This window comes from Pseudarthrobacter sp. CC12, assembly GCF_039907755.1.
Taxonomy (GTDB): Bacteria; Actinomycetota; Actinomycetes; order Actinomycetales; family Micrococcaceae; genus Arthrobacter; species Arthrobacter niigatensis.
The window spans coordinates 1-57,127 of record NZ_JARDJH010000031.1; the positions used below are offsets into that span (position 1 = coordinate 1).

Here is a 57,127-nt window from a genome sequence, read left to right on the forward strand (position 1 = left end):
CGAAGGGCCGGTACCAATTTCCCGGAACCCCAGTACCAACTACCCAGACCAGCAGTTCCAACAAAAGCTATCTGCCAATATTTGGCTTCCACTAGAGAAAAAGCTTGACTCTGAAAACCTCGAGTTGTTGTTTTGGCTCGATCTCGCTCAACGCGACGAACGGGCAAAACAGTCTGATACATACGTAGGACAGCAAAAGCGGCTCGAGAAACTCAAGACCATCGACGAGGTAGAGGCTGAGGTAGTTCGTATAGCCCGATTGGGCGACGTGCTCGCTACGATTCTCAACCCTGCGGAGGAGAGACATACCGAGATTCGCAGGCGCCTCACCAGAATCAAGGCGTGGGGTTCGACCACTGCGTATCCCGTGGTCATGCAGATCCTCGCCCGACGCGCCGCCGGCACCGCTGCCAATGACCAAGTGGTTCGCGCGTTGACTTATCTCGAGTCCTACTTCGTGCGGCGGATCATCATCGGACGCGCTACCGCCAACCTGAACCGGACACTGCTCCAAGCTGTTGGTGCGATCAGTGGTGCCGAGGACATCGACAAGGCACTACGCGACTACCTGTCCCAGGGTCGAAAATACTTTGCAACCGATCAGCAGGTCCGAGAGGCTGCCCGGGCTGTCGCCTTCTACTGGCAGGGCCGTGGGACACAGAAAAAGCTGATCCTGCAGTGGCTTGAAGAAGCCTACCGCCCGAAGGAGATCGTCGACCTTGACCCAAGGCACCTGACCATCGAGCATGTCTTGCCCCAGACTATGACTGAGCCCGTACGGGAAGCGTTCGCAGAGGGTTTCGACGCAGACGCAGACATTGATTACGAGCATGAGCGCGTCGTACACACCCTTGGCAACCTGACTCTCAGTGGGTACAATAGCGAGCTCAGCAACAAGCCGTTCCACGAGAAGCGGGAGTTGCTGGCTAAGAGCGGCGTTTCGATGAATCAAGCGATTGCCACGCACGCAACATGGGGTGCCAAGGAGATCAACGCGCGCAGCTCCGAATTGGCAGAGAAGATCATCGATTTATGGCCAGGCCCTGACGAAAGCATTATTGCTGTGGGCGAGGAGCCGTCAGCTCTGCGGAGCCAAATTGCTGCGGTCGTAGCGGAGATCCCGGCCGGCCGATGGAGCTCCTATGGGGATGTCGCCATCGTGGCGAACACCTGGCCACAACCACTGGCCGGAATACTTGCGAGCTATCCGATAGCGAACGCCTGGCGAGTCCTGCAAAGTGGCGGAACCATCTCGCCTGGTTTCCGCTGGCTCGAGCCCGGCCGCAATGATGACCCACGGGCGGTTCTCGAGGAGGAAGGAATTCGATTCGATGCTGAAGGACGCGCGGATCGCGACCAATTTATGGGTGCAGAGGAGCTTGCTAACGCGGCAGGTCTAGACGTCGACGAGAATGTGATTTCTGCACGACGCAATAGGGTGACCGGTCAGGCTCGCGCGGGAAACAACGTGGCGCTGAAGAACGCACAGCTGGACTTCTTCGAGCGAGTACGAAACTTCGGGCTCGCTAATGCAATCAACATCAGGACGTGGCGTAAACCATCACCACAAAACTGGTACGACGTGAGCCTGGGGGATTCCCGTGCTGTCATCTCGCTTTCGGTTAACTCGCAGAGCAAGCTCGTAACCGCGCAATTCTGGATCAATAACGACAAGGGTCTTTACGGGGAGTTACTTGCCCAGCGCACCGCTATCGAAGCCGCTCTAGGGTTTGAGGTGGAGTGGGACGACAAGCCCGACCGCAAGGCCTCCAAGCTTGTCAGCAGGCGGCCCGGTGATTTCCTTGATGAAGCACAGTCTCAGGAGCTTGTGGAATGGCTCGTGACGAGGGCCGACAAGTTTGCACAGGTATTGGCAAAGTACCTGCAAAACCGAGACCTGCAAGGGGTCGGGGAAGAGCAACTCGTCTTGGAGTGGGAACCGGACCTGGCGCAACAGTCCCCGGAAGGTTGATCATGAACTAGCAGGGCTCGTGCCCGTTGCTACTCCTTCCGCATCTTGTCTATTACTGCCGCTACCTTGCGGTAGGTCTCTTTGGCTTCAGGGCTTGTTGCTGCACGATAAATTCTCTTCCCGTCCACAAGCAGCTTCTCGGCCTTGGCCTGCATCTCCGGGTCCTTGGCGAGAACGTAAAGTCTGGTAGTGGCGGCTTTAGCCTTTTGTCCGACGTCCTTCATCGCGGCTGCGGCTTTGTCTGCTTGCCGGCCATGGTCTGCTCCATATCTGCGATGGCTGTTCTTATCAGGTAAACGTGCACAAAACCGATGAGCGCTCTGCGCACCGACACCTTAGGCGGGGACCGCAGGGAAAACTACGAGCGACCCGTCGCTGTTCCGCTCAATCTCAATTGCGACGTCGTCCCGGTGGTCATTTACCTGGAGACCGTCTCCCAAAGCACGAAGTCGATATGCGGCCTGCAGCAGCTGGTCTACCTCGCCGGGCGTAAATGCGGGAAGCCGGAAACCGCCGTCCCGCTTCACCTCGAGGGCAGACAGTCGAAGCAGAAGCTGGTTGATGCCCGACTCCAACTCGTCGGTGCTGCGTCCGTCGGCATGAAGCGCCCCGATGAAATTTTTGAACGAATTGCCTTTGTCCTGCTGGGCGTGTTCGACTGCTTGAAGCACAAGCACCCGGCGTTTAAGAGCGACGGCTAGCCGGGCAATTTCCAACTGCGCCCGGAAGGTGCCGCCTTCCTCGGTGATGCCGGGAAATGACTTCTTTAGTTCGCCAACTTCGACTGCGCCGCCGGGCAGGGCATCCAGTGCAGCTTCCCACTTCTTTAGCCGCCTACGGGTAGCCGCAATAGCGGTGTTGATACCATGCACGGAAGAATCTAGACCGAGCGAAAAACCGATCCGGCCCTGGTCAAGGAGGATCGAGGTCGCTTTGTCGATCGCTTCACGGCAACCGTCCAACTCGTTGCGCTCCTTATCGAGGTTGTCCTCGTGCAACTGCTCCAAGAGGACAGTGATTCGCTCAATCGCTTCCTGGCGCTGGTGCTCGGCATGTGCGCTGACGCTAACGGCTACGGCCATCAGCACAAGTGGCGCGGCTACCGTCAGGGCTCCAGCACTGGCAACCGCCACGCCGGCTGTAGCTGCCGCACCAGTTGCCGCACCGGCGGTGCCTGCAGCTGCGGCTCCGCTTGCGACAGGGACGAATGTAGCGGCACCCACGATTCCGGTCGAGTTCACGAGGGAACCATGAATAGCCCCTGCAACTCCTTTGGCGGCCATAGGACGAACGAGTCCTTGCCCGGCCTGGGCGGCAAGCTTGGCGGGCACCACCAACCGGTAAAGTACCTCTCCCGTTTCGGCCACGTTCACCTTGGGGGGAGCGGATTTTGCGGTTTGCGTTACGAGCTGCGCCAGTTGCTTTGCGAGCGGACTTGCAACGTCAAGCGGTAGGCCGCCCTTGCGGTCGCGGGTCTCCGGCATTGCATGCATCTCGAGCGTTGCGATGGGGGAATTCGCCAGGGTTGCCAGAACCGTTCTCAGCTCGGCCAGACGAGCCGGCGTTAGGCCTTCATTGCCCAGCACGTCAGAAACGCCCACTGCTTCTGTAGCGAGTGTCCATACCGGCACGAGTGTTTTGCAGTCAGTAGTCACTTTTTGTCCCCTCCTGAAAGTGAAGCCGCCCTGGACGGCGATAGCATCGGTGCCGAGGATCCGAGAACGTGGTCCTTGCTCAAATGTCATCGGTCGTTATCGTCCCACATTGAGAGCGGGTTTCCTGAAAGTGTCGCCACCGTCCTGATGGGTGAGTCCCACTACACTGAGGCTGAATAAGCCAGACAGCAATCTGGAAGGCAACCAAGAGGAACGGAACCTAGGCCGTTTCACGGCAAAAGGGGTCCAATGTCCAAAGCCAGATCATTCAAACCGGTCGCGGTCGTTGCATCTGCGGTAGCTTTGCTTCTCGCTGCGCTGCTCGTGGCAACCATGCTTGGATTCGGTCCGTTAGCGAGCAAGAGCGAGCGAAGCGTTCTTCTGAAGTCCGTTAGAAACGTAAGCCAATACCACGCGGCGGTCGGCGATTTTCAGCTCTTATTGGACGAGAGGGAAGACACTGGCGGACTGCCTGGTTTTATCGCAGGACGACGTACGCTCTTTGTGGCCGCTGGCACTGTCAATGCCTATGTCGACTTATCAGGTCTCACCAAAGAGGACCTCACGGTGTCTGCCGATGGCAAGTCGGTGACGCTGCGACTACCCGAGCCGCAGCTCGATAAGCCCAACATCGACCACGAACGGTCCTATGTCTACAGCCAGGACCGTGGCATCGCTGACCGGGTTGTAGATGCGTTCACGGCACCTCAGCAGGCAGAGCTCTATCTCCTCGCCGAATCGGATATGGCTAACGCTGCCGAGAAGTCTGAGCTGCGGCAGCGAGCGGGTGAAAATACCAAGAGCATGCTGACTGGTCTGTTCGGGTCGCTCGGGTACGAGGTCTCCTTTGAGAGGGATACAGCAGGCTAGATCAACGGCCGAGAGCGGGCGAAGCGAGGAACGATAAGTACCGCGCATCTCCGCGACCCGTCCGCCGTCCCAGCGCTTCCACTGCCTCGAAATCCCTAGCACCCATGTCCATGGACAACCACCGCATCAGCAGCCCGGCATCCCCATTGGCCCGCACGGCCGAACCAACAGCAAAATCCAGTTGGTCCCGCAGCAGCTGCACCGCCAGGACGCCGGACCGGCTGAGCAGCGGAGCGGTGTACGCCTCCAGCGCCTCGGCCACCCGCCCGGCGCGCAAGAGCCGCAGCACCCGCCCCGAATCCGAACAACCAACAAGCCCGGCGGCCAGCCGGTACGGGTTCGACTCCACCGCACCACCCAGCATGGACCGCACCCGGAACATCTCGGTCCGGATGGCTTGCGGCGTGCCCGCATCCCCGTGCAGCTCGTACGCCAGCTCCTCGGCGCTCCAGCCCTGCGACCTCGAATCCAGCAGCGCCAGGATCTCCGCCCGGCGCAGCGTCAGTGGCACCCGGCTGCCGTCGGCAAGCACCGCGGCAGGCTTGTCGCCCAGCAGTTCCAACGAAGCCACCGCAATATCTGGCCGCGGACTCGGCCGGGACGCACCCGCGGAAGACGAAGTATCCTGGGAGGCACCGCCGTCGGACGTTCCCAGCAGCGACTCCGCCACCCGGACCGCGCACCGCACCATCCGCAGCGTATCGGCGCTGATCGTGTCCAGCGGACCGGAGACGTCCAGCACGCCCAGCAACGCGCCCGTCAAAGGGTCTCTGATGGGGGCCGCCGTGCAGGCCCACTCGTGGTGGGTGCGGACCAGGTGCTCGGCGGAGAACAGCTGCACCGGACCGCCGGTGACTAGCGCCTCGCTGATGGCGTTAGTGCCGATCCCCGCCTCGGACCAGTCCGCCCCTTCGGAGAACTCCAGCCGGTCCGCCCGCCGCAGCGCCTCCCGGCTGCCCACCCGCCACAGGATCTCGCCACCGGCGTCGGTGAGCACCAGCAGGTGCCGGCCGGAACTGGAATCGTCGGCCAGCAGGTCCTGCAGCGCAGGCATCACCTGCTGCAGCCGGTGCTCCCGCCGCAGCTGAACCACCTCGGACGGATCGTGCAGGTGCCGCGGGCTGTGCTGGTCCGGGCTGATGCCCAGCGCCATGGACCGCCGCCACGACTCCGCCAGCGGCACGGGGATCTCCGGGCGCGGGACACCGGCAATGACCAGCTCGTGCGCCCGGCGCAGGGCACGCGCGTACTTCGCCGGGTCCGAAAACCTCAAGCCGTAGTCCACCGTCTCCTCCTCACCGCCGGCGTCCTTGCCGGCAGTGCCCGTGTAACGCGCTTGTAACCCCCGCCGCGTTCCAATAGTGATGCAGCTCACGCCCGCCCCAGCATACCGCAGGGACACCGGCGGGAGGGGGCCGCCCGGACCACCTGAGGGACCGCACACAAAGGAGTGGAGATGACCGAAACACCCACCGCCGCCGCGCAGGCCTGGCTGGCCAGCCTGGACGGCGCGCTGCAGCGCCGCGACGTGGACGCCGCGCTGGACCTCTTCGAGGACGAGAGCTACTGGCGCGACTTCGTGGCGTTCACCTGGAACCTGAAAACCCTGGAAGGCAAGACGGACATCCGCCGCATGCTCCAGGCCACGCTGGACCACGTCCAGCCCGCCAACTGGGCGCTCGCCGAGGACGCCACAGGCAGCGCCGGCCCGGACGGCACCGTGGAAGCCTGGATCACGTTCGAAACCGGCGCCGCCCGCGGCTACGGCCACCTCCGGCTGCGCAACGGCAAATGCTGGACGCTGCTCACCACCATGCAGGAGCTGAAGGGCTTCGAAGAGAAGAAGGGCCCCCGACGCGAGCAGGGCGTGGCCCACCAGATCATCCGTGGCCGCCGCTCCTGGAAGGAACTCAAGGAGGAGCAGGAAGCCCGGCTGGGCTACGAGGAGCAGCCCTACTGCGTGATCGTCGGCGGCGGGCAGGGCGGCATCGGCCTCGCGGCGCGGCTCAAGCGGCTGGGCGTGCCCACCATCGTGATCGAGAAGAACCAGAACCCGGGTGACTCCTGGCGCAACCGCTACAAGTCCCTGCACCTGCACGACCCCGTCTGGTACGACCACCTGCCGTACCTGAAGTTCCCGGACGACTGGCCGGTCTTCGCCGCCAAGGACAAGATCGGCGACTGGCTGGAGCACTACACCCGCATCATGGAGCTGAACTACTGGTCCGGCACCGAGTGCGTGGGCGCGGAGTACGACGACGGCACGCAGGAATGGGCGGTCAGCGTCCTTCGCAACGGGTCGCCTGTGACGTTGCGGCCCAAGCAGCTGGTCTTCGCCCTGGGCGTCTCCGGCTACCCGAACATCCCCGCGTTCGACGGCGCCGAGAGCTTCTTGGGGGAGCAGCGGCACTCCTCCCAGCACCCAGGCGGCGGGGACTGGGCCGGTAAGAAGGCCGTGGTGATCGGCTCCAACAACTCAGCGCACGATATCTGCGCCGACCTCTGGGAGCACGGCGCCGACGTGACCATGGTGCAGCGCTCCTCCACCCACATCGCCCGCAGCGAATCCCTGATGGACCTGGCGCTGGGGGACCTGTACTCGGAGAAGGCACTTGCCAACGGCGTGACCACCGAGAAGGCGGACCTGCTGTTCGCGTCGCTGCCCATGCGGATTCTGCCGGAGGCTCAGGTGCCCGTGTACCAGGAGATGGCGAAGCGGGACGCGGAGTTCTACTCCCAGCTGGAGGCTGCCGGGTTCGAGCTGGACTTCGGCGTGGACGGGTCCGGCCTGTTCCTGAAGTACCTGCGGCGCGGCTCCGGCTACTATATCGACGTCGGCGCCTCCCAGCTGATCATCGACGGCCGTGTGAAGCTGAAGAACGGGCAGGTCGCCAAGATCACCGGCAACGCCGTGGTGATGGACGACGGCACCGAGCTGGAGGCGGACCTCATTGTCTATGCCACCGGCTACGGGTCCATGAATGGCTGGCTGGCGGATCTGGTCTCGCCCGAAATCGCCGACCGCGTGGGCAAGTGCTGGGGATACGGCTCGGACACGCCTAAAGACCCTGGTCCGTGGGAGGGGGAGCTGCGCAATATGTGGAAACCAACCAACGTCCCCAACCTCTGGATCCACGGCGGCAACCTGCACCAGAGCCGGCACTACTCGTCCTACCTGGCGCTGCAGCTCAAGGCCCGGATGGAGGGGCTGGAGACGCCGGTGTACGAACTGCAGCCAAGCCACCACACCCGCTAAAGGAAGAACCCATCATGAAGGCAGCACGTTTCCACGCACAAAAGGACATCCGCATCGAGGACATCCCGGAGCCGGAACTCCGGCCCGGGGCGGTGAAGATCGACGTGGCGTGGTGCGGCATCTGCGGCACCGACCTGCACGAGTACCTGGAAGGGCCCATCTTCTGCCCGGCACCCGGGCACCCGCACCCGCTGTCCCACGAGGAATCACCGGTGACCCTGGGGCACGAATTCTCCGGGACTGTCTCCGATGTGGGCGAAGGGGTGACGGGCCTGGCGAAGGGGGACAACGTCGTCGTCGAACCGTATTTTGTGGACGGAGACTGCGACATGTGCCAGGCGGGCAGTTACCACCTGTGCCGGCAGATGGGCTTCATCGGGCTGTCCGGCGGCGGGGGAGGGCTGAGCGAGAAGATCGTGGTGGACCAGCGGTGGGTGCACCCCATCGGGGACATTCCGCTGGACGAGGCTGCTCTGATCGAGCCGCTGTCCGTGGCGCACCACGCGGTGGCGCGCAGCGGCGTGAAGGCGGGCGACACGGCGCTGGTCGGCGGCTCCGGGCCCATTGGCCTGCTCACCGCCGCCGTCCTGAAGGGCATGGGGGTGACCACGATCATCAGCGAACTCACCCAGGCGCGCAAGGAGAAGGCCACCTCCAGCGGGGTGGCGGACCACGTCCTGGACCCCAGTCAGGAAAACGTGCCGGAGCGGGTGCGGGAGCTCACCGGCGGGACGGGGGCCGACGTCGCGTTTGAATGCGCCGGCGTGAACGCGGTGCTGGACACCATGCTCGACGCCGTCCGGCCCGGCGCCGTGGTGGTCAACGTGTCCATCTGGGGCGCGCCCGCCACCGTCGACATGCAGAAGCTGGTGCTCAAGGAGATCGACCTGCGCGGCACCATCGCCTACGTCCGCGACCACCCCGCCGTCATCAAGATGGTGCAGGAGGGCAAGGTGGACCTCAAGCCGTTCATCACCGGCCGGATCGCGCTGGAGGACCTGGTGGAGCAGGGCTTCGACACCCTGATCAACCACAAGGACACGGCGGTGAAGGTGCTGGTGCACCCGTAGGTTCCGGTAGGCAGCCACTTGGCATGGAAGGAAGGACGACGGCGGAACGCACGTGGTGCCGTCGCCCTTCCCCTTCGCTCTGGTGGAAGGCCCCGTGCTCCAACCCAGCGCCAGGCGCGCGCCGTCGCAGCCACCGACCGCATTACAGACGACCAGGATTTCGTCGAGCAGATTCAGAAGACTGGCCGGCGTGAGCCGCTACGAATTCGGAAACGATGGTGGCTGTGGAGCAGTCGCTCGCTGTCTTTTCTCGGCGTGGCCCGGTAATCGGGATAAGGACTCAGGCCCTCAGCTCTTTGAGCGCCCAGGACCAGCTGATCAGTTCCTGCTCCAGACGGATATTCGAGCCATAGGTGCTGTTCCCCAGGGATTCGTAGAGCGCCGCTTCTGCCGCCGTCAGCCTCGCAAGCGCCGCCCTCGAGGGCGTCTCCTCTTTACCCCAAGCATCCCTGTGTGCAAGTAGGGTGCGCTCATCCATCAGTACACTCTCCACGTGCGGATGGACTGCCCGGAGCTGGTCGAGGATCCGGAAGCCGTGGGTGTCAATGTCGCCCCAGTAGAGAACCCGGCAGTAACGGAGCCAGGCGGCGTCCCGCAGGGAAGAGAATCCGTACCCGCCCCCAAAAAGTGCCAGCGTCCCTGGACGGTCGGGAAGCGCCAGGAAATTGACCTGGTTTTCCGTTGCGATGACGGTATCCACCGGCAGCCGCAACCCGCCGAACGCTTCGGCCGTCAATGTGATGTCCCGCGCCCCACCGAACTGGTCAATTTCAGGATCCAGCAGACGAAATCTCACAAACTCCGGAGGGTGCAGGAACCCGTGCCGTCGTGCGAATCTCGCCGCAGGTGTCCTTCCCGCGCTGTCTTCGAGTCCTGCATCATGATTCGAGGACTCCAGCTCGTCGTCAGCTGCGGACATTTCATGATCGCGGGAAGAAGGCTCGACGGTTGCCAGCATTTGGTCAATAACCTGCCGGTGCCGCTCGATGAACTTCGTGTGCACCCCGGGCAGGCCCAACTGGCGGACGTAGAAACCGGGCGCCGGGTTGTCCCGCAGCCACAATGCTACGCGCGCCGCAGTCACGGCCGCCGGACCTAGTTCGAGGAGCTTCATCGGCCGCCTTGCTGCCCAGTCCACCAGCTGGGGATCCAGTCCGGCCAGCCCCTCGGCCAGAGACCGGAAGACGCCGACCTCCCGCGCCTTCCCAACAAAGCCGATCTCGTCCTCAACTGTGGCAAATACAGCCGCGCCGGGAAGGGAATTGGCCCCCACAGTCCGCCGCCCGGTCTCTACCGTTTCCAATGAATAGGCACCTGCCCCGGAAAAAAGCTCACCTGCCCACGCGCGGACCGCCGCGTAGTCGCTGAGCAGTTCTGCCGCCGTCGGACGCTTCAACGGACGACGGCGCGGGTACAGTCCGCTGGGCTCCAGCAGCTCCCGGAGGAGTGAACCGCTGTTCCACGCCTTCAGCGACAGGGCCCTCAGGTCCGCCAGCGTGGTCCACGCCTTAGTGGCCACGCCGGCCCTTCTCCTCGCGGTACTCCTGGATGGTCATGTTGCGCAGCTGGGAATCGTCACCGTTGATGTTCGCCACGAAGCCCACGTGCGAGACGAAGGGCTCGATGACGTGGATCTTCTGCAGGGGAGTGACGATCAGCAGCTGCAGCTGCATCCGCTGGAACAGCTCCAACCCATAGCGGGCGGACTCGTCCGAGCCGCGGCCGAACGCCTCGTCAATCACCACGAACCGGAAGCTCCTGCCGCTGCCGGCGTTCCTGCCCGCGCCTTTGCCGGACCCCAGCCCGAACTGGAACGCCAGGGCCGCCGCCAAGATGGTGTACGCCAGCTTCTCCTTCTGGCCGCCGGACTTGCCGCCCGAATCCGTGAAGTGCTCGTATTCCTCGCCGGTCTCCGTCCACTTCTCCGACGCCGAGAACGTGAACCAGTTCCGCACGTCGGTCACTTTCGCCGTCCATTTCCGGTCCAGGTCCGTCAGGCCTTCCCGGCCACGGAACCGGTCGATCAGCCGCTCCACCTGCAGGTACTTCTGCTCGGAGTACTGGTCCATCCCACCGATGGTCCCCTCCGAGCACGCCCGCAGGTCGCTGCCGAACTCCCGCACGTCCTGGTCCGATGTGGCCTGATGCTCCAGCTGGATGTGCCGCCCCGTGTTGTACGGAATACCTGACAGGGACTGGTTGATCTCGCCGATCCGGTCAATGATGTTCTGCCGCCGGCTGTCCATGAACGCATTGAACGCCACCACCTCGCGGATAGTGTTCTGGTTCAGCAGGTCCTTGAACTGGTTCTCGAACCGGGGCAGGTCGTTGCCCACCAGCTGCTCCAGCAGCCGGTTGTAGTCCGCCGCGGCTTCCAGCGAGGCGTCGACGTCGGTGGTTTCGTTCGGGTACTTGTGGCGGAAGTCCGCCATCTTGGTGACGGTGCTCTCCGCTGCGCGGGCAATCCTCTTCGACAGCGCGTCGATGGTGTCCGTCAGCCCGTTCCGCACAGTGCTTTCCACGGCGGCGGTGTTCTTGTAGGTGAGCGGTTTGTCCCCCAGCGTTGTTTCGGTGAGGCGTTCGACGGCGGCCAGCACCTCGGCGTCGTCCGTCACCGGCGTGTCAACCAGGATGGCCCGGCACTCCTCGATTGCCTCGGCGATGTCCCTTGCCTCCTTCTCGTTCGCGCCGAGCCGCTCGCGCAGCTTCCCCGCTTTCTCTTCCAGCCGGTCCAGTTCCTTCGTGACCTGTTGTTGCTTGGCCATCAGCTGCTGCAGGACGTCGCTGGTGGTTTCCAGGGCCCGCTTCTCCGCTTTCAGGTCCTCGATACCGCGGGCCGTAACCTGCCAGCTGATCTCGCCGAACTCCGTGACGGAACGGACGGTGCCCAATTGCTGGTAGTGCCGGCCCACCGCCCCCAGCTGCCCATTGACCCGGTCAAGCTGCCCGGCCACAACCTTCAGCTGGCCCTGGACCTCGTCCAGGTCGGCGCGGAACCCGGCGACCTTGTCATGGTTGTCCCAGCCCAGCACGTAGTTTCGCCGGTCCGCCAGGTCCTTGCGGTCGTCCTTCTCATGCCGGCCCCGCCCTCCCTTGAGCTGGCCGTTGGCCGTCAGCGCCTTAGGGTAGCGGCGGAAATCGGCCAGGTTCTCGCAGCAGAAGTAATCGAACCGGCTGCTGAGCTCGTCCTGCAGGAAGTCCCGGAACGGGGTGCCCTGTTTGATGGCGATCTTCGCCGCCAGCGTGCCCGGCTCGGCGGCCTTGGGCGAGTAGGACTCCCCGATTCTCAGGTACACAAGCCGGCCGCGCAGGTTGTTTGCGTCCACCCAGCTGCTGACCGCGGCGTAGTGCTCCGCCGGGACCAGGAGCGAGAGTGCGAACCCGTGGAGGGTCCGCTCGGCGGCGCCCTCCCAGCCGGCCTCGCCGTCGCGGACCTTGAGCAGCTCGCCCGCATAGGGCAGGTCGATGTCCGTGATCCCGGTGCCTTCGCAGAGCCGGCGGCGGATATCCAGCTGGGGGAGCGGAATCAGGTTGCGCCGGGCCTGCAGGCTGGTGAGCTCTGCTTTGATCTCCCCGGACCTGGTATTGAGCCCTGCCTGCTGGATGGACAGCGTGGTGCGCTCTTCGTGCAGCGCCTCGGATTGGACAGTCAGGTCCTGTTCCACCCCGGCGAGCCCAGCACGGTTCGCGTCGAACAGCACACGGTCCTCGGGCGCCTGCAGGCCAAGGTCCGCTGCCGCGGCCGAGTAGGCGTTGAACCGCTGTTTCTGCTCGGCGGACTTGGCGGCCAAAGCAGCAAGCTCGGCATCGATCGCGGCGAGCCGTCCGCCGCCGTTGGTGCGGATGTCCTCCTCCACTCCGGTCAGGTCCCGGCGCAGCTGCTTGACTTCGCCGTTCAGCCGAGTCCAGTCTTCCTGTAGCCGCACACCGGTGCGCTCCAGCTCGGCCTGGTGCTCCAGGCTCAGCTGCAGTTTCCGCTCCGTGAACCACGGATGCAGCTGGTCACGCTGTTTCCGGGCCAGCTCGTCGTCGGCGGTCAGCCCGGCATGGAGTGCGGCGCCTTCCTTGATGGGTGTCAGCAGGGCGATCTGGTCCTTGGCCCGGAGGACGGCGTCGTGGGCTTTCTTCAGGTCGTCGAAGTGGTGGATCAGGTTAGTGATCCGGGCGGCGACGTCGTCCTCCTCCAGCATGTTGCCGCGGACGAACGAGGTGATGTTCTCCACTTGCTTCATGGACACCGTGCGGTGGAACAGCTCCATGGCCTGGTTGCCGCTGATCCCGAACTGGCGCTTGAAGGCGGCCGAGTACGGCTCGAACGAATCATGGACCGACGCCCCGGCCGCACGCAGCTTCTTCTTCAGTTTCAGCGGGTCCTGGCCGAAATTGCTGAAGTCCGCCGCAATCGTCTGGTCCGCTTCCGCGATCGAGTAGAACCGGGTAGGCTGCCCCGCCTCCTGGGTGGCCCACAACGTGATGCCCAGCGTGACCCACTTGCCGAGCACGGCGTTGTGGAAGATGCCCAGCACCACCGTCAGCTGGCCGGTGGCGCGCAAAGGTACCGGCTTGGAGTACTCTCCACCGGCGCTCCGGGCGCTCTTGTGGAACCCCCGGACGTACGACATGAGGGAGCGTTCCTTCTTCTGCGCCCCTGCGGCCTTGTTGTACTCGATTTTGTGCGCCGGAAGCAGCAGTGTGGTGATCGCATCCACCACCGTGGACTTCCCCGAACCGATGTCGCCGGTGAGCAGGCTGTTCGCCCCGTCCAGTCGGAACGTGCGCACCCCCTGATGGAAGGTGCCCCAGTTGAGTAACTCCAGGCGGTGCAGCCGGAAGCCCGGGGGAGTGCCGCCGTCGGCAGCTGTTTCATCCAGACTGAACAGGCTCTCCTGCAGGTCCGTGCCCAAATCCGTGGTCACTGGTCCTCCCCAATTGTGCGTGCGGCTTCGGTTGCCTTGGCCTGCTCCGTAGAGGCGGGCGGCTCGCCGGCGAGGGTCCGGCGGTAGTCAGCCAGCCGTGCGTCGAACTCTTCCAGCCACTGCGCATTCACGTACGCCTTCAGGATCCGTGCCACCTCGTACGTGTCCGTCTGCCCCCTGAGCTTGCGCAGGAAGCCGAGCTCCGCCACTTTCTTGATGTCAGCCCCCAGCCGGTCCAGGACACGGGCCTCGTTGCTGGATTCGGGCAGGAACACCGAGACCATGTCCGCGATTTCCTGCTCGCTCATGATGAGCCGGACCTCGCTGCTGTTGATGTCGAACTCCATCATGCGCCGGCGGAGCAGGGCCAGCAGCAGGCTGACGTTGAAGGTCAGGGAGCGGCGGGCGATGAGCCGGGGGAGCGTGCCGTCCGGATCATCCTTGGACCGCAGGAACGCGTAACCCTCAGACTCGTCCAGCAACAGGTCCAGGCCCAGCACCGCCACGTAGTCGCGCACGTGCGAGGTCAGCCCGAGCAGGGACTGCCACAGCTTCTCGTCGTTCTCCGCGTACAGCACGCCCTTGAAGAGCCGGGTGACGACGGCCGGAAGCTCCTCCGGCGTGCGGGCTTCACTGTCAGCTGGGGCTGGGACGTTCATGCCGGCCTTCCGAAAATGATCTGTTCGATGGTGGCTTCGCGGATGGAGCCGTCCGGCAGCTGCCAGGACAGGCGCTGGGACTGCTCCGGGTTGATGGTGGCCCAGTCCGATTCGGTGGCCAGCTGGTAGTACGCCACCACCTCCGCCAAGCCTTGGGAGAGAGGGTACGCTGCCGTGACTTCGGCGAGTGTGGCCTGCTCCGCCTCGGCCAGAATGGTGTCAATGTTGGCCTGCAGGCGTGCCCTGTCCACGAAGAACTGGCCGAACAGGGCCGAGGCGTCCACTTCGGCGTCGTCGGCCGTTTCCACGGCATCGTCCACCAGCACTTTGCGGCTGGGCTCATAAAGGGGCCGTTCAAAGGGAAGCACCACGTCCACGGATGGGGCGTCAATCTCTATAAAGGCACCCGACGGCGGCGCCTCCCGGGTGCCCAGCGCACCGGACTCGATGCGGCGGATCAGCTGCATGATGCGTTTGTTCTCCAGGAACACCTTGTCGTCCAGGAGCCGGCGCATTTGCTGGGAAAGCTGGCGGACGGTGGCCTGGGTCTGTTCAACGGCGGGAAGCCAGTCCTGGTGGAGGTTGGCCAGCGCGTTCAGGCTGTCCGCGTTGGCCAGGGCTTCGATGTGGGTTGCCTGTTGCAGGAGGTCCTGGAGCTCGGTCCGGAGCTGGGGAGACATCAGGTAGTCCCAGAACCCCTGAAAGGTGCGCCCCTGGAGGGAGCTGCTGATGTCCTGCTGGTTGTCGAAAATCGACTCCAACAGTTCACCCTGCGTACCGTCCCACGTAGCGATCTGCTGGCGGACTTGCCGATCCAGCTTGCGGAAGTTCTGCTCCACCTCGCGGAAATCTGAGAGCAGGTCCCTGGCCAGGGCCGTGAGCTGCTGGAAGTGGTCCAATGCCTCCGGGCCGGTCATAACGCGGATGTTGCCCTCGCGGATCCGCTGCATCTCGGCATCGATCCCGTCCCGCTGGCGCTGCAGCTCTGCGAGCCGCACCTCCGGGTCCGTCTCGGACTGCTGCACCAGCTGCTTCAGGACCGCGAAGATGCTGGTGAGCCTGGATTGGGTTGCGACGAAGTCCCGTCCACGCAGGTTCTCCACCCAGCGGACCACGTCCTCCGCAGCCGCCGTGAGATCGTAATGGGGTTCGTCCTCGCCGGGGACGTAGTACTTCCTCAGCCATTGGCGGTCGTCGGCCGCCCAGTCATCAAGGTATTCGCCTGCGGGACGGGGAAACCTGTCCTCGCCTTCGCTGTCGCGGAGGCCGAACAGCACGTCATCCAGGACATCGATCAACTCCTGCCGGCCCAGGTTGCGCTGGTTCGGACCCGTGAACGCGGCCATGAAAAACGTCAGTGCCAGCGGCGCATTCTGGGCACGGAGCAGTGACCAGCCTGCATGGTTCTCCCGCAGGGAATTGATGGAGTAGAAGTCCATTGGGGTCCCGTGTTTGGTGCGTCACGTCGTCGGCTTTTACTCTAAGCGACACCCCCGACAACCTTCACCCCAGCGTGTCAACGACGCACTGGGGGGGCGGTGGAAGGCCGACGGCGGGACGCACGTGCCGCCGTCGTCCGTCCTGCCCTGCCCTGCCTGCCACCCCCCGCGCGGGCCGGAAACTTATCAAGGGCCTTTCCCCCTATCCACCCGTGCCGTGTGCGCGGAAGATAGCCCCATGAAAAAGCTTGTGCTGGCGAGCTTCGCCACCCTTCTCCTGGTTATTGGCAGCCTGCTGGGCGCGGTGGTCCCGGGCAACGCCGCACCCACGCCGGCGATCACGGCAGGGCAGATCCTGGTTAAGTTCCGCGACAATGCCGCCGCTGCGGGCGCCCTCAGATCGCACGGGCTGACCGACGGGCCCGACGTCGGCAGCACCGGCGCGCACCTGATCACCGTGCCCGCAGGGAAGGAGCTGCAATTGGTCGAAGCGCTGGGCCGGAACCCCGCGGTGGAATACGCCGAACCGGACTATGTGGTCACTCCGGCCTCGGACGACACGTACTTTCCCCGGCAGTACGCACTGCAGAACAGGGGCCAGTCATTCACGAACACTGATGGTACGGTGACGGTTCCCGCGGGGACCACTGACGCCGATGTGGACGCCGTGGAAGCCTGGACCGTCACCACCGGCACGGGAATCAGGGTGGCTGTCCTCGATTCGGGCGTCGCCCTGGACAACCCCGACATCACCCCGAAGGTGGTGGCACGGGCCAACTACACCACGTCCAGGAGCAACGACGACAACTACGGGCACGGAACACACGTCGCCGGGATCGTCGCGGCCACCGCCAACAACGGCATTGGCGTGGCCGGAGTGTGCCCGGGATGCAGCATCCTGGCCGGCAAAATCCTCAGCGACACCGGAGCAGGGTCCAGCTCAGGCCTTGCGAACGGCATCAACTGGGCCGTCAAGAATGGCGCCCAGGTCATCAACATGAGCCTGGCGGTGGGCGCGTCAACCACCCTGGAAACCGCGGTGAACAACGCCTGGAACGCGGGCGTGGTACTGGTTGCTGCGGCCGGCAACGGCGGGAACACCAGCACGAATTACCCGGGAGCCTACCCGAACGTCATTGCCGTGGGGGCAACGGACAACAACGACACGAAGGCGTCGTTCTCCACCTATGGCGCGTGGGTGGACGTGGCAGCGCCCGGGGTCAGCGTCTACTCCACCTTCCCCAACCACAAGTTCGTCCTCGCCAGGGAGTACAACCGTTCCCAGGGATACGACATCGGCAGCGGAACCTCGATGGCCTCACCGATTGTTGCTGCAGTCGCCGCGCTTGCCCGCAGCACCAACCCCGGAGGCACCGCCTCGGACATCCGCGCCAAGGTGGAATCCACCACCGACACAGTTGGCGCCATCGGAAGTGACTGGGCCCACGGGAGGGTTAACGCCTGCAGGGCGGTCGGGGCAACAGGTTGTTGACCCTTCCTTCGCTCTGATGCGCCGTTGTAGGGTCAGGGCGTGATCGTCCCCGATATCTCCCAGGACGCTGTGGCCGTGGCGGATCACTACGACGAGCTCGATCCCATCTACCGCCGGGTGTGGGGCGAGCATGTCCACCACGGGCTGTGGACGACGGGCCGCGAGACACCTGCCCAGGCCGTCGAGGCGCTGGTGGATACTGTTGGCGACCGGTTGGGCATCAGGCCGGGCCAGGTGTGCGTGGACATCGGCTGCGGTTATGGCTCCACGGCACGGCGGCTCGCGGTGACGCGCGGGGTCGGTGTCATCGGCGTCACGCTGTCCGCCGAGCAGGCCCGCTATGCCGCCCAGCACCCCGTACCGGGCGTGGACATCCGGGTCCGCGACTGGCTCGACAACGGGCTGGCCGACGCCTCGGCCGACGCCGCGTGGGCCATCGAGTCGAGCGAGCACATGGTGGACAAGTCCCGGTTTTTCGCCGAGGCGCACCGCGTGCTGGCCCCCGGGGGACGGTTCGTCATCTGTGCCTGGCTCGCCGAGACCGATGCGCGCGGGTGGAAGGTCCGCCAGCTGCTCGAGCCGATCTGCCGCGAGGGGCGTCTCCCCTCGATGGGCACGCGTGAGGAGTATGAGGCGATGGCAACGGACGCGGGCTTTGAGGTCACCGGCTATGAGGATGTCAGCCGCCGCGTCGCCCGCACCTGGCCGATCTGCGCTCGCCGGCTTGTGAAGGCCCTGCTTGTGGATCCCGAGATGCGCCGGCTTGCCCTTCGGTCCCGCAACCGCAACTCGTTTCCCGGCATTCCCCGCCTGATCCTGGCCTACCGCACCGGTGCCATGCGCTACGGGATCTTCACGCTCACCAAGGCTGGGGAAAATGGCACGCAAGCCGCGCCAAACGCCTCAGCCGAAGCCGACTGACCGGAAGCACCCGCTCCGGCCCGGGGCTCAGGGCAGCGGCTGACGCTCGCCCACGCTGACCGAGGCCGACGGCGGAAGGTAGTCACGCCGTCGTCGTTCCAGCTTCCGCGCCGCGTTCTATCCCGGCCCGGGAGCATGTGTGGCACGGCGGCAGGAGAAGTGGGCGTCTGCAAGGATGGAGCCATGAACCAGAGCAGCATCCGCCACCACCAGGCCTCCGTCACCGTCAACGCATCCGCCGAGACCCTCTACGACCTGGTCTCCGACGTCACCCGCACCGGTGAGTGGAGCCCGGTCTGCAAGGCGTGCTGGTGGGACGACGAGGCAGACGCCGGCCAGCCCGGCACATGGTTCACCGGGCGGAACGAGCTCCCGCACCGGACGTGGGAAACCCGCTCGCAGGTAGTGGCAGCCCACCGCGGACGCGAGTTCGCCTGGGTGGTGGGCGGCAAATATGTCCGCTGGGGCTTCACCCTCTCCCCGGCAGCTGCCGGAACCGTCCTGACCGAGTCCTGGGAATTCCTGCCCGACGGTCTAGCCATGTTCCGGGAAAAATACGGCGCTGACGCTGACGCCCAGATCGCCGACCGCACCCAGCAGGCGCTGGACGGCATCCCGGCAACACTCGCGGCAATCAAACGGATCGCCGAGTCCATCACCGCCCACGACGAAGTAAGGACCTAAAGCCGCCATGACCCACGAACAGCACGAATCCGCCGCGCCGGCGCTGGACAGGACCGATCTGCCCGCATTCGAGGCCGCCTACCAGGCCGCCCGGAAGAGCCTGGCCGAGGGTGGCATCCCCATCGGGGCTGCGATCGCCCGGTACGGCGAGGTCTTCGCCAGCGGGCACAACGAACGGGTCCAGAACGCCGATCCGATCGCGCACGGCGAGATGTCAGCCCTCCGCGCCGCTGGCCGGCAGAAGAGCTACCGGGACACCACGCTCTACACCACGCTGGCCCCGTGTGCCATGTGCACGGGGACCATCATCCAGTTCAAGATCCCCCGTGTGGTGGTGGGGGAGGCCCGAACGTTCGACGGCGAACTGGACCTCCTGCGCGCACGTGGGGTTGAGGTGGTGGTCCTGGATGATCAGCGCTGCGTGGACATGATGCGCTCGTTCCAGGCCGACAAGCCGGAGCTGTGGGCCGAGGACATCGCCGAGTAGGTCAGGCCCTGTAGCACCCGGAGGACTAGGGGTGGACCGGTGAGGCGGCTTCGTTGCCTAAAACTGTGGTCCACGGGTTCGCGGTCCATGACGTCACGACGCCGTTGATGACGTAGGGGTCTGCGGTGGCAAACGCCTTGGCGGCCTCGAGCGGGTTCCCGCCGGTGAAGATGAGCAGCCCTTTGAAGGGGTCTTCGCCAACTGCTCCGCCGAGCAGGAGCTCGCCGCGTTCCACTGCTTCCCACCCTGCCTTCAGGTGGTCTGCGCGGTACTGTTCGCGGGACTCAAGGTAGTTGTCGGCGTAGGTGTATTCGAGCACGGCGTGCATGGGTGGCCCTCCGTTTGGTTAGTGGTTTCGTTCGCTGTAGAAGCAGCGTACCCGCTGTGTGCTGGGCGGAAACCCTGGCACCTCAGCCAAGGCGACGGCGCACGTGAGCGGATGCTGCCGCCGTCGTGGTTCAACTCTCCCGAGGCGAGCCCGCCTGCTCGTCAATGCCGCACCAGCCGGCAATGACGCCGAGGCGGACTCACGCACCCAGATCCGCCTGGGTCTGACGCGCAGCTGGGAGTGGTGTCCCTACCAGCCCAAGCTAGTGGGGTTCGGCGCCCGGGCTGTGACTTCTTAGCCCTGCCGCGGTTGCCGCACTCAGGAGCTCCTTGTCGAAGGCCACCAACTCATCGACCTCAAGCCTTATCGCGGCTGCGAGATGAATCGCGTCGGCACTCCGCAACCTACCCGGCAGTGCAGCGGCATAGGTGAGGTCGGAGCGAACCAGGTCCACGAGGTTGATGCCGGCCAGTACGGTGTTGACCAATTCCGGCGGCAGGCCCCGGCGGTTGGCCGCGCAATGGAGTTCCGTGAAGAGAAGCATCGAGGCAACCAGGAGGGCGCCCTCTGCGGCCGACGCCGTCAGGAATTCCGCAGTTGGGCCGGACTCGGCTTCCTCAACCACGAGCTTGAGGGCAGCCGAGGTGTCCACGTAAAGGATCAACGGTCGCCGCGCAGATCGTCGAGAATTTCGGCGGTGCCGGTGGCGAGCGTTGCCCGGGGGATCGATCGGAAATCAACGGGGCCCCGGGACGCCCGGACACCACCCGATCGGAGTAAACGCTCAAAGGGTGAAGCTGCGGGCGGTATCAGCGTAGCGGCAACTTCACCGTTGTTCGTGACGTCGATGATTTCACCGTTTTTCACCCGCTCCAGGATCTTGCTGCTTTGGTTGCGCAGCTCACGATGGGGGATCGTTGTCATGGCAAACCTCCGTAGCAATCGTAGCATCGGCCCTTGCCTGCCGCCCGACCTCGTGGCAGCCCTATCTCCCTCGACGATCGCTTCCGGGGTCCGCCTGGGCGTGGCCAAGGCGTGCCGCGCCGGTCCCCCCAGCCCTGGACCGGCGTTACAGTGTCTCCGGGATGGGCCGGCCCGGGAACAGCTTGGCGTACTGTTTTCGGTACATCCGCCGCCCCACCAGCTTGTACGCGAGGCGGACAGGCGGCGGGATTTCCTTGAACAGCTCTACGCGGTCCGTCGGCGGGTTCGTGGCCAGCACCATGCCAAGGTAGGCCACCATGAACTTCTTGTCGAACTTGTCGATCCCGTGCTGTCCCACCGCCGCGGCTTCCTTTTCGGTCATCACCCGGTCCACCACAGGCATGACCTCGGTGACCTCGCGGCGCAGGTGCACGTCCAGGACCGCCTTCAGGTCCTCGTACAGCGCGGCAAGCTCTGATGCGTCGGCGGCGTCCACTGTCCGCATCCACCGCAGCCGCACCGGCTCGATCCGCTCCAGTCGCTGGGTGACCTGCCGGTGGTGCTCGAGCATCTGCGCGATGTGCAGGACGCAGCCGGGGGCGCGCTGCTCCAGCGGCGGATACATCAGCAGGTCCTCACCCTCGTGATGGACGTGCAGCACCATGTCGAAGTTTCCCAAAACTTCCCCAACGTACGCGGCGCGGGCCGCATCCCCCGCAGCGACGGACCGCACCAGGCCCGGGGCCTCGGCGTAGGCCCACAGGAAGAACCGGTGAATGCGGCGCATGGCCGCGGTCCCGGTGCAGAGGACCGGCCCGGGCGGCAGGGGAGCGGCGGTCTCACCGGGCTGCATCGTGAAGAAATCGGTCATGGGGATGGCCCCTTTCGTCGTGCGAGACCAGGCCCCTCCCCGCGAGCATGGTATCCCCGCGCCCAGCCGCAAACAATGCAGGAAAAGCTCAAGGCTTTGCCCCACAGGACGCGGCAGCCGAGGAGGACCAACGACGGCGGCACGCGGGGTGGGAGCGCTGCGATTGATGGGCGCGGGCTCTGCCGACGTCGCCGGAATGGTGCCAGCCCGCCGGAACTGAACGGCGGGCTGGCACCGTTCCGGCGTTCTCGGCCCGCGCCCCCAAATGCACGTTTGTGCAGCCGCTGCTGAGCGGGCGTCCACGGGCCTGAAGAGCCAAAAAGTGCTACCCACCAGTAACAACACGAGTGCTTCAGGTCACATTTAGAGTGACCTCCAGTGCTGGTGATCCCGCCTTTTCCCCGCACGTTCGTGCACTTTCGCTGCGAAGGAGTGCCAGCTGCTGCCAGCATGGAAAACCACGGCCGGAACTGATGGGCACCCCCAAGACCATCAGCAGCGGCCGCATCAGAGACAGACAAACGAAGAGGTTTCCATGTCATTCCTAAGCCGAGCCCTGTCAGTTGCCGCCGCGGCACTCCTGGCCTCATCCCTGGTGGCCGCTCCCGCCCAGGCGGTCGACGTCTCCCCGCCCGGGGCCAACGACTGGACCTGCAAACCGTCAGCGGCACATCCGTATCCGGTGGTCCTGGTTCCGGGAACCTTCGAGAGCATGGAGAAGAACTGGTCCACCATGTCGCCCTACCTCAAGAGCCAGGGGTACTGCGTCTTCGCCCTGAACTACGGCGCAACCAACGGTATTTATGCCACGGCTCCGGTCAAGGATTCCGCAAAGGAACTCGCACCGTTCGTTGACGCCGTACGCTCCGCTACGGGCGCCAAGCAGGTGGACCTGGTGGGCCACAGCCAGGGCGGCATGATGCCCCGGTACTACATGGGCTTCCTGGGTGGCGCCAAGTACGTCCACCAGCTTGTCGGCATCGCGCCGTCCAACCACGGCACGGAAGGCGTGATCCTTCCGCCGCCGGACATGGTGCCCACGCCCGATTACACCGCAGCCGGCTGTGCGGCCTGCGCGGACCAGCAGGCGGGATCGCCCTTCATGCAGGAGCTCAACTCCATCGGCGATACTGTCGCCGGCCCCGCCTACACGATCATTTCCACCACCCATGACGAGGTTGTCATCCCGTACAACAGCCAGTACCTCAGCGGCTCCGCCCGGCAGGTCACCAACATCACCATCCAGGACAAGTGCCCGGCGGACGTCATTGAACACGACCAAACGCCCAATGATCCTGTGGTCCACCAGTTGGTAGGCAACGCCCTGGCCCAGCCGACCGGTCCGGCAGACCCGGCATTCCAGCCCGTCTGCCTCTAGCGCACCAGGCGCACAACAACCAGCAGTACGACGACGGGTGGCCGGCTTCGAAAAACCGGCCACCCGCCGTCGTTGGTGTCTGAAGCCCCGGGCTGCGTTTGTTTAGCCGGCGTGCTCCTGCACCGGGTTCCGCGCGGAAATGACCTGCGGTACCATCACGAGCGCGACGACGGCCAGGGCGCCCGCGGCGGCGAACGCGTAGAAGCCCCACGGGTAGGCGATGCCGGCGGCAACCAGGCCGCCGGTCACGGCAGGTCCGGCGATGGCGCCCACGCGGCCCACGCCGGCGGCGAAGCCGAGGGCCGTGGCGCGCAGCCGCGCCGGGAAGAGTTGGCTGACCCAGGCGTACACCAGCACCTGGGAACTGAAGACGAACACCCCTGTGATGAAGACGAGCGCGTTCAGCAGGATGGCGTTGTCAACCTTGACGCTGAGGAGGGCAAGGCACGCGGCCGACAGGCCAAACCAGAGCAGCACGATCCGCTTGGTTCCGTGCTTGTCCGCCAGGATGCCGGCGATGATGAGGCCGGCGACGGCGCCGAGATTCAGGACCAGGAGCAGTGATATGCCGGCGCTGACGGGATAGCCCGCGGAAGCCATGAGCTGCGGGAGCCAGGTGTTCAGGCCGTAGACCAGCAGGAGCCCCATGAACGAGGCCGCAGCGATGGCCAGCGCCACCAGCGGGTACGGCTTCTTCGCCAGGTCCCGGACACTGCCCTGCTCCTGCCTCTTGGCGTCCCGTTCTGCCGGCAGGGTCTCGGGGAGTTTGAACCAGAGGAGCGGCACCAGCGCCAGGCCGGCAATGCCGCCCACCACGAACATGGTGCGCCAGTCCGGGATGACCATCAGTGCCAGGAAAGCCGTGGCCACAGCGCCTGCGTGGTAGCCGGTCATGGTCCGGGTGGTGGACTTGCCGGCGGAGCCGGCAGGTGCGTAATCGTTCATGTAGGCCAGGGCGACCGGAAGGCAGGCGCCCAGCCCCAGACCGGCCAGAAGCCGGAAAGTGCTGAACACTGCCACGTTGGGGGCCCAGATGACCGCGATCGTGAAGATGGAGAACCACAGGACACAGGCAACCAGCAGCTTGCGGTGCCCGAACCGGTCCGACAACGGGGCGATGAACAGGGCGCCCAGACCCACGCCGACCAGGGAGATGGTGGCAGCCAAAGTGGCGCCGACCGCGTCGAAGCCAAGCTCGCCGGTCTTGATGAGCGTAGGGATGACGGTGCCAAGCACCACCAGGTCAAAGCCGTCCAAAACCATGGCCAGCCAGCAAAGCCAGACCGGCCACCGGGACGCGCGGGTGGAGGGGAAAGTGGTCATGAAATCCTCATTGATCAGGGAAGCCGGGATGCATGCGGGCTGAGAGCCCTATCACCAGGGGGAGTGATCCACGGCATGCTTACTGATGGGAGGCTACCAAGAAGTTCATTAAACGTACAAATGTTCGAATAGCGAACTTTATGGGGACTGCGCAAAGAGATATGCCCGCGGTTGTCATAATCACGAACGCAGTGGGTGCCCCGGTATGCCGAGCGCGACCGGGCCTCCGGTCCTCCTCAGGGTGCGGCCCAAGTGGCGTAACCGAGGCGTATGGGGGCTATCCCCGTTCGTTGCCCGTACGCGAACGCCATGCGTCAAGTTGCTCGATGGTCTCCGGATTCATGAAGGCGATCTTTTGGCCGCTATTGAGCGAAATGGTGTTCCCGTGGGTCTTGATACCTGCAGGAAGCTGCCTGGCAGTGCCGCTGGAGCGTACAAAGTTGTCCTTTGCTCCGATGAAGCGGTTGCGCGTGATCTCCACGTCACAGGGCAACTGGACGTCATAGGTCAGCAGGTGTGTGCCCATGCCTGCCTGGTCCGGCCGGATGTTGGCGGCCCAGGAGAAGCCGGCGTCGTGGCATTCGTTGTCCGTGAAGGCGCACCGAATGTGTCCGGTCCCGGGTGCGGGTGATCCCTTGGACCAGATTTCAAGGCTTTGGTTGCAGTTCTGGATGGTGTTGCCGATGAACCGGCAGTCTGTCCACGCCACGTGGCTTCCCTGGGCGCTGCCCTGCATCGTGGTGGCGGTGTCATAGGTCTGCCGGATGGTGTTGCCCTGGACCAAAACATTCGCACAACCAATCCAGATTTCAACGCCGTTCCCGTACCTGACGGTCTTTGAGAGCCGCGACCCGCCGATCTCCTCGATCAGGCAGCCGGTGACCTGCGCGTTTTGGGTGGCGGTGATGTTGACGCCGTGCGCTCCGTGGCCCACCACGTGCAGGTCCGAGACGTTGGTGTTGGAGGCAGGCCTGATGCCGTCCTGCTTCACGGCGACCTCCACACCGGCGCCGGGGGAGGCCGCACCCTTCACGTAGACGTAGGTGTCGTCGCTATAGAAGTCCCAGTCCTGTGCAAGGTCGGCCAGGCTCCAGCGTTTCCAGCCGTGGATGGTGCCGCCGGCCTTCAGAAAGCCCACGTCCGTTGATGTTCCGCCGGTGTTCCCGGTGAATTGTCCGGATCCGGCTGTGAGGTTGAGCTTCCACACGTTGGGGCTGTGCAGCGTCCAGGCGTTGGTGCTTGTCTTGTAGCCGTTGATCTGTGGCAGGGGCCCGCTGCCGTAGGAGCCGAGGGTGAAACTGCCGGCGGTTCCCTGCGGTGCCGGAATTTGGATCGAGCCCCCAAATACGTCGCCGCGGCGAAGGAGCACCGCGTCGCCTCGACCAACCTCGCCGGTTTCGAGGGCAGCCCTGGCTCTCGCCAGGGTTTGCCAGGGCGCCGCTTCCGTGCCGGGGCCTGCGTCGTTGCCTCCGCTGGCCACGAAACGTACATTCCGGTAGGCGAGGAAGGGGTCAGCTGCCACGGGAGTGGCGTCGCTTACGGGGGTGAGGACGCCCGGCACGCCAGCCGTCAACGCGCCCAACCCTATCCACTGCAGAAAACTGCGCCGCCCGATCAGCATGCCGTCCAAACCGACAGAAGTGCGGCTGGGCGCAGGGCAGCGGGGCGTTTTAAGGGTTTGAGGAAAGCCACCTAAAGATTTTACTGGATGCGGCGCGCCCTAATCGAATTCGGATCCTTTGCGTGCTAGGGGCTGTTTACGAGATGGGAGTCAAATAGGGCCGGGCGCCCGGGCCAAAGGCCGTTGGTGTAGCTCCTCATCCGCCCTCTCCATCAAGCGCGACGGTGCTGGCTCAATTGCTTCGAGCCGCGCGTGTCGTGCCTGTGCTGCTCGAGCATCTGCCCCACATGCAGGGCGCTCGCCGGCGCCCGCTCCTTCAGATGCGGGTACACGAGCAGGTCCTCCTACTGGGCGCGGCCGGGTGACCGCGGCCAACGCCGTGAAGTAGGCCTGGCCGCGTTCACCCCCGGCGAAGGTCAGGCCCGCGGCTGCAGCCCCGGGACGCCGTCGCGGATCTCGAAGGAGGCCTTGGTGGACGCCGGCGCACCAGGCGTCGTGACATGGTCCAGCACCCTGAAGTCCGCGGTCATGGCTTCCCTGGTGATGCGCGTGTTCACGTAACCGCGGTTGTCGTTGTAGAACTTCAGGTGCGGGTTCCAGGCCATGACGGGGTCGGCAGTGGAGCCGTTGCCGTCGCCGGTGGACGTGATGGAGGTGCACACCAGCTCCGACCCCACCACCGGGGAAGCCGGGTCCTTGTAGTCCACTTTGACGTCATTGGCCCAGTTGCGGTGCACGTCGCCGGTGAGTACGACGGCGTTCCGGACGTTCGCGTCCACCCACCCCTGGGTGATGCGGCGGCGGGAAGAGACATACCCATCCCACCCGTCCATGGACACGTCGTCGATCTCCGGCGCCTTGTTCCGGTCGCGCTCGGCGAAGAAGACCTGCTGGCCCAGGATGTCCCAGCGCTGGGTGGAGTTCCTGAATCCGTCCAGCAGCCACCTCTCCTGCTCGGCGCCGGTGATGGTCCGGTCCTCCGCCAGCCGTTCGGCCACGTTCTTCTTCCAGCCGTCACCGGCCAGCTGATCGTCGCGGTACTGCCGCGTATCCATCATGTGGAAGTTGGCCAGCTGGCCCCACTGGATCCTGCGGTAGATCTTCATGTCCGGGCCTGCCGGCAGCGACGACGGACGCAGCGGCATGTTCTCGTAGTAGGCCTGGAACGCGGCGGCGCGGCGCTGGCGGAAATGCTCCACGCTGTCATTGAGCTGGCCGGCGTCACTGTTCTCCGGCACGTCGTCCGCCCAGTTGTTGTCCACCTCGTGGTCATCCCAGACCACTGCCCAGGGTGCGATGGCGTGCGCGGCCTGCAGGTCGGCGTCGGCCTTGTACTGGGCGTGCCGCTGCCGGTAAGTCTCCAGTGTGACGGTCTCCGGGCCCTCGTGGTCGCGCGGGTTGCCGCCGCCAATCACGTAGCCGCCCTTCTTGTATTCGTAGAGGTAGTCGCCAAGGTGCAGCACCAGGTCCGGGTGGTCCTCCGCGAGGCGGCGGTAGGCGGTGAAGTAGCCGTGCTCGTATTGGGCGCAGCTGGCGAACGCCATGGCCAGTGCGGCGGGCGTCTCATGCAGCGCCGGGCTGGTCAGGGTGCGTCCCACCTGGCTCAGGTGCCTGCCGGCGCGGAACCGGTAGAAGTACTCGCGGCCCGCTTTCAACCCGCGCAGCTCCACGTGCACCGAGTGCGCGGTTTCGATCCGGGCCTGCTCGACGCCGCGGGCCACCACGTTGCGCATGCCCTGGTCCTCGGCCACTTCCCACTGCACGGAGACCGGGCGGGACGGCATACCGCCCAGCCCGTCCTCCGCCACGGGGTTGAGCGCCAGGCGCGTCCAGAGCACGAAGCCGTCCGGCCACGGCTCGCCCGAGGCGATGCCGAGCATGAAGGGATCGGCGCGGAGGCCGGCGTCGTCCGCGGTGGAAACCGCGACGGCGGTACCAGGCAGGGCTGCGATCAACCCGGCCCCGAGGCCGGTGGAGATGAGGGTTCTGCGGGAGATGTTGTCCATGGCTCCCACGGTATTTCCAGCCGTTGTACAGGTTTTGAGGAGGATATGAATGAGTGGTTAACGGTGTGACAAGGGTTGTTAGTTTGCGGCTGGGTGCTTTCGGGCCTTTGGACTCTGGTTCCACTGGGGGCCGCCGGGCATCGTTGGCACCGACCCCGCCCAGCCAGCGAAAGAAGACACCATGCCCCGTACTTCCGTCATCACCGGCGCCGCCTCCGGGATCGGCAAGGCAACGAAGGAACTGCTCGAACAACGGGGCGAACGAGTGATCGGCGTGGATCTCCACGACGCCGAAGTAGTGGCCGACCTCTCCACCGTAGAGGGCCGCGGTGCCTTGGTGGACGCGGTACGGGAGGTCAGCGGCAGGATTGATGCCGTCTATGCAGTGGCCGGCCTCGCCGTGCCGGCTCCGGCCACGGTGGCCGTGAACTTTTTCGGTACCGTCGCCTCGATCGAAGGGCTCAGGCCGTTGCTGGCCGGCTCGGAGGCACCGCGCGCCGTTGTGGTGTCCTCCATGGCGGCCCTCATGGCCAGCGACGATGAGCTCGTAGCGCTGCTGACTGACGGGGACGAACCGGCAGCCATGGACCGCGCCCAGGTTTTGGCCAAGGAACCGTCCACCACAGGGCAACTTATTTACGCGTCCACCAAGGTGGCGCTGTCCCGGTGGGTCCGCCGGAAGGCTGCCACTGCAGAGTGGGCCGGTGCCGGGATCCCGCTGAACGCCGTGGCACCCGGTGTGATCGCCACGCCCATGACCGCAGACCTGATCGACACTGAACAGGAGCGGGAGTCGCTGCTGAAAGTGGTCCCGATGCCACTGAACGGCATCGCCGAACCCATCGTCGTCGCACGCCTGCTGGCGTGGCTCAACAGCGCCGAAAACACCCACCTGTGCGGGCAGATTGTCTACGTGGACGGCGGCAGCGACGCTGTCCTGCGCGGCGACTCCGTCTGGTGATGGAGGGACCGGCCCCTAGCTGATGGCGGTCATGACGTTCCAGCCCGGGCCCACGTTGATGCGCCAGCCGAAGAGGCCGTTGCCTTGGCCCGGGTAGGTCCAGAGGGTGCCGTCGGTGTCACGGGCGATGAGGTCGGGTTTGCCGTCTCCGGTGAGGTCTCCTGCTGCGCTGATGGCGGTCATGACGTTCCAGCCGTCGCCGACCTTGATGCGCCAGCCGAAGAGGCCGTTGCCTTGGCCCGGGTAGGTCCAGAGGGTGCCGTTGGTGTCGCGGGCAATCAGGTCGGGTTTGCCGTCTCCGGTGAGGTCTCCTGCTGCGCTGACCGCGGTCATGACGTTCCAGCCGTCGCCGACCTTGATGCGCCAGCCGAACAGGCCATTCCCCTGGCCCGGATAGGTCCATAGGCTCCCGTTGCCGTCCTGTGCCAGCAGGTCGGCCTTGCCGTCACTGGTGAAGTCCCTCGCCACCGGAGCCGCAGCCGGGCCGGTGAAGAGCAGGCGGTTGGGGGTTCCCGCTGACACGTTGGTGACAGTGCCCTGGGTGGCCGCAGCCGTCAGGTCCGCTGCCACCGCAGCCGGCGTCTGCTGCGGGTTCCGCGACAAGGAAAGCGCCGCAGCACCGGCAACGTGGGGAGACGCCATGGACGTGCCGCTCAGCGTAGCGACCGAGGTGGTGGAGGTGTCCCAGTCGGACTGGATGCCCACCCCCGGGGCGTACAGGTCAACGCAGCTTCCGTAATTCGAGAACCCTGCCTGCCGGTCCGAGGAATCGGTGGCGGCCACGGTCAAGGCCTCGGGCACCCGTGCCGGGGAAGTGGTACAGGCATCCACCGCGGCGTTGCCGGCTGCCACCACGGCTGTGACGCCGTCATTAATGATTCCCCTGAGTGCGTCATCCAGCGTGGTGCTGGTGGGGCCACCAATGCTGAGGTTGGCCACCGCGGGGGTGCCGGCGGCATGCTGGGAGGCGATCCAGTCCAGGCCGGCGATAACGTCCGAGTCATAGCCGGAACCGTCGCAGCCGAGCACCCGCACCGGAACCACGCTCGCTGACTTGGCCACCCCATAGGTTTTCCCGGCGATGATGCCGGCGACATGCGTTCCGTGGCCGTTGCAGTCGCTGCTGCCCTTGCCGTCGGCGATGGCGGTCCAGCCCGGGGCCACCCGGCCGCCAAAGTCGCTGTTTTCCGCCAGGACCCCGGTGTCGATGACGTAGGTGCTGACGCCGGCGCCGCTGGCCGTGGGCGTGAACGTGTTTGAGAGCGGGAGCGCGCGCTGGTCGATCCTGTCCAGGCCCCAGGGCGGTGACTGCTGGGTATCGGCAACCGTCACGGGCAGGTCCGGCTCAATCAGGGCGACACGGGGCGAACGGGCCAAGGCAGCCGCCTGCGCCTTGGTGGCGGTGATGGCCGCGCCCCGGACTGCTGCGGAGAAGGTCCTGCCAATGCGCACTCCCTGGACCTGCAGGGACCGGGCTTCCGTGGCCACGTCCGAGCCCTTGGTGAACCTGACCAGGTAGCGGCCCTCGTCGCTGGCCAGGGGATTGGCTGCCTGCGCGTTACCGCTGACCGCCGGCGAGGGCGGTGGAGCGACGGTCACCGCTGGGGTGAGCGCCGTGGCCGGCGGCGGCGCCAGCATCACGGCAGCAGCGGCCAGCACCGCACCGGCGGGCCGGCGGCGGCGCCAGCATCACGGCAGCAGCGGCCAGCACCGCACCGGCGGGCCGGCGGATTCGCTTGGAAAATGACATGCTTGAGCTCCCCAGCTTTCGGCGGAAACGGGGGAACCGTTCCCTGGTCCACAGCCCGTTCCTGCCCCGGAGCCCCGGCTGAGCCCGGGGCCGGTTCTCCAGCGCAGGCATGGGGCCTGGGCAGAGGAAGCTGTTTCCCGACCCATGGTACAACTCCGGAATTCAGGAGGCGACGGTGAAAGTGCTGGTGCATCCTTCGACGGCTCGGACTTTAGTCCCTGTTCTGGAGTAACCCCCGGGCGTAGCTTGAATGTGGGTCCCACGGCCGCGGGACCCACATCCAAGGGGGCATCATGACCAAGCCCAGGCTTTCGGCATTCAGCGTTCTCGGGCTCACCGGCTTGCTGGTCCTCACCGGCTGCTTTGGCCCACCGGCGCCGGGGCCCGCCACCAGTTCCGCGGCCCCGGGCCCCACGGCCGGCAGCACCAGTCCAGGCACGACGGCGAGCCCCACCACCACGGCGGCCCCGACTTCGCCGGCCGCCACCTCAGCCGCGCCCACCGCCCCGGCTTCCGCGCCGCCGTCGTCCGCCCCGGCAAGCCCGCCGCCCACGCAGGAGCCAACGCAGGAACCTGCCCCCACCACCGGACTCCCCGAGCAAGTTGCCCCGCTGACCATCTACTACGTTGCGGTGGGCGACAACGGCGTCTCGGGGCCCAGGATCGGCTGCGGTGACAGCCTGGTGGCCACCACGACGGCACCCGTCCGCTTCACCGATCAGGTGGGCCCCAGCGTCGGGACCCTGCTGGCCAACAAGAGTCGGGACGTGGGCATGTCCGGGCTGGTCAATGTCCTGTACCAGTCGAACCTGTCCTATGTGGCCGGCGAGCTGGACGGCAGCACCATCACTATCTGGCTCACCGGGCAGTTCATGCTGGGCGGGGTCTGCGACGTTCCACGGGCAAAAGCGCAGCTTGAGTACACGGCCATGGCCGCCTCCGGGGCCACCAGCGCCCAGGTGTTCGTCAACGGCCGCCCCATCGACGAGGTGCTCAGCCTGAAGTAACCGGAAAGGCGGACTGCCGCCGCCGTCGTACCCTTGCCTTAGGTTAAAGCCACGAAGCCCAAGCGTCCGAACGGATCGGCATGACAGACGTGAACGTCCGGGAGCGCAGCTCCCTCCAACTGGCCATCACTGATGCCGCAAGCCTGACGGCGGAGCAAACGCTGGAACGCCTTGGATCCGCGCCCGGCGGCCTCACCGGGGAAGAGGCGGCCGCCCGCCTGGAACAGCTTGGCCCCAACGCCGTCCGCACCCACCGCGCCAACGCCTGGGCAGTGCTGGGACGGCAGTTCGCCAGCCCCATCCTCATCCTCCTGATCGTGACCGCCGGCCTGTCCCTGTTCCTGGGCGACGCCACCAATTCCATCGTCATCGGTGTGATCCTGCTGGCCAGCGTCGGCCTCGGCTTCACCAACGAATACCGCGCGGAACGCGCCTCCGAAGCCCTGCACGACCGCGTCACCCACCGTGCCGTGGCGCTCCGCGGGGGAAGCACCAGGGAAGTGGACGTTACCGCCCTGGTACCGGGCGACGTCGTGCATCTCTCCCTGGGTGCCATCATCCCGGCGGACATCCGGCTTCTGACCACCAACAACCTTCTCTGTGATGAAAGCATCCTCACCGGGGAGTCCCAGCCTGCGGCCAAGGAAGCTGCTCCTGTCGCTGCCGGTTCAGCACTGGGAGACCTCACCTCCTGCGTGTTCATGGGCACGGTGGTTCAGTCAGGCGGCTGCACCGGGGTGGTGGTTGCCACCGGCGGCCGTGCCGAATTCGGGCGCATCGCACTGGGCCTTGGCGAGAGGCAGCCGCAGACCGAGTTCCAGCTGGGACTCAAACGGTTCTCCTTCCTGCTGCTGCAGGTGGCAATGGTGCTCACCTCGCTGATCTTCGTGGCCAACCTGCTGCTGCAACGTCCGCTCATCGAATCCCTGCTGTTCTCGCTGGCCATTGCGGTCGGCATCACCCCGCAGTTGCTCCCAGCCGTGGTCAGTACCTCCCTGGCCACCGGCACCCGGCAGCTGGCCAAGCGGAAGGTGCTGGTCAAACGCCTGGTGTGCATCGAGGACCTGGGGGACATGGACATCCTGGTCACCGACAAGACCGGCACCCTGACGGAGGGCAGGATCAGCTTCACCGGTGCGCTGCCGGCTTCCCCGGAGACGTCCGACGACGGGCTGCTCACCCTGGGCCTGCTGGCCACCGAGACCGACTACAGGGATGCCAAAAATTCCCCGGCCGGGCAGAACCCGCTGGACGCCGCCCTGTGGGGCAGCCCCGGGGCGTCCGGTTTCGACCCCGGACGCTTCGAGCGGGTGGACCTCATCGGCTTTGACCACCAACGCCGCCGCACCACAGTGCTGGTCCGGGAGAACGGCGGCCCCGCGCAGCTGGTCACCAAGGGCGCCCCGGAGGACATCCTGGCCCTCTGCGGACCCACCCCGCCTGCCGTGCAGGCCCTGCTGGACGAGCAGTTCGACGCCGGCTCCCGTGTGGTTGCCGTGGCCACCCGCCCGGCCCCGGGGCTGGACAGGCTGACCCCGGCGGACGAGCGCAACCTGGCCCTGGCCGGTTTCCTCGTCTTCCTTGACCGCCCCAAAGCCAATGCCCGGCAGTCCCTGGACCTCCTGGAGGCACTGGGCATCTCGGTGAAGATCGCCACCGGGGACAACGCCAAGGTGGCGGAGAAGGTCTGCGCCGACCTGGACGTGGTCTCCGGCGGCACCCTCACCGGGGCCCAGGTTGAAGCCATGTCCGACGCCGACCTCGCCGCCGCCGCCAGGACGGCAACGATCTTCGCGCGCGTGTCGCCCGAACAAAAAGCACGCATCATCACCCTGCTGCGCCTCAGCGGCGGGTCCGTGGGCTTCATGGGCGACGGCGTCAACGACGCGCTGGCACTCCACAAGGCGGACATCGGCATCTCCGTCGATACCGCGACTGACGTTGCCAAGGACGCGGCCGACGTCGTCCTCCTGGACAAGGACCTGGGGGTCCTGGCGGAGGGCGTGATGGAGGGCCGGCGGATCTTCGCCAACACCATCAAATATGTACTGATGGGCACCTCCAGCAACTTCGGCAATATGTTCAGCGCGGCCGTGGCCTCGGTGGTGCTGAGTTTCCTGCCCATGCTGCCGGGCCAGATCCTGCTGAACAACCTGCTCTACGACTCCGGGCAGCTGGCCATTCCGGGGGACCGGGTGGACAAGGAGCAGTTGCGGGCGCCATCGCACTGGGACATTGCCTTCATCCGGCGGTTCATGCTGCTCTTCGGGCCGATCAGTTCCCTTTTCGACTTCGCTACGTTCGCGCTGATGCTGTTCGTGTTCACCGCCGCGCCGGGGGAGTTCCGCGCCGGCTGGTTCATTGAATCCATCGCCACCCAGACGCTGATCATCTTCGCCATCCGGACCCGGCGGGTCCCCTTCCTGCGGAGCCGGCCCTCAGCAGGCCTGATCGCCGCCTCGCTGGGAGTGGTGGCCGTGGGCATCTTCCTGCCGCTGTCACCGGTGGCCGCAGTGCTGGGCTTCGACCCCTTGCCGGTGCCGTTCTTCCTGGCCCTGCTGGGCATGGTGGTGGTGTACCTGGTGCTGGTGGAGGTGGCCAAGCAATGGTTCTTCGCACGTGACGCCCAGCAGCTGGCCGCCCCGCCCCCGCCCGTCCGGCGCCGCAAGGATACGCACCACATTGCCCGGCGGGCCTTCCGGTTCAGCATCCCCGTCAAGGTACCCCCGCTTTCGGTCCCTGCATCCCGGAAAAACCTGCCGGGGGGCAGAAGGGCACGGCGGGTGGGGCCCTTCCGTAACCTTTAGCGCGCGCAGTGCCGGGCGTTGTTAGCATGGGAAAAGAGACGCTGGGGGCTTTCAAATATCGGATCCGGGGTGATGCAGCCCGCCGTGGATGCGACCGATTTCGGAGCGTTTTTCATGTGGCGTGAACCTATAAGGCGACGAACCCGGGAACTCCTGCGGGAGTTCGTAGAGCGGGCTGATGATCTTGTCCGGGCACAGGAACACGTCGAGGGGCTGCTCGGCGCAGTGGTCTCCATGACGGAGGACCTGAGCCTGGAGGCAGTCCTGGACCGCCTGGTGCAGTCTGCCTGCGAACTGGTGGGGGCGCGGTACGGGGCCCTGGGCGTCATCGGCGACGACCAGCAGCTGAGCCACTTCATCACCGTAGGCATCGATGACGAAGGTGCCCGCGTGATCGGCGACCTGCCCACCGGGCATGGCGTGTTGGGCCAGCTGATCCGCGAACCCAAGCCGTTGCGGCTCCATGACCTGGGCGACCACCCCATGGCGGTGGGCTTTCCCCCCAACCACCCGCCCATGGGCACCTTCCTGGGCGTCCCGGTCCGGGTCCGGAACGAGGTCTTCGGGAACCTCTACTTGACCGAAAAAATCGGTGGGCAGGATTTCACGGGGGAGGACGAGGACCTGGCGGTTGCCCTGGCGGCCGCCGCCGGCGTGGCCATCCAGAACGCAAAGCTGTTTGATGACAGCAGGCGCCGCCAGCGCTGGCTGGAGGCGGGCATGGAAGTCAGCGACCGCCTGAAGGACCAGCCGCGATCGGACACCGAGAACCTGGACATGATCGCCGAACGCGCCCTGAACGCCTCTTCCTCGGTCCTGTCCCTGATCGCATCGGTGGGGCCCGACGGAACCATCAGGTGCCGGACCTCCGTGGGTGCCCAGTCGATGCCCGGCGGCCAGGAACTGCCCGCCGCCGCCATCCTGTCCGAAGTGCTGGAGACGGGGGAGTCCAAGGTCCTGACGGACCCGCTCCTGGTGTTCGATCCGACGTCGGCCGAGAAGCTGGGCCCGGTCCTGGTGGCCGCGCTGGGCAGCAACAGTGACGGCCACCGCGACAGCGTCCTGGTCCTGGCCCGGGGCGTTGGGGGCGTCCGGTATACGGACGTCGATGCTGAGCAAAGCGCAGTGTTTGCCTCCCGGATCGGGCTGACGCTGGACCTGCTCAAGGCGAACCAGTTGCGCGAAGAGCACGCCCTGTTCATCGACCGGGAACGGATCGCAGCGGACCTTCACGACCTGGTGATCCAGCGGCTCTTCGCTGCCGGGCTGAGTATCCAGGGACTGCGCCGCTACACCGCGGACCCGCCTGCCCATGAACGGCGCATCGCCGGGATCACCGCAGAACTGGATGACTGCATCCACCAGCTCCGGGACACCATCTACTCCCTGCAGGCCCGTGAACCCGACAAGGAACTCCTGAGCGGGCGCGTGCTGCGTGCCGTCCAGGAAGCAGCTAACGCTTCCGGTTTCCTCCCCAGGATCCAGTTCTCCGGGCCGGTGGACGACGCCGTTGGCGACGAGGTCGCCGCACAGTTGCTCCCGGTACTCCACGAAAGCGTCAGCAATGCGGTCAGGCATTCGGGATCAGAGGACATCGCCATCCTGCTCGCCGTCCAGGACAACGACGTGGTCCTCACGGTCCGCGATACCGGGCGCGGGTTCAAGGATCCGCAGCGGGTCAGCGGCCTGACCAACATGAGGAACCGGGCCACCCGCCTGGGGGGTGAGTGCATCATCGACAGCGTCCCCGGCAAAGGCACCAGTGTGACGTGGAGAGCGCCCGCTGCCGGCTGACCGCCGTAGTTGGTCAGTGCAGCAGTTCCCACGCCCGGGGGATGGGCGCGGGTATCAGGTGGACCCGCCGCCGGAAGCCGAGCTTCTGGAGCACGGCGGAAACGCTGGCGCCGACGACGGCCTCGGTCATGACCAGCTCCTGCCCGATCTGGTGGTTGGTCAGCCCGCGTGCCATGAGGGCGAGCACGCTCCGCTCCGTCCGTGTCATGGCTGTGAGCCACGGCGCGGAAGCGGTGGCGTAGAGGCTTTCGGCCACCCGCTCCCTGACCCCAGGACCCATGGGCGGTATGCCGGCGGCGGTGACGCGGAGGCAGTTGATCAAAGCGTCATGGTCTCCGATCCGCTTGAGCACATACCCTGACGCGCCCGCCAGGACCGCTGCGCGCACCGCATGCTGTTCGTCCCAGCCGGTAAGGATCAGGCACTTCACGTCCGGGTCGGTGGAGCGCAAATTCCGGCACACCTCGATGCCCGTGCCGTCCGGCAGCCTGTCGTCGAGCACCACGATGTCAGGCTGCAGGATGTGGATCAAGCGGCCCGCCTCCGCAGCCGATCCGCTTTCGCCAACAACATCGAATCCGGCGTGCTCGAGCAGGTCCGCCAGGCCACGGCGGACCATCTCGTGGTCATTGAGGACGAACACCCGGACGGGCAGGGCCGGGAACGCGGCCCCTCCAGTGGGGTCTGCAGGTGTGTTCATTAAGACGCTCTCATCGGTTCGACGCCCTCCCCGGCTGCCCTCTCCCTGCAGCCGCCCCTCTGGAAGGAACCACATTTATTCATCCAGCACTTGTGGCCGCCACTCCATGCCCGGCGCTGTGACGGTGGATTCCGGAGCCTCCCGGGGGATGCTGCAGACAACGCAGATGGTGTTGTGTTCCGGACCAGTCACCCATTGGTGGGACTCCTCCAGACGGTATTCATACCGTCCGCCGAGCTCCTGGAGCCGGTTCAGCGCCACGCTGGCATTTTCCCATGAACTCCAGAAGCCCACTAGCCCGCCGTCATCCCTGGAAATGGCGTTACACCCGCCGTCGCCCAGCCGGGCCGCGGCGCCCAGGCCTGCCGGCTAGTCACCGCCATACACCGCCCTGTATTCGTCCTCGGTTGCCATGTACTCACCACCCCGTCCCGGATCAGGCGGCCTTCTTTTGCGGTGCGAGGAATACCTCCAGCGCCTGGAGCGTGGCCACGGCATCATGGAACGCCGGGTTTTGGTGCGGGTGCAGGCGGTCCAGCAGGCCGCCGTTGTGCTGGAGGCGGCGCCGCGCGGTGCGGACGGCACGGACGGCGAGGTCGAGGTCTTCCGGGCGCCGTGGCAGGGGCGATGTTCATGCACTGGATCGACGCAAGGGCAACGGCCAGGACGTTCGCGTCGAGCTGCTGCCCGGCTGCGCGGTGGCCGCGCAGCCGGGAGGCAAATGCGTCCCAAATGTCCCGCGCTGCCGTCCGTGCCACCTCTGTCCGGGCCTGGTTCGCCGGCAGCCCCTGGTCCAGGAACTCCTGATAGAGGGAATCGAACCGGACGGCCAGCTCTTCGGCTTCCTTCCCGGACCCACCGGCAGGGGCTGATTCGGAGATGAAGTTGGAAGGGTGGAGCAGCATTGCGCGCCGGTGCGCTGCTTCTGCCTGCGGCAATCGGGCGGGACGGAACGTGAGGATGTGAGCGGACATGCCGGTCCTTTCAAAATCCAGGCGGCCGGATGCGGCTGCGCACCGGCGGGCATCCCAGCGGATGCCTCCGGCGGAAAGTCACTGGGGGTACGACGGGCTGCTCTTGCCCCGCACTGAGGGGACTTGGATGCTGCCCCCACCAGAATGCCAAGCGACCGCAGTCCGGCTATAGGGCTGAAGGTCCTGTCATCGCAGGGAGTCCCGCCACCGATCAGGGCGGACGGGGGCTTAATGCCCTGTTGTGGGCTTTGGGGCCGCCCTAGCCTGAGATAGGCAGCGCGGTGCACGGCCGCATGCCGGAACCGGGAGGTGCACGGTGAAATCTGCAAACACCAGCGTCATCGCGGGCGTGATCCTCATTGCCCTGGGCGTGCTGTTGCTCCTTGACCGGCTGGGCGTCATGGACACCGCGGCATTCACGGCGCCGCTGATCTTCACGGCCGTGGGGGTTCTGTTCCTGTCCCTGTTCATCCGCCGCCGGGAGAACTGGTGGGCGGCCATCCCCGGGTCCGTGTTCCTAGGCCTGGCAGCGGTTGTCGCCGCCACCCAGCTCACAGGGGGTGCCTGGGGGCTGCTTTCCTGTTCCTTTTCATGGGTGCCGGATTCGCGGCCGTTTTCGTGCGCGAGCGTACCAACTGGTGGGCACTGATACCTTCCGGCGTCATGTTCACGCTGGCGCTCATCGTGGGCCTCCCGCCGCAACTGCAGGGAACGCCTACCGCAGCCATCCTCTTCCTCGGCCTGGCCGCAACTTTCGGGCTGCTGTCAGCAGTCCCGGTCCACACCACGGACACCGCCGGCAGCCATGCGGAGCGGATGAGGTGGCCATTGATCCCGGCCGGCATCCTCGCCGTCATGGGGCTGATCTTCGTTCTCCAGGCAACGGCGCTGCTCATTCCGGTGGACGTTGCCTTCCCTGCGGTGATGATCCTCGCCGGCCTCGCCCTCATGGTGTACGCGTACCTGGCTCACCGCGACGGGCGGCAGAAGGCGCACCGCCCGGGACCGCGCGCAGGCTAGAGGACCCGCCCCGCCAGATGGCAGGTCACGGCAAGCGCATTGCCGCCAAATGCCATCTCGCGGGTCAGTGCGGGCTAGGAAAGTGCCTGCGCCCCTGCCCGGTCCCAGTGCGCTCGCAGCAGCGCCGCGACCCGTTCGGGTTCCGCACGGTGCGGGGGATCGAAGTGGTGCCGTCCGGGAAATACCTCCAGCCGGTAATCGGCGAAGACGCGGGACAAGCGGGCGGCGTTGTCCCCCTGCTCATCCGGGCTGCTCATGCCGCCGAGGACAAAGAGCACCGGCTTTTCGAAGGCAGCCAGCCGGCTGCGGTCCAGGTCATATGTTTCGAACGCGTGCAGGAACGCGCTGATGCCCGCCGGCCGCTTGGCCATCCATGGCGGGGGTGGGCCGGGCGGCGGAGGCGGCAGGACGGCGTCGGGCTTCACCTGCAGCCGCATGAAGGATGCCATGAATTGCTCCGGCGGAAGGGCCGCCAGTTCACCGTACCGGTGCCACAGCCGCGTGTGCTCGGGGCTCCAGTCCCAGGCGCCCGCCCAGGCCGGCTCCAGCAGGGCCAGGCTCAGCAGCCGTTCCGGGTGCCGGGCTGTGAGCGCCAGGGCCGCTGCACCGCCACCCGAATAGCCCAGCAGGTGGAAGGCATCCCAGCCGCGGGCGTCCGCCTCGCGGAGCACGCCGTCTCCCTCTGTGTCCAGGCTCCAGCCAGGCGGTGGCGCGTCATCTCGGTAGAGCTCCAAGTCCTTGGCCACGGCATCAACGCTTTCTCCCAGGGCTCCCAGCAGCGCGCCATAGGCAGGACCGGCGGGCAGGACACTGCCGGGAAGCAGGATCACGCGGTACGGTTCCACGACAATGGCTCCTTCAGGCGGCCCGTCAGCCGCGCGCTGCCAGATGTGCTGGTTTCCTCCCGGGGTGTTGCCGGGGTGGACACGGCTACCCGCCCGTCCGGGGCGGCCGGGTAGCGCGGGCCTTGGGCTCCTTGGCCGGCAGGGAGCCGACGTAAGCCAGCGCCTTTTCGGCCCATGCCCGCGCCCGGGTTTCGTCGCCGTCGCCCTCTTCATTCCACACTTCGGGCAGGCCGGTGTACCCGCCCATCGGTCGCTCTGCGGGCCCAAACGGCACGGTCCGTTCGGAGGACTCCAGCACTTCCTTGTCCTCCCGGGAGAGCTTCACGCCAATGGTGGATCCGAACAGCCCGGCGAACATGTTGCCGTTGACGAACGCTCCCAGGTTGCCGAACATCGGCTTGACCACCACTCCGGGATGGTCGGGGACCACGCGGCGGAACCGCGCTTTTTCTTCCTCGGTTGCCTTGGGCATCTCCATGGCTTTGCCTCCCGTCGGCGGGGTTTGTCCGCAGGATCTGGATGCAGGATATGCCCGTTTGGCGGTGGGGTCGAGGGGCCGTTCACGGAGGTCCCCGGCAGGCAACAAATCCTGCTCTGAACAGGTCAAACTTCCCGGGCCGGTGCTATACCTGACCATAGGCAACTAATTGGAGCTGCCTGGCGAAGGGCGGATTCCGAGGACCCGGTCTTTCCCGGAAGGTTGGAGGCAACGGTGCTGGCAAATCCAGCTCCGGGGCCGGCCGGGCGCAGCACGCACCCGGGCCGGACGAACGTGGGCGCGCTGGCCCCCGCCGCGTCCGCCCTCCTCGGCGTGGCCCTCCTCACCGGCTGCAGCAGCGGCATCACCGAGTCGGTGTCCACGGCCGTCAAGGACAGCTCCTCCGCCGTCGCCACCGCCCGGATCGCCCTCCGCCAGGACATGGCCGGCAAGCTGACGCGTGCCGCCACCTCCACCACGCTTGACGACGGTCTCAAGGAACTCCAGTCCAGCCGCAGCACCGTCCTGAAGCTCTCCCCGGCCACCACGGTGGACCGCGGCACCCAGAGGCAGGCATTGGATGCGCTTGACCAGTGCGCCGCCGGCTTCGCCACGGCGCGTGCGGCGTTGGCAGCGGGCGACGGCGGCACCCCCTCCCTCGCGGACGGTGACAAAGCGCTCGCGGATGCCCAGGACGTCCTGAAGCAGCTCGAAAGCACGGTGGCGTCCCCGTGAAGGCCCACCCATGAAACGGCTCCTCCGCGTCGCACTCGGGATCCTCACCGCGATTGGCGGGTTCGTGGACATCGGAGACCTGGTAACCAACGCCGTCGTGGGCTCCCGCTTCGGCCTGTCCCTGGTGTGGGTGGTGGCCCTCGGCGTGCTGGGGATCTGCCTTTTCGCCAACATGTCCGGCCGGGTGGCTGCCGCGTCCGGCCGGGCCACGTTTGAGGTGATCCGCGAACGGCTCGGCGCCCGGGCCGGGCTGGCCAACCTGGCGGCGTCCTTCCTGATCAACCTCATGACCGTGACGGCGGAGATCGGCGGCGTTGCCCTGGCGCTCCAGCTGGCCAGCAGCGTCTACTACCTGCTCTGGATTCCGGTGGCGGCGCTGGCCGTGTGGCTGGTGGTATGGCGCGTCCGGTTCTCCATCATGGAGAACGTCACAGGCCTGCTGGGGCTGACCTTGGTCATCTTTGCGGTGGCACTGTTCCTGCTCAAGCCGGACTGGGGCTCGCTGGCCGGGCAACTCACTCCCGCGGTGCCGGAGCAGGAAACGGTGTGGACCTACAGCTACTACGCCATCGCCCTGTTCGGCGCCGCGATGACCCCGTACGAGGTGTTCTTCTTCTCCTCAGGCGCTGTGGAGGAGGGGTGGACGGTGAAGGACCTGCTCCAGGAGCGGATCAACGTCCTGGTCGGATTCCCGCTTGGCGGCTTGTTGTCCGTGTCCATAGCCGCGTGCGCCGCCGTCGTCCTGTTGCCCGCCGGCATATCGGTGACGTCGCTGTCCCAGGTGATCCTGCCTGTGGCGGAGGGCGCAGGAAAGATCGGCCTGGCGCTGGTCCTGCTGGGGATCGTGGCGGCGACTTTCGGCGCAGCCCTGGAAACCACGCTTTCCAGCGGCTACACCCTGGCCCAGTTCTTTGGCTGGTCCTGGGGCAAGTTCCGCCGCCCGGCGGAGGCCGCCCGCTTCCACCTGTCCATGATTGTGTGCCTGCTGGCGGGCATCGCGGTGCTGGCCACCGGGGTAGACCCCGTGCTGGTCACCGAGTACTCGGTGGTGTTTTCCGCCATTGCGCTGCCCTTGACCTACCTGCCCATCCTCATCGTGGCCAACGATCCGCAGTACATGCGCGAGCATGTGAACGGACGGGTGGTCAACGCGCTGGGCATGGTATACCTGGTGATCATCCTGGTGGCCTCCATAGCCGCCATCCCCCTCATGATCGTGACAGGAGCTGGCGCATGACAGCCCAGCCTGGCCCGCTGCGTCCCGCGCCGAAAGTGGCCGGGCGGATCCTGGATGCGCAGCTGCACCTGCTGGACCGGCAGGTTTTGGACCACGACGGCGTTCCGGTCACCACCGTCGACGACCTCGAACTGGCAGGCCCTGCCGTGGATGATGCCATTGAGCCCGGAACACCCGCGCCTGTCCTTAGTGCGCTGCTGACCGGGCCGGTCCTGGGGACGCGCGTCTTCGGCGGCAGGCCGCCGTCGTCCCGGCTGATCCGCATTCCCTGGAAAGACGTGGCGGAGGTGGGCGTAGTGGTTCGGCTGGGCGTCAGCGGAGAGTCGCTGGATGCAGGCTGGGTGGAACGTTGGGTACGGGACAAGATCATTGCGCGCATCCCGGGAGGCCGCCATGATCCTCGGTGACCTGCTGGGCAATACCGTCCAGGATGCCGACGGCGGGTGGCTGGGCCGCGTGGCCGACGTCCGGTTTGCGTTGGACGGCACCGCGCACCAGCTGATGGCCGAGCCGCGGCTGCTGGGCCTGGTCATCAGCCCGCACAGCGCGGCATCTTTCCTGGGCTATGAACGGAACGGACTCACCCGGCCGTGGCTGCTGGCTCGAATGCTCCGGTGGCGGCACCGCGGCGCGTTCCTGGTGCTTTGGGAGGACATAGCGGTGGTAGGCGCAGGCTCCGTCCGGCTCCGTCCCGGGTACACCCGCTACAGCACGGCACTGCAGGATGCGGCGGAGGCGTGATCCGGACCCGGCAGGCATGCAATTAGGTATGCGTCAAATCTCCTGTAGTGTAGATCCTGTTGTTGTGTTTATGCAGTTGGTAGTTCAGGCAGTACGCGCGGTCGAAAGTCCGTGTTCTTCTGAAGTAGCGGTTTTTGAACACCCCACGCCGGAGGGCCCGAAAGTCGGGACGTTCCCTCCACCTTCACGAAGGACAAAATTAATGGCTACTGGTACCGTCAAATGGTTTAACGCTGAAAAGGGCTTCGGCTTCATCTCCCCGGACGACTCCTCGCAGGACGTGTTCGCGCACTACTCCGCGATCAACTCCTCCGGCTTCCGCTCCCTCGAAGAGAACCAGAAGGTTTCCTTCGACACCGAGCAGGGCCCCAAGGGTCCCCAGGCCACCAACATCCAGGCTCTCTAATTTCCTAGGGATCCGGGACCGTTAGGTTTCCAAGCAGGGCTTGCCGTTCATGAACTGCTCCCCGAAAGTTGGACTGAAAATTCAGTTCTGACTTACGGGGAGCAGTTTCATGTTTAAGAGCAGTTCGCTGTCTGAGGAGCAGCGGGATGCCGCGGTGGCGTTGTTTGAGATCGGTTGGGGCTCGAGAGCTGTGGCCACAAGGCTCGGTGTGGGTCGGAAAGCTGTCCTCCGCTTGCACGACAGATGGCGCGTTCGTGGAGATACTGCTCTTGTGACCAAGCCAAGCAGCCGAGTGTATTCCTTCGAGTTCAAGCTCAACGCTGTGCAGCGGTATATCGCTGGCGAGACCAGGGTCGCCCTGGCCAAAGAGCTCGAACTGTCCTCGCCACATCTGATAGCCGTGTGGGCGGGGCAGTATCGTGCTCAGGGCGAGGAAGGCCTTCGTCCGAAACCTAAGGGCCGCCCAAGGAAGAATCCAGATACGCCGGCGCAGCCGGAACCTGAGCTGCAGCGGCTGCGGCGTGAGAACGAAAGGCTGCGTGCGGAGGTTGCCTTTCTGGGAAAAGTAAACGCCTTGAGGGACGAGGAACGGCGCTGAAGGTTCGCGCTGTCATCGCTCTCAAGGCTGAGCACCGGTTAGAGGTTCTTCTGGATGTGGCGGGGTTGGCCCGGTCCACGTTCTTTTACCACCAGTCCCGGCTTAGTGGCCCGGATCCACGAGCCTCCTTGAAGGCCGCTATTACGGAGATTTTCAAGAAGAACCATGGCCGGTACGGGCACCGCCGGGTGCACATTGAGCTGGTCAAGCAAGGGTGGAGGGTCGCCAAGAAGACTGTGCTGAAGGTGATGCGTTCGCTCCGTCTGGTCTGCAAGGTCCGGAGCAGGAAGCGGTACAACTCCTACCAGGGCGAGCAGGGCATCCTTGCCCCGAACCTGCTGAAGCGGCAGTTTGAAGCGGATGCTCCAAACCAGAAATGGGTTACCGACGTGACCGAATTCAGTGTTGGTGACCGGAAGCTATACCTCTCACCGATCATGGATCTGTTTGACCGGCAGATCATCTCCTACACGATCGGAACGTCGCCCAACCTGGAGCTGGTCAATACCTCGTTGCGCGCCGCCTTGGCCACGCTGGAGGACGGACAGAAACCCCTCGTGCACTCCGACCAAGGGTTCCAGTATCAGCACAATTCTTGGCGCACACTCTTGGCAGACGCCGCCGCGGTCCAATCGATGTCCCGCAAAGCCAACTGCTACGACAACGCCGTCATGGAGAACTTCTTCGGACACCTGAAGGAAGAACTCTTCCACCGTGTCCGGTTCCTCAGCATAGAAGCGCTAGAAACTGCACTGCACGAGTACATGCATTGGTACAACACCGAAAGAATTTCCACCAGACTCAAGGGATTAAGCCCGGTACAGTACCGCGCTCAAAGGCTTGCGGCCTAGGCCATCCAGTTACCGCTGGGGCGATAGCAGCCCCGTTTCCAACTGTCGTGGTGTCGGTTAGGGTTGGGCCATGACGCGCAGCGGGCGCCGCAACTATGGGTTGCGTATGACGGACTGGATGGGCTTGACCGAGCCCGGGAAAAAGCCGGAGTTGCCCGGGCCACGAGCCCTTTTGTTCCAGGTCGTCGGCTGGTTCGTGTCAGCTCTGATCTGGTTGTTTCTTGCTACTCGAACAGAGGGTGAAATGCGCGTCTGGTACGTAGTCCTGGTTGCGCTCTCCCTTGTCCTGACAGTGGCAAATCTCGTCATGCTAGGTCGGTCCAGGAAGCGCAAACACAGATCACAAACGGATTGAAAAGCTCCCGATAGTCTCACTCAACAGTTCTGGAGACGTACCCGCAACAGAACTTCGACACACGAAAGGCTCCGTCCCAAGTGGGACGAAGCCTTTCGTGACGAGCCGCTCATAGGCCCCCGTTCGAGATCTCGTATATTGAGAGTCCAACTTTCGGGGACCAGTTCATTCATCGGCAGGCCCTGCTTTTTGTTAAACCGGCAATGGCATCCGGCTAATATTTCCTCCTCGACAAAGGACTGTTGAAGGAGCAATCTATTAGGTGCGTACGTACGCAGCGTGCCAATCCCACGCCTACGGCGGCGTTTGGAAAACTCCAATGACGCGGCACCAGATGGGGTGGTGCATGTCCGGCACGTAAGTCGGCCGGCACCAGCTGCCCGCGCTCCCCGGCATCGGCAGCTGGCACCTTCACTCCGAAAACAGCGGCCCGTCCGGCCAGTTGTCCACTGCGTTGGACCGGCTGCAGCTGTTCATCGCCTCTGGCCGATGGCAGTTCGAGAAAGCATTCCTATGAAGAATAATCGGGGAATCAATCCAAGATTCAAGATATTGTCGTTCATCGTTGCATTCGCTGTTTCACTGCTGGCCTCCATGGCCGTCGCGGGACCGGCCTCGGCCGGCGACGGGGGCCACCGGACCTGGCACGTGCAAGTGGGCTCCGAGTCCAGCGACCAGGAAATCCAGGGGATGGCGTTCCTTCCCTCGGAGATCTTCATCAACGAGCGGGACACCGTCATGTGGCACGCAAACGCTGCGGAGATCCACACGGTGACCTTCCTGGCGGCGGGCCAGCCGCTGACGGACTTCAATCCATTCGATCCCAATGAACTGGGACCAGTCGGTGGGGCTTCCTACGACGGGACGCACTATTACAACTCGGGCATCATGGCCAACGTGGACGTACCGGGCTTCCCGGCCGTCAAGGACTACAGCCTGACGTTCCCGCGCGAGGGTAACTTCACCTACTATTGCCTGGTCCACGGAAAGATGATGAAGGGTACCGTCCACGTGCGCGACCGTGGCACCGATTACCCCTACAACCAGGGTGACTACAACAGGGCATCCAGGGTACAGGCGCAGTCCATCATTCGTGACGGCGAACAGCTCGACGAGTCGCTGGCCGAGCAAGCAAGCAACCACAAGGTCATGGCGGGCGGTGACGACGGCGTGGCGATGGTCATGCGCTTCGTCCAGCCAACAGTGACGGTGCACCGTGGTGACTGGGTGACTTTCGCGAACACTGGCATGGGCGCTCCCCATACCGTCACTTTTGGCAACGAGCCGGCGAACATTTTCGCCCCGTCCGGCGACCCGACGGATTTCTCGGGCGGCGACCTCAGTTCGGGAATCCTGCTGCCGGGCGCGGTTTTTAAGGTGAAGTTCCAAACGGAGGGCACCTTCAAGTACATCTGCGCACTCCATGACTACATGGGCATGGTGGGCAAGGTGATTGTCGTCGACTGATGAAATCTGGTTACGTGCCCGGCTGGAGCATCTGTTCCAGCCGGGCACGCCGGTGCTGCCGCCTGCCGGCGCGGGCAGGCCTACGCGCCGGCGGTGTCCCCGGGCTGCCCCGCCGCGGATGACCGGCCGGGGTGGGGGTGGCCCAGTGCGGTTGAACCGGACGCCGGTGAGAGGCCCAGGCGCCTGACGACTTCTGCGGCTTCTTCGGCGGGAGTGCGCCCGACATCCACCACGATGGTGTTCTCGTCCGGCCCCGGCGGCTCAAGCGTGGCGATCTGCGAATCCAGCAGGGACGGGGGCATGTAGTGGTCCATCCGCGCCGTCAGCCGGCGGCCGATCTGTTCCTTGGAACCGGACAGGTGCACGAAGACGACGTTTTTCTCGCGGAGCCGGTCCCGATAGATCTTTTTCAAAGCTGAGCAGGTGATGATGCCGGGGATGCCGGCCATCGTGTGCTCGATGATCCACGAGGCAATCGTGTCCAGCCAGGGCCAGCGGTCCTCGTCGGTCAGCGGGATCCCGGAAGCCATCTTCGCCACGTTTTCGGCCGGGTGCAGGTCATCTCCTTCCTCCAGGTCCCAGCCGAGCTGGCCGGCCAGGATACCCGCCACCGTCGACTTGCCGGACCCGGATACGCCCATGATGACCAGGACCGGCTGCTGGACGGAGCCGGGAGTGATCGCGGCGTCCATCAAGGGATCACCACGGACAGGATCATGACCAGCGCGAACCCGACCACGGAGATGAGGGTTTCCATGACGGACCAGGTTTTGAAGGTCTGGCCAACGGTCAGGCCGAAGAGTTCCTTGACCAGCCAGAAGCCGGCATCGTTCACGTGGGAGAGGAACAAGGAACCGGCGCCCACAGCGAGGACCAGCAGGCCTGCGTGCCCGGGGGAGAGGCTTGCTGCGAGGGGCGCTACGATGCCTGCCGCCGTCACCGTTGCCACCGTGGCTGAACCGGTTGCGAGCCGGATAGCCACTGCGATAAGAAAGCCCAGGACCAGGACGGAGATATTGGCTCCGGTGGCCCATTTGGCAACCGCATCGCCCACTCCGGCGCCGATGAGGGTCTGCTTGAAACCGCCACCTGCGCCCACGATCAGGATCACGGCTGCGATGGGCCCGACGGAGGCGCCGATCTTGGCTCCGATTTTGGTGCCGGTGAAGCCGACGGCGTAGCCGAACGTCACCAGGGCCAGCAGGACCGCCAGGGTCATGGCAACCAACGGTTCACCGATGAAGTCGAAGAAGACGCGGGCCGCGCTTGGGTTCTTGGCGTTGGGGTCAACAATGTCCACCACGGCCTTAAGGAGCATCAGCACCACAGGGAAGACGATGGTCAGCAGGGTGATGAGGAATGTGGGCTGGCGCTTGACGTCGGGGTCGGCCTGGGTGTGCTCGGTATCGATGCCGCCGGCCACCTTCGGGGCATCCACCGGGACCCAGCGCGCAGCGTAAATGGCGAACAGCGGGCCGCAGATGATGACCGTGGGAATGGCGATCAGGAGCCCTAGGGCCAGGGTGATGCCCAACGGGGCGTTCAGGCTGGAGATGGCCACGAGGGGGCCCGGGTGCGGCGGGACAAGGCCGTGCAGGACGGAGAGGCCGGCGAGGGCCGGGATGGCTACGCGCATCAGCTTCCGGCCCGACCGCTGGGCCACCAGGACGATGACGGGCAGCAGCAGCACGAGGCCGATTTCGAAGAACATCGGCAAACCGATGATGACGGCGACCAGGGCCATGGCCCAGGGGAGGACCTTCGGGGACACTTTGCCGAGCAGGGTGTCCACGACGCGGTTGGCGCCGCCGGAATCTGCCAGGAGCTTGCCCAGCATGGCGCCGAGCGCGATCAGCAGGCCAACTTCTTTCAGCGTGCCCCCCACGCCGTCTTCGAAGTTGCTGATGACCTTCCCTAGTTCAACCCCGGAGGCGAGGCCGACGAACGCCGATCCGAGGACCAGCGACAGGAAGGGATGGAGCTTGAGTTTTACGATCAGGAATACGATCAGCGCAATGCCGATGGCGGCGACTACGACCAGTTGGGTGTCGTGTCCGTTCCACGGCTCTGTGGCGGCGGGAAGGAGAAGGGATTGCATGTTGCTTCCTCGATATGGGGTAGGGCGGCCAACGAAACTGGTGGCTGCCGCAATAAGTATGACGTATGACACCCCAAAAGTGAATAAGTAGGACATTTACTCCTGCCTGCAGGTGCGCCGGACTGCCTCCCAACGTGCCGCGATGCCGCCGCGGGGCGGCGGGGAGGCCAGCGCCCGGGAACACCTGCCGTCCCGCCGTCGTTATCCCCCTTGGCGTGCCATGCCGGCGCGCCGCCGGCCAACCAAAGGACACCCCGTGACTGCTCCACGCACCATTGTGATTACCGGCGCCAGCGACGGCATCGGAGCCGCAGCCGCGCGGACGCTGGCCAGGGCGGGGGAGCAGGTGGTCGTGGTAGGCCGTTCCGCCGAGAAGACCCGCGCCCTGGCCGGGGACATCGGCGCCGACTACTACCTGGCCGATTTCGCCCAGCTGTCACAGGTCCGGGACCTTGCTGCGAAAATCAAGGACAAGTACCCGCGCATCGATGTCCTGGCGAATAACGCCGGCGGGATCATGGGCAAGCGGACGCTCACCGTGGACGGCAACGAGTCGACGTTCCAGGTCAACCACCTGGCGCCGTTCCTCCTGACCACCCTTCTCATGGACACCCTCACTGCCAGCAGCGCCAAGGTGATCAACACCTCCAGCGCCGCGAACAACTTCGGCAAACTGGACCTCTTCGACCTCAATGCCGAATACGGATACAGCACCAACCGCGCCTACGGCACGGGCAAGCTCGCCAACATCCTCTTCACTTCCGAACTGCACCGCCGCTTCCATGACCAGGGAATCACGACGGCGGCATTCCACCCGGGCGTGGTCCGCACCAACTTCGCAGCGGAGTCCGGGAGTCCGTGGCGGCACGCCTACACCACCTTGCTGAACCGCTTCATGCTGAGCCCGGACCAGGGGGCCGACACCATGCTCTGGCTCATTAACGGCACCGCAGGAACGGACTGGATCTCCGGCGCCTACTACGCCAAGCGGGCCCTGGCCAAGGCTTCCGCCCAGGCCTACGACGCTGAACTGGCGCGCGGGTTGTGGGAGAAGAGCGAAGAACTGGTCAAGGTCCGCGCCTGAGTCGCTGCGGGTCCTACCGCTCGCAGCCCACTCCGTCGTGGTCCGCGTCCAAGCCGTAGATATCGCGGCCAATGACCTGGACGGGCCCGCGCACGTACGCCGGCCCGTTGCCGCTACCGCCGGCGCAGTCCACATCTGAAGCGATGGGCACGCACCCTGAGTAGTTGGGGTCGCAGCCTGGATTCGTCCCCGGCACGGGCTGAGCCGCCGGCGCGGGAGGCGCGGCGGCCTTGGCGGCCGCTTCCGCTGCGGCCTTTGCGGCGGCCGCGTCCTGGGCTGCCTTGGTTTCGGCGGCTTGCCGGGCTGCAGCCTCTCCAGCGGCTTTGTCTGCGGCATCCTTGTCCGCCGCAGCTTTGGCAGCAGCTGCCTTTTCTGCCGCTGTTTTCGCTGCCTGTTCGGCTGCTGCCTGGTCGGCGGCCGCTTTCGCGGCAGGAGTTGCCGTGGCGGCTTCACTGGCGGGGCTGCCAGCAAGGGACAGCGAAGCCTGGGTTGAGCAGCCGGCCAGCATGAGGACGACGGCAGCCCCGGCCCCGACGCGCAAAGTCACCTGCCGGGGCCCTGCCGTGGCAGGCGCCTTGTCCCTTCGGTACGGGCGGAAAGGCAACGGACAGTTCCGGAAGGCAGGCATGCGTCCCCCAATGGCGTGTGCTGGATGCGGATGGCACGGCCAGCGTAGCTTCGCCTTCTGGCGGAGAACGGATTAAGCGCAAATCTTGAGCCATTAACGGAGGAAGCGCTGCCCGGCTCCTGCCGGGCAGCGCTTCCGCCGTTCATGCTGTGAAGAGGGTTATGTCATTGGCCCGCGGGGTGCCCGTTGTGGGTGATCGAGGCGACCGCGCCTGTCTGCTCGTTGAGCAGGACCTTGTCGTTGCGCTCGTGGTGGAAGTTGAACATTGCCTCCATTGACCCGGCGGTCGCATCGGCCGAGGAGTCGCCGACCTGTCCGGTGTGCCAGTTGTCCTCAATGAACTTCAGGATCGAGGCCTGATCTGTTTCAGTGTGGTCCACGAAGTTCTTCTTCGCGAAGGGGGAGATGACCACCAGCGGCTGGCGGGGGCCGGGTCCGCAGCGGTCGGCGTAGCCGCCGGCCACGGGGACGCCGTTCGCTGCGGCGTTCTGGCACCATGCGGCGTCGTCGGGGCTGTTGGAGGCGTTCTTCACCTTGGCGGCGACGTGGTCGTACCAGCCATCGGAATCGTCGTAGGCGAGGACGATGGCGGTGTCCTCCCAGTTCTTGGACTGCTGGATCTCGTTGACTGTCTTGGTGACGAAGTTCTGCTCATCGACCGGGTCCGAGTAGGCGGCGTGGCCGTCCTGGAAGTTGGAGGCCTTCAGGAAGGACACGGCAGGCATATTGTCGCTGTTGACCACCTTGCTGAAGTCGGTCAGGTCGTACTGGTGGTTGGCCTGGCCGTTGTGGCCGATTTCTGCGTCGTTCGCCGGGGCGAGATGGTGGGGGTTGGCGGTGGAGGCGTAGTACTGGAAGGGCTGGTGGTGCGGGTTGTAGTCCGTGCTGGAGACGCCGGCTACGTTGTTGTGGGTGCCCTTGCAGGCCGCCGGGGTAGTGGCAGTTGCCGCTGTGGTGGGCGCGAAGCCGCCCTGGAACCAGCCCCAGGACACGCCCTGGTCGTTGAGCAGGTCGCCGATGTTCTTGCCGGTCATGCCGGCCAGGTTGTTGGCCTTGGCGTGGCTGTTGTTGGAGCAGTCGTCGTAGACCGGGTCCGGGTCATTGATCATGGTGCCGACGCCGTTGGCGTCCGGGACGCGGACCGTGTAGTCGCTGGCGGTGGGCTTCACCGGCTGGCCGGCGGCGGTGAATTCCTTCACGCCGTGGGTCTGGCCGGAGACCAGGTTCAGCGCGCCAGGGGTTGAGGGGCCGAAAACGGTGCTGAAGTGGTTGTCGCTCATGGCATAGTTCTGGGCGTAGTTCCAGATCCCGCTGACCGTGTTGCCGTCGTAATAGTCCATCGTCAGCCCGGGGCGCCCGTACTGGTTCGGTGCACAGGCGTCCTTGCTGGTGAACTCCACGAATTTATCCATCAGGCCGCCGTTGTACGCCTTCTGCTCGGCCGTGTACTCATGGTCCTGGTCGCAGGTGACAGCCTGCATTGGGGACAGCCGCGCCGGCTGGACGGAGTTGGGGTTGTTCGGGGCCAGCAGGCCAGCGCTGGCGAGGGTGTTGATGTCCTTGGGGGTGTCCTCGGATGCCTTGAAGGCAGCCGCTGCGGTGCCGGTACCCTGTTGGGTTTCGCCAGGAGCGTTGGCCGCGTTGGGGTAGGTGGCGAAGTAGTGGTCAAAGGAGACATTTTCCTGGAAGAGCACCACCACATGCTTGATCGGCGTGGCGGTGTTGCCCTGAGCCGTAACGGCAGTCGCGGGTGCGGCGCTGAAGCCGACGAGTCCGGCCGTCAGGGCTGAAGCGGCGAGTGCTGCCGCGCCGGTGGCGGCTGCAATTCTTTTTCGGGTGGGGGGTGCCATGGATGGCATGGGGTATCCAATCGTTTCAGGTGATGCGGGCGCCGCGGGGAGCGGCGGGTCTGGGGCTATTTGGCCGGGGTGACGTCGGCTTCGTAGGTGAGGATTTCCGTGCCGTTGCCTTCTTCACCGTTGTCCGGGGCCACCGTCATGCTGAGGTGGTTGCCGTCGGCGGTCATTTTGAACGGGTTGCGGGTGGCCACGTGCCCGGCGGTGGACCACTGCTGGAACGGGACCTCGCGGGTCACCTCATGGGACTTCAGGTCGATCATCGCCATGCCACCCAGTTCATAGGTAGCTGCTGTGCCCCCGGCGGAGGGAGTCTGCGGGAGGTTGGTCACTCCGGCGCAGAGCATCTTCGCATTGGGTACGTACTGGCAGTCCTGGTAATCGATGAAGTAGTTCGGGTTTTCCCACGTGGACAATTGCTTGCCCTGCAGGTCCCACTCCGCGAACCGCCGGGAGCCCCAGGTGTTGCCCACCAAGTGTCCGGTCTGCTTGTCCAGGACAATGCCGCCGAAGTGGTCCTTGACTTCGAACTGCTTGTGCACGTCCAGGGTCTGCGCATCAACCTTGTAGATGATGGCGCTGCTGTCCGGCCGGTACTGGGCCACCGGCACCCACACGTTGGTGCCGTCAAAGTCGATGCCACCGGGGTGGTACATGTCGCCCTCGCCAAGGGTGATGTCCTTTTGCAGGTTGCCGGCCTTGTCCATGACGAACAGATGTCCGATGCCCTTGCCGGGCGTGCGGTCGTAGCCGCCCTGCGGAGTGGGGTACTTGGCGGTGGGTTCGAAAATCTGCACGGCCGAGAGGAAGATGTGGTCCTGGCTGTAGGCGATTCCCTCTGTGTGGTAGGTGGGGAAGTTCAGTTTCAGCTTGGACGTCTGCTGCCAGGCGGTGTTGCGGTTGACGGCGTCGAACGCGTTGGCCAGTTCCGTGGAGGTTTCATGGTGGGTTCCGGCGGCTGGGCTGGTGCCCTGCTCCGGGACATTGGCCTGCGCCGCGGCAGCGCCGGCAGCCGCGCAGGCGGCAACTATCAGCGACGCGGCCAGGGTCAGGGCGCGCCGGTTTGGTGTGGAGCTCATGGAGGGGGCCTCTTAAGGTTGGGGTCTCAACAGGAGCTCTCAAGTTACTAATGGGTAATGAACCGGGAGTGGCGGCCCGGTGAACGACGGCTGGCGCCGGGCTAACGGGTTGGCGCGCGGGGCCGGTGCCTAGCCGCTGTTCCGGGCCATGGCCTCGCCAATGATCCGGGCGCCTTCGGGATAGGCGCCCGGGTTCGGGCCGGAATAGTTAAGGCGGATGAACGCTCCGGCGGACTCGGCCGGGAACCACTCGGTGCCGGCGGCGATGATCACTCCGGCGTCCTCGCAGTCGCGCGCCAGCCTGGGAAGGTCGGTGGTGTCCGGGAGGCGCACCCACAGGTTGAGCCCGCCTTTGGGCAGGTTGTCGATGTGTGCCTGCGGGACGTGTTCCCGGATGCTGGTGGCCAGCAGGTCGCGGCGGGAATGGAGCTGCTGGCGGAGGCTCCGCAGGTGGGTCTGCCATCCTGGTTGCGTGACCACGTCCAGTGCCGCAGCCTGCAGGAGTCCGCTGACATACATGGACTCGGCGGCGCGGTGGCCCAGGATGCGTTCGCGCGCCGGCCCGCGCACGATCACGGCGGCAATGCGGATGGCCGTTGACACGCTCTTGGTCAAGGATCTGATGTAGACCACGTGGCCGGAATCATCGCGCGTGGCCAACGGAAGGGGGTTTGAAGTGATGCCGAAGTCGTGGGCCCAGTCGTCCTCCACCAGGAACGCGCCGTGCCGGTGGGCAACGTCCAGGATCTCGTCGCCACGGCCCGGCGCCCACTGCCCGCCCGTGGGGTTGGAATAGTTGGGCTGCACGTAGAACGCCCGCGCTCCAGTCTCCGTAAAGGCGCGGTCAACGTCGGCGGGGTCCGGGCCGTCCGGCCCGGTGGGCACCGGGACCAGCCGCACCCCGGTCTGGGCGGCGGCGAGTATGGCGCCCCAGTACGACGGCGATTCGATGAGCAGCGGCTGCCCGGCGCCCACCAGGGCCCGGAAGATGGAGCTGAGTCCGCTTTGGCTGCCCGGCAGCACGATCACGTCACTGGGCGTTGGTGGCGTGGTCCCGGACGGGGTTGCCGAGCCGAGCTCCTGGGCGAACCACTGCTGCAGTTCGGGCATGCCGGCGGCAGGTGGCCGGGACAGCGCGGCGTCGCCGCGGGCAGCGCGGGCCAGTGCGGACCGGACCAGCCGCTCCGGCAACAGCTCCCGGTCCGGGTAGCCGGAGTGGAACCAGATGGCCTCGGCGGGGACCGTCCGCATGGTGCCCGACGACGGCGGAAGCGGCGATGAGGGAGAACGCAGCGCCGCGGTCTGCCAGCCGTAGTCCGACGGGCGGGCGGTGCGTACGGCGCGGACGAACGTCCCGACGCCGGGCCGGCTGTCGATCAGGCCCTGCGAAGCCAGTGCCTGCAGGGCTTTCTGGACCGTCACCGGGCTCGCGTGGTACTCGGCCACCAGTTGCCGGGTGGAGGGCAGTTTCGCTCCCGGGGCCGCTTCCGCAACCCACTGCCGGAGTGCCGCCACGATCCTTGAACTGCTATCGTTGTTCATGAGAGAACATAGTAGCGCTACTGTGCTGGAGAGCCCAGTGATACTGTCCCGGCGGTCCTCCGGGATCTGGTGGGGCCTGATGGGTGTCGCGGCCTTCTCCTTCACGGTTCCCTTCACCAAGGTGGCCGTCGCCGGCCTGCCGCCGTTGTTCATCGGTTCCGGCCGTGCAGTGGCGGCCGCCGTCCTTGCCGCCGCAGCACTCGCGATCACCCGGCAGCGGCTGCCGCGCCCACGCACCTGGCTGCGCCTTTCGCTCGTGGCCGGCGGCGTCGTCGCAGGCTTTCCTTTGCTTACGTCCTACGCGCTTACCGCGGTGCCGGCCGGGCACAGTGCCGTGGTCATTGCGCTCCTGCCCGCCGCCACGGCCACTGCCGCGGTGCTGAGGACGGGGGAGCGGCCAACGGCGGCCTTCTGGGCCGTGACTGTACTCGGCTCGTTGGCAGCGGTTGCCTTCGCCTTCCTGCAGGCGGGCGGTATCGGCCACCTGCACTGGGCGGACCTCCTGCTGCTCGGGGCCGTGGCCTGCGCCGCCGTCGGATATGCGGAGGGTGGCCTGCTGGCCAGGGAAGTCGGCTCGTGGCAGACCATCGCCTGGGCGCTGGTCCTCGCCGCGCCGGCCATGCTGGTCCTGGCCGCGGCCTCCGTCCAGGGCCAGCCGCCGTCGGCCAGTCCAATCCAGTGGGCGGCGTTCGGCTACCTGGCCGTGGTGAGCATGTTCCTTGGCTTCTTCGCCTGGTACCGCGGCCTGGCGATCGGCCCTATGGCACAGGTGAGCCAGATCCAGCTGCTTCAGCCCATCCTGAGTATCTGCTGGGCCGCGCTCCTGCTGGGGGAGGCACTGACGTGGACCACCGCCATCGGCGCCCTTGCCGTCATCCTCTGTGCCGCGGCGGCCGTCCGCGTCCGGCTCAAGGCAACCGCCTGACCACCTGAAAGGACTCCCATGTACATTCCTTCCCATTTCGCCGCCGAACCCGACGCCGTCCGGAACCTGTTGGCGCACCCCGGCGCTGCCAACCTGGTGACCATGACCGACGGCGGCCTGCTGGCAACGCTGCTGCCCTTCGCGTTCAATCCGCAGGTGGGGGAGCACGGTGCCCTCCAGGCGCACATGGCCCGGAACAACCCGCAGTGGTCCACTGCGCCTACAGGTGAAGCGCTGGCCATCATCCAGGGCCCGGACGACTACGTTTCTCCGTCGTGGTATGCCTCCAAAGCCGAACACGGCCGGGTGGTCCCCACCTGGAACTACAGCACGGCGCATGTCTACGGGGAGCTGGTGGTCCATGACGATGCCGGCTGGCTGGCATGGCACGTCCGGCACCTGACGGCCTTGCATGAGGGCGGCCGGCAGGATCCGTGGGCCGTTGACGACGCTCCGGGGAAATTCGTCGCCGGGCAGCTGCGCGCGATCGTGGGCGTGGAGCTGGTGGTCAGCCGGATCGAGGCGAAGGAGAAACTGAGCCAGAACCGCTCCGCAGCCGACGCCGCGGGGGTGGCGGCGGGCCTCCGGTCGATCGGGCGCGAAGCCGGTGCGGCCGCCGTCGAACGCGTCCGCACCTGAGCCCGGGGCTACCGGACGGCGCTAGGCCGTCCGTTCCAGCAGCACCATGACCTCGTAGTGCGTGGTCTGCGGGAACATGTCCAGGACACGGGCACGCCGGGCGGTAAAGGAAGGGAGCGCGGCCAGGTCACGGGCCAGCGACTGGGCGTTGCAGCTGGAGTACACCACGTGCTGCACGTCCGAGGACTCCAGCCAGCCGCACAACTCCTTGCCGATGCCGCGCCGCGGCGGGTTCACGATCACCAGGTCCGGTGACCGCTCCGCCGCGAGGGCGAACGCGGTGGCGTCGCCGGCCTGGAACTCCATGCCTGCCAGGCCAGCCTCGTCACTGCTGAGCCGGGCCGAGGCGATCGCCTCGCTGCTGGTCTCGATGCCGGTGACTGTACGGGACGGGGCAGCGCTGTGCAGCGCGAAACCGCCCACGCCGCAGTACAGGTCCCACACCGAGGCCGGCGCCAGCTCGTTGACCCACTCCCGCCCCTGCCGGTACAGGGCCGCGGCCATGCCGGTGTTGGTCTGGAAGAAGCTCTGCGGCCGCAGGTGCAGGTTGATGTCATTGACCCGCATCTCCAGGGTGGACTGCTCCGTCAGCAGGATCTCGCGGTCGCCTTCGAGCACCGCTTTGTGCTCCGGGAGCAGGTTGACGGAGACCACCTTGACCTGCGGCAGGTCGGCCAG

53 protein-coding genes (1 of these 53 cut by a window edge) are annotated in these 57,127 nt (G+C 65.7%); 26 read left to right on the forward strand and 27 right to left on the reverse strand.

Going from position 1 to position 57,127, the window contains the following annotated elements; all coding sequences use genetic code 11:
• On the forward strand, positions 1-1,972 hold a 1,972-nt coding region (locus tag PV772_RS17745), incomplete at its 5' end, for a DUF4268 domain-containing protein (RefSeq protein ID WP_347887017.1).
• A gap of 29 nt (positions 1,973-2,001) precedes the next feature.
• On the opposite strand, the gene PV772_RS17750 is transcribed toward PV772_RS17745, so the two are convergent.
• Positions 2,002-2,196 (reverse strand): hypothetical protein, encoded by a 195-nt coding sequence (locus PV772_RS17750; protein WP_141161294.1) that lies wholly within the window; start codon positions 2,194-2,196, stop codon positions 2,002-2,004.
• A 111-nt stretch (positions 2,197-2,307) separates the two neighbouring features.
• On the reverse strand, positions 2,308-3,717 hold the full coding sequence (locus tag PV772_RS17755; RefSeq protein ID WP_347887018.1) for a hypothetical protein: 1,410 nt from the start codon (positions 3,715-3,717) through the stop codon (positions 2,308-2,310).
• Positions 3,718-3,876: 159 nt separating this feature from the next.
• Between PV772_RS17755 and PV772_RS17760 the strand changes: the two genes are divergently transcribed.
• Positions 3,877-4,497 carry a DUF4230 domain-containing protein gene (locus PV772_RS17760; protein ID WP_141161293.1) on the forward strand — a complete coding sequence of 207 codons (621 nt, stop codon included), beginning with the start codon at positions 3,877-3,879 and terminating at the stop codon, positions 4,495-4,497.
• Position 4,498: 1 nt separating this feature from the next.
• Here the strand turns inward: PV772_RS17760 and PV772_RS17765 are convergent, their stop codons facing one another.
• Positions 4,499-5,872: a GAF domain-containing protein gene (locus tag PV772_RS17765; protein ID WP_347887019.1), complete on the reverse strand. Its 1,374-nt coding sequence runs from the start codon at positions 5,870-5,872 to the stop codon at positions 4,499-4,501.
• Positions 5,873-5,953: 81 nt separating this feature from the next.
• Here PV772_RS17765 and PV772_RS17770 point away from each other — a divergent pair, with 81 nt between their 5' ends.
• Both PV772_RS17770 and PV772_RS17775 read left to right on the forward strand, forming a co-directional pair.
• A complete protein-coding gene (locus tag PV772_RS17770) occupies positions 5,954-7,753 on the forward strand; it encodes an NAD(P)/FAD-dependent oxidoreductase (protein ID WP_347887020.1) in 1,800 nt (599 codons plus the stop codon).
• A gap of 14 nt (positions 7,754-7,767) precedes the next feature.
• Complete coding sequence (locus tag PV772_RS17775; protein WP_347887021.1) at positions 7,768-8,823, forward strand: 2,3-butanediol dehydrogenase; 1,056 nt, start codon at positions 7,768-7,770, stop codon at positions 8,821-8,823.
• 280 nt (positions 8,824-9,103) lie between these two features.
• Here PV772_RS17775 and PV772_RS17780 read toward each other — a convergent pair whose 3' ends face one another.
• The 4 genes from PV772_RS17780 to PV772_RS17795 are packed head-to-tail and all read right to left on the reverse strand — an operon-like array spanning position 9,104 to position 15,837.
• Positions 9,104-10,342, reverse strand: coding sequence for a Wadjet anti-phage system protein JetD domain-containing protein (locus tag PV772_RS17780; RefSeq protein WP_347887022.1), 1,239 nt, complete (start codon positions 10,340-10,342; stop codon positions 9,104-9,106).
• Entirely contained in the window at positions 10,332-13,739 is a 3,408-nt protein-coding gene (locus tag PV772_RS17785; protein WP_347887023.1) for an ATP-binding protein, read from the reverse strand. The genes PV772_RS17780 and PV772_RS17785 overlap by 11 nt, the downstream gene beginning before the upstream one ends.
• Positions 13,736-14,398: a DUF4194 domain-containing protein gene (locus PV772_RS17790; protein ID WP_347887024.1), complete on the reverse strand. Its 663-nt coding sequence runs from the start codon at positions 14,396-14,398 to the stop codon at positions 13,736-13,738. The genes PV772_RS17785 and PV772_RS17790 overlap by 4 nt, the downstream gene beginning before the upstream one ends.
• Positions 14,395-15,837 (reverse strand): DUF3375 domain-containing protein, encoded by a 1,443-nt coding sequence (locus PV772_RS17795; protein ID WP_347887025.1) that lies wholly within the window; start codon positions 15,835-15,837, stop codon positions 14,395-14,397. The genes PV772_RS17790 and PV772_RS17795 overlap by 4 nt, the downstream gene beginning before the upstream one ends.
• Before the next feature lie 238 nt (positions 15,838-16,075).
• On the opposite strand from PV772_RS17795, the gene PV772_RS17800 reads away from it, so the two are divergent.
• The 4 genes from PV772_RS17800 to PV772_RS17815 all read left to right on the forward strand — a co-directional run bounded on the left by PV772_RS17800 (position 16,076) and on the right by PV772_RS17815 (position 19,421).
• The gene (locus PV772_RS17800; RefSeq protein WP_347887026.1) at positions 16,076-17,329 is read left to right on the forward strand and encodes a S8 family serine peptidase; all 1,254 of its coding nucleotides are present in this window, start codon (positions 16,076-16,078) and stop codon (positions 17,327-17,329) included.
• A gap of 39 nt (positions 17,330-17,368) precedes the next feature.
• Positions 17,369-18,250: a class I SAM-dependent methyltransferase gene (locus PV772_RS17805; protein ID WP_347887027.1), complete on the forward strand. Its 882-nt coding sequence runs from the start codon at positions 17,369-17,371 to the stop codon at positions 18,248-18,250.
• A 183-nt stretch (positions 18,251-18,433) separates the two neighbouring features.
• Positions 18,434-18,934, forward strand: a complete 501-nt coding sequence (locus PV772_RS17810; RefSeq protein WP_347887028.1) for an SRPBCC family protein — start codon at positions 18,434-18,436, stop codon at positions 18,932-18,934.
• Positions 18,935-18,941: 7 nt separating this feature from the next.
• The gene (locus PV772_RS17815) at positions 18,942-19,421 is read left to right on the forward strand and encodes a nucleoside deaminase (protein WP_347887029.1); all 480 of its coding nucleotides are present in this window, start codon (positions 18,942-18,944) and stop codon (positions 19,419-19,421) included.
• Between the two features lie 25 nt (positions 19,422-19,446).
• Here the strand turns inward: PV772_RS17815 and PV772_RS17820 are convergent, their stop codons facing one another.
• The 4 genes from PV772_RS17820 to PV772_RS17835 all read right to left on the reverse strand — a co-directional run bounded on the left by PV772_RS17820 (position 19,447) and on the right by PV772_RS17835 (position 21,544).
• Positions 19,447-19,749 carry a YciI-like protein gene (locus PV772_RS17820; protein ID WP_307362805.1) on the reverse strand — a complete coding sequence of 101 codons (303 nt, stop codon included), beginning with the start codon at positions 19,747-19,749 and terminating at the stop codon, positions 19,447-19,449.
• A 262-nt stretch (positions 19,750-20,011) separates the two neighbouring features.
• A complete protein-coding gene (locus PV772_RS17825) occupies positions 20,012-20,401 on the reverse strand; it encodes a type II toxin-antitoxin system VapC family toxin (RefSeq protein WP_246839754.1) in 390 nt (129 codons plus the stop codon).
• 8 nt (positions 20,402-20,409) lie between these two features.
• Positions 20,410-20,673, reverse strand: coding sequence for a type II toxin-antitoxin system prevent-host-death family antitoxin (locus PV772_RS17830; protein WP_141161279.1), 264 nt, complete (start codon positions 20,671-20,673; stop codon positions 20,410-20,412).
• Positions 20,674-20,818: 145 nt separating this feature from the next.
• Positions 20,819-21,544, reverse strand: a complete 726-nt coding sequence (locus PV772_RS17835) for a hemerythrin domain-containing protein (protein WP_347887030.1) — start codon at positions 21,542-21,544, stop codon at positions 20,819-20,821.
• 535 nt (positions 21,545-22,079) lie between these two features.
• Here PV772_RS17835 and PV772_RS17840 point away from each other — a divergent pair.
• Positions 22,080-22,922, forward strand: coding sequence for an alpha/beta fold hydrolase (locus PV772_RS17840; protein ID WP_347887031.1), 843 nt, complete (start codon positions 22,080-22,082; stop codon positions 22,920-22,922).
• Positions 22,923-23,024: 102 nt separating this feature from the next.
• Here PV772_RS17840 and PV772_RS17845 read toward each other — a convergent pair whose 3' ends face one another.
• From PV772_RS17845 to PV772_RS17855, 3 genes are all read right to left on the reverse strand, one after another.
• Positions 23,025-24,245, reverse strand: coding sequence for an aromatic acid/H+ symport family MFS transporter (locus PV772_RS17845; protein ID WP_347887032.1), 1,221 nt, complete (start codon positions 24,243-24,245; stop codon positions 23,025-23,027).
• Positions 24,246-24,522: 277 nt separating this feature from the next.
• The gene (locus tag PV772_RS17850; RefSeq protein ID WP_347887033.1) at positions 24,523-25,818 is read right to left on the reverse strand and encodes a hypothetical protein; all 1,296 of its coding nucleotides are present in this window, start codon (positions 25,816-25,818) and stop codon (positions 24,523-24,525) included.
• A 464-nt stretch (positions 25,819-26,282) separates the two neighbouring features.
• Entirely contained in the window at positions 26,283-27,872 is a 1,590-nt protein-coding gene (locus PV772_RS17855; protein ID WP_347887034.1) for an alkaline phosphatase D family protein, read from the reverse strand.
• 181 nt (positions 27,873-28,053) lie between these two features.
• Between PV772_RS17855 and PV772_RS17860 the strand changes: the two genes are divergently transcribed.
• Positions 28,054-28,833 (forward strand): SDR family oxidoreductase, encoded by a 780-nt coding sequence (locus PV772_RS17860; RefSeq protein ID WP_347887035.1) that lies wholly within the window; start codon positions 28,054-28,056, stop codon positions 28,831-28,833.
• A gap of 15 nt (positions 28,834-28,848) precedes the next feature.
• On the opposite strand, the gene PV772_RS17865 is transcribed toward PV772_RS17860, so the two are convergent.
• Positions 28,849-30,492: a S8 family serine peptidase gene (locus tag PV772_RS17865; RefSeq protein WP_347887036.1), complete on the reverse strand. Its 1,644-nt coding sequence runs from the start codon at positions 30,490-30,492 to the stop codon at positions 28,849-28,851.
• A 384-nt stretch (positions 30,493-30,876) separates the two neighbouring features.
• Here PV772_RS17865 and PV772_RS17870 point away from each other — a divergent pair, with 384 nt between their 5' ends.
• The 3 genes from PV772_RS17870 (at position 30,877) to PV772_RS17880 (ending at position 36,191) form a co-directional block, all read left to right on the forward strand.
• Positions 30,877-31,590, forward strand: a complete 714-nt coding sequence (locus PV772_RS17870; protein WP_168223109.1) for a hypothetical protein — start codon at positions 30,877-30,879, stop codon at positions 31,588-31,590.
• Positions 31,591-31,670: 80 nt separating this feature from the next.
• Positions 31,671-34,397, forward strand: a complete 2,727-nt coding sequence (mgtA, locus tag PV772_RS17875) for a magnesium-translocating P-type ATPase (RefSeq protein WP_347887037.1) — start codon at positions 31,671-31,673, stop codon at positions 34,395-34,397.
• Positions 34,398-34,511: 114 nt separating this feature from the next.
• Positions 34,512-36,191 (forward strand): GAF domain-containing protein, encoded by a 1,680-nt coding sequence (locus PV772_RS17880; RefSeq protein ID WP_347887038.1) that lies wholly within the window; start codon positions 34,512-34,514, stop codon positions 36,189-36,191.
• 13 nt (positions 36,192-36,204) lie between these two features.
• On the opposite strand, the gene PV772_RS17885 is transcribed toward PV772_RS17880, so the two are convergent.
• The 3 genes from PV772_RS17885 to PV772_RS17895 form a co-directional block, all read right to left on the reverse strand.
• Complete coding sequence (locus PV772_RS17885) at positions 36,205-36,891, reverse strand: response regulator transcription factor (RefSeq protein WP_141180976.1); 687 nt, start codon at positions 36,889-36,891, stop codon at positions 36,205-36,207.
• A gap of 75 nt (positions 36,892-36,966) precedes the next feature.
• The gene (locus tag PV772_RS17890) at positions 36,967-37,152 is read right to left on the reverse strand and encodes a hypothetical protein (RefSeq protein WP_210411278.1); all 186 of its coding nucleotides are present in this window, start codon (positions 37,150-37,152) and stop codon (positions 36,967-36,969) included.
• Between the two features lie 236 nt (positions 37,153-37,388).
• Positions 37,389-37,865: a hypothetical protein gene (locus tag PV772_RS17895; RefSeq protein ID WP_246839753.1), complete on the reverse strand. Its 477-nt coding sequence runs from the start codon at positions 37,863-37,865 to the stop codon at positions 37,389-37,391.
• 316 nt (positions 37,866-38,181) lie between these two features.
• On the opposite strand from PV772_RS17895, the gene PV772_RS17900 reads away from it, so the two are divergent.
• The gene (locus tag PV772_RS17900) at positions 38,182-38,514 is read left to right on the forward strand and encodes a hypothetical protein (RefSeq protein WP_246839752.1); all 333 of its coding nucleotides are present in this window, start codon (positions 38,182-38,184) and stop codon (positions 38,512-38,514) included.
• Entirely contained in the window at positions 38,484-38,885 is a 402-nt protein-coding gene (locus PV772_RS17905) for a hypothetical protein (RefSeq protein WP_246839751.1), read from the forward strand. The genes PV772_RS17900 and PV772_RS17905 overlap by 31 nt, the downstream gene beginning before the upstream one ends.
• 74 nt (positions 38,886-38,959) lie before the next feature.
• Here PV772_RS17905 and PV772_RS17910 read toward each other — a convergent pair whose 3' ends face one another.
• Both PV772_RS17910 and PV772_RS17915 read right to left on the reverse strand, forming a co-directional pair.
• Positions 38,960-39,730 (reverse strand): alpha/beta fold hydrolase, encoded by a 771-nt coding sequence (locus PV772_RS17910; protein WP_141161269.1) that lies wholly within the window; start codon positions 39,728-39,730, stop codon positions 38,960-38,962.
• Positions 39,731-39,815: 85 nt separating this feature from the next.
• A complete protein-coding gene (locus PV772_RS17915; RefSeq protein ID WP_141161268.1) occupies positions 39,816-40,208 on the reverse strand; it encodes a TfoX/Sxy family protein in 393 nt (130 codons plus the stop codon).
• Between the two features lie 234 nt (positions 40,209-40,442).
• On the opposite strand from PV772_RS17915, the gene PV772_RS17920 reads away from it, so the two are divergent.
• From PV772_RS17920 to PV772_RS17955, 8 genes are all read left to right on the forward strand, one after another.
• Positions 40,443-40,943, forward strand: coding sequence for a hypothetical protein (locus PV772_RS17920; protein ID WP_141180978.1), 501 nt, complete (start codon positions 40,443-40,445; stop codon positions 40,941-40,943).
• Positions 40,944-40,953: 10 nt separating this feature from the next.
• Entirely contained in the window at positions 40,954-42,180 is a 1,227-nt protein-coding gene (locus tag PV772_RS17925) for an Nramp family divalent metal transporter (RefSeq protein WP_141161266.1), read from the forward strand.
• On the forward strand, positions 42,177-42,587 hold the full coding sequence (locus PV772_RS17930) for a hypothetical protein (RefSeq protein WP_141161265.1): 411 nt from the start codon (positions 42,177-42,179) through the stop codon (positions 42,585-42,587). The genes PV772_RS17925 and PV772_RS17930 overlap by 4 nt, the downstream gene beginning before the upstream one ends.
• On the forward strand, positions 42,574-42,921 hold the full coding sequence (locus tag PV772_RS17935) for a PRC-barrel domain containing protein (RefSeq protein WP_141161264.1): 348 nt from the start codon (positions 42,574-42,576) through the stop codon (positions 42,919-42,921). Before PV772_RS17930 ends, PV772_RS17935 begins: the two co-directional genes overlap by 14 nt.
• Positions 42,922-43,123: 202 nt before the next feature.
• The gene (locus PV772_RS17940; RefSeq protein ID WP_015936345.1) at positions 43,124-43,327 is read left to right on the forward strand and encodes a cold-shock protein; all 204 of its coding nucleotides are present in this window, start codon (positions 43,124-43,126) and stop codon (positions 43,325-43,327) included.
• Between the two features lie 271 nt (positions 43,328-43,598).
• Positions 43,599-43,925: a helix-turn-helix domain-containing protein gene (locus PV772_RS17945; protein ID WP_236801951.1), complete on the forward strand. Its 327-nt coding sequence runs from the start codon at positions 43,599-43,601 to the stop codon at positions 43,923-43,925.
• 14 nt (positions 43,926-43,939) lie between these two features.
• Positions 43,940-44,776 carry an IS3 family transposase gene (locus tag PV772_RS17950; protein WP_236802826.1) on the forward strand — a complete coding sequence of 279 codons (837 nt, stop codon included), beginning with the start codon at positions 43,940-43,942 and terminating at the stop codon, positions 44,774-44,776.
• Positions 44,777-45,683: 907 nt separating this feature from the next.
• Entirely contained in the window at positions 45,684-46,598 is a 915-nt protein-coding gene (locus PV772_RS17955) for a plastocyanin/azurin family copper-binding protein (RefSeq protein WP_347887039.1), read from the forward strand.
• Positions 46,599-46,678: 80 nt separating this feature from the next.
• Here PV772_RS17955 and PV772_RS17960 read toward each other — a convergent pair whose 3' ends face one another.
• Entirely contained in the window at positions 46,679-47,290 is a 612-nt protein-coding gene (locus tag PV772_RS17960) for a gluconokinase (RefSeq protein WP_141180980.1), read from the reverse strand.
• Positions 47,290-48,696, reverse strand: a complete 1,407-nt coding sequence (locus PV772_RS17965) for a gluconate:H+ symporter (RefSeq protein ID WP_141161262.1) — start codon at positions 48,694-48,696, stop codon at positions 47,290-47,292. The genes PV772_RS17960 and PV772_RS17965 overlap by 1 nt, the downstream gene beginning before the upstream one ends.
• Positions 48,697-48,952: 256 nt before the next feature.
• Here PV772_RS17965 and PV772_RS17970 point away from each other — a divergent pair, with 256 nt between their 5' ends.
• On the forward strand, positions 48,953-49,780 hold the full coding sequence (locus PV772_RS17970) for an SDR family NAD(P)-dependent oxidoreductase (RefSeq protein ID WP_246839749.1): 828 nt from the start codon (positions 48,953-48,955) through the stop codon (positions 49,778-49,780).
• A gap of 13 nt (positions 49,781-49,793) precedes the next feature.
• On the opposite strand, the gene PV772_RS17975 is transcribed toward PV772_RS17970, so the two are convergent.
• The 4 genes from PV772_RS17975 to PV772_RS17990 all read right to left on the reverse strand — a co-directional run bounded on the left by PV772_RS17975 (position 49,794) and on the right by PV772_RS17990 (position 54,885).
• On the reverse strand, positions 49,794-50,327 hold the full coding sequence (locus PV772_RS17975; protein ID WP_347887040.1) for a hypothetical protein: 534 nt from the start codon (positions 50,325-50,327) through the stop codon (positions 49,794-49,796).
• 245 nt (positions 50,328-50,572) lie between these two features.
• Complete coding sequence (locus PV772_RS17980) at positions 50,573-52,267, reverse strand: alkaline phosphatase family protein (protein ID WP_307360674.1); 1,695 nt, start codon at positions 52,265-52,267, stop codon at positions 50,573-50,575.
• A 56-nt stretch (positions 52,268-52,323) separates the two neighbouring features.
• Positions 52,324-53,343, reverse strand: a complete 1,020-nt coding sequence (locus tag PV772_RS17985) for a DUF6454 family protein (RefSeq protein WP_347887041.1) — start codon at positions 53,341-53,343, stop codon at positions 52,324-52,326.
• A 129-nt stretch (positions 53,344-53,472) separates the two neighbouring features.
• Positions 53,473-54,885 carry a PLP-dependent aminotransferase family protein gene (locus PV772_RS17990; protein ID WP_347887042.1) on the reverse strand — a complete coding sequence of 471 codons (1,413 nt, stop codon included), beginning with the start codon at positions 54,883-54,885 and terminating at the stop codon, positions 53,473-53,475.
• Between PV772_RS17990 and PV772_RS17995 the strand changes: the two genes are divergently transcribed.
• The gene (locus tag PV772_RS17995) at positions 54,884-55,810 is read left to right on the forward strand and encodes a DMT family transporter (RefSeq protein WP_347887043.1); all 927 of its coding nucleotides are present in this window, start codon (positions 54,884-54,886) and stop codon (positions 55,808-55,810) included. The two genes, PV772_RS17990 and PV772_RS17995, sit on opposite strands and share 2 nt — an antisense overlap.
• A gap of 18 nt (positions 55,811-55,828) precedes the next feature.
• Entirely contained in the window at positions 55,829-56,449 is a 621-nt protein-coding gene (locus PV772_RS18000) for an FMN-binding negative transcriptional regulator (protein WP_347887044.1), read from the forward strand.
• Between the two features lie 21 nt (positions 56,450-56,470).
• On the opposite strand, the gene rlmC is transcribed toward PV772_RS18000, so the two are convergent.
• A protein-coding gene (rlmC, locus tag PV772_RS18005) for a 23S rRNA (uracil(747)-C(5))-methyltransferase RlmC (RefSeq protein WP_347887045.1) crosses the window boundary here: on the reverse strand, positions 56,471-57,127 show its 3' portion. Its footprint extends 471 nt past the window's final position; only the last 657 of its 1,128 coding nucleotides appear in the window; its start codon lies beyond the right edge, outside the window — the gene reads right to left on this strand; it ends in the stop codon at positions 56,471-56,473.

Excerpts from the sequence above, each read along its gene's own strand:
- PV772_RS17895 (WP_246839753.1), bottom strand. The coding sequence starts at position 37,865 with ATGTCCGCTCACATCCTCACGTTCCGTCCCGCCCGATTGCCGCAGGCA.
- PV772_RS17870 (WP_168223109.1), top strand. The coding sequence starts at position 30,877 with ATGACCAAGCCCAGGCTTTCGGCATTCAGCGTTCTCGGGCTCACCGGC.
- PV772_RS17985 (WP_347887041.1), bottom strand. The coding sequence starts at position 53,343 with ATGAGCTCCACACCAAACCGGCGCGCCCTGACCCTGGCCGCGTCGCTG.
- PV772_RS18000 (WP_347887044.1), top strand. The coding sequence starts at position 55,829 with ATGTACATTCCTTCCCATTTCGCCGCCGAACCCGACGCCGTCCGGAAC.
- PV772_RS17830 (WP_141161279.1), bottom strand. The coding sequence starts at position 20,673 with ATGACAACGATCCCCCATCGTGAGCTGCGCAACCAAAGCAGCAAGATC.
- PV772_RS17760 (WP_141161293.1), top strand. The coding sequence starts at position 3,877 with ATGTCCAAAGCCAGATCATTCAAACCGGTCGCGGTCGTTGCATCTGCG.
- PV772_RS17930 (WP_141161265.1), top strand. The coding sequence starts at position 42,177 with ATGACAGCCCAGCCTGGCCCGCTGCGTCCCGCGCCGAAAGTGGCCGGG.
- PV772_RS17820 (WP_307362805.1), bottom strand. The coding sequence starts at position 19,749 with ATGCACGCCGTGCTCGAATACACCTACGCCGACAACTACCTTGAGTCC.
- PV772_RS17980 (WP_307360674.1), bottom strand. The coding sequence starts at position 52,267 with ATGCCATCCATGGCACCCCCCACCCGAAAAAGAATTGCAGCCGCCACC.
- PV772_RS17885 (WP_141180976.1), bottom strand. The coding sequence starts at position 36,891 with ATGAACACACCTGCAGACCCCACTGGAGGGGCCGCGTTCCCGGCCCTG.
- PV772_RS17845 (WP_347887032.1), bottom strand. The coding sequence starts at position 24,245 with ATGACCACTTTCCCCTCCACCCGCGCGTCCCGGTGGCCGGTCTGGCTT.
- PV772_RS17800 (WP_347887026.1), top strand. The coding sequence starts at position 16,076 with ATGAAAAAGCTTGTGCTGGCGAGCTTCGCCACCCTTCTCCTGGTTATT.
- PV772_RS17815 (WP_347887029.1), top strand. The coding sequence starts at position 18,942 with ATGACCCACGAACAGCACGAATCCGCCGCGCCGGCGCTGGACAGGACC.
- PV772_RS17915 (WP_141161268.1), bottom strand. The coding sequence starts at position 40,208 with ATGGAGATGCCCAAGGCAACCGAGGAAGAAAAAGCGCGGTTCCGCCGC.
- PV772_RS17940 (WP_015936345.1), top strand. The coding sequence starts at position 43,124 with ATGGCTACTGGTACCGTCAAATGGTTTAACGCTGAAAAGGGCTTCGGC.
- PV772_RS17960 (WP_141180980.1), bottom strand. The coding sequence starts at position 47,290 with ATGGACGCCGCGATCACTCCCGGCTCCGTCCAGCAGCCGGTCCTGGTC.
- PV772_RS17790 (WP_347887024.1), bottom strand. The coding sequence starts at position 14,398 with ATGAACGTCCCAGCCCCAGCTGACAGTGAAGCCCGCACGCCGGAGGAG.
- PV772_RS17810 (WP_347887028.1), top strand. The coding sequence starts at position 18,434 with ATGAACCAGAGCAGCATCCGCCACCACCAGGCCTCCGTCACCGTCAAC.
- PV772_RS17990 (WP_347887042.1), bottom strand. The coding sequence starts at position 54,885 with ATGAACAACGATAGCAGTTCAAGGATCGTGGCGGCACTCCGGCAGTGG.
- PV772_RS17965 (WP_141161262.1), bottom strand. The coding sequence starts at position 48,696 with ATGCAATCCCTTCTCCTTCCCGCCGCCACAGAGCCGTGGAACGGACAC.
- PV772_RS17795 (WP_347887025.1), bottom strand. The coding sequence starts at position 15,837 with ATGGACTTCTACTCCATCAATTCCCTGCGGGAGAACCATGCAGGCTGG.
- PV772_RS17755 (WP_347887018.1), bottom strand. The coding sequence starts at position 3,717 with ATGACATTTGAGCAAGGACCACGTTCTCGGATCCTCGGCACCGATGCT.
- PV772_RS17995 (WP_347887043.1), top strand. The coding sequence starts at position 54,884 with ATGAGAGAACATAGTAGCGCTACTGTGCTGGAGAGCCCAGTGATACTG.
- PV772_RS17770 (WP_347887020.1), top strand. The coding sequence starts at position 5,954 with ATGACCGAAACACCCACCGCCGCCGCGCAGGCCTGGCTGGCCAGCCTG.
- PV772_RS17750 (WP_141161294.1), bottom strand. The coding sequence starts at position 2,196 with ATGAAGGACGTCGGACAAAAGGCTAAAGCCGCCACTACCAGACTTTAC.
- PV772_RS17855 (WP_347887034.1), bottom strand. The coding sequence starts at position 27,872 with ATGGACAACATCTCCCGCAGAACCCTCATCTCCACCGGCCTCGGGGCC.
- PV772_RS17840 (WP_347887031.1), top strand. The coding sequence starts at position 22,080 with ATGTCATTCCTAAGCCGAGCCCTGTCAGTTGCCGCCGCGGCACTCCTG.
- PV772_RS17775 (WP_347887021.1), top strand. The coding sequence starts at position 7,768 with ATGAAGGCAGCACGTTTCCACGCACAAAAGGACATCCGCATCGAGGAC.
- PV772_RS17935 (WP_141161264.1), top strand. The coding sequence starts at position 42,574 with ATGATCCTCGGTGACCTGCTGGGCAATACCGTCCAGGATGCCGACGGC.
- PV772_RS17880 (WP_347887038.1), top strand. The coding sequence starts at position 34,512 with ATGTGGCGTGAACCTATAAGGCGACGAACCCGGGAACTCCTGCGGGAG.
- PV772_RS17835 (WP_347887030.1), bottom strand. The coding sequence starts at position 21,544 with ATGACCGATTTCTTCACGATGCAGCCCGGTGAGACCGCCGCTCCCCTG.
- PV772_RS17860 (WP_347887035.1), top strand. The coding sequence starts at position 28,054 with ATGCCCCGTACTTCCGTCATCACCGGCGCCGCCTCCGGGATCGGCAAG.
- PV772_RS17925 (WP_141161266.1), top strand. The coding sequence starts at position 40,954 with ATGAAACGGCTCCTCCGCGTCGCACTCGGGATCCTCACCGCGATTGGC.
- mgtA (WP_347887037.1), top strand. The coding sequence starts at position 31,671 with ATGACAGACGTGAACGTCCGGGAGCGCAGCTCCCTCCAACTGGCCATC.